Origin of the sequence: Paenibacillus sp. FSL K6-1217, assembly GCF_045040735.1 — a bacterium.
Lineage (GTDB): Bacteria > Bacillota > Bacilli > Paenibacillales > Paenibacillaceae > Paenibacillus_AQ.
Genome location: NZ_CP150271.1, coordinates 5,818,455 through 5,876,125 on the forward strand (window position 1 = coordinate 5,818,455; position 57,671 = coordinate 5,876,125).

The following is a 57,671-nucleotide window of genomic DNA, read 5'->3' on the forward strand; positions in this document are numbered from 1 at the left end:
TGATCGTATAATAGATAAGAGTCAGCTGCAGGTGTGGAAGGGGGGAGTTTTCATGGGGGGCATCAAGGAGTACAAGAACGGGAAGGTTACTTCAAACCGTGAGCAGATTGAGTATCATGTAGAGAAGATTCTGGAATTAATCGGTGAGGATACCAGCCGCGAAGGCCTGCTCGAAACACCGGCCAGAGTGACCCGGATGTATGAAGAGATCTTCGGCGGTTATTCCGTTGATCCGCGCGAAGCGCTGGGCGTCACCTTCGACGAGTCTCATGAAGAACTGGTCATTGTGAAGGATATTGTCTACTATAGCCAATGCGAGCATCACATGGCTCCATTCTTCGGCAAGGTGCATATCGGCTATGTTCCAAGCGGCCGTATTGCCGGACTCAGCAAGCTGGCCCGGCTCGTAGAAGCGGTCAGCCGCCGGTTGCAGGTGCAGGAGCGCATCACGGCCCAGATCGCCGACATCATGACTGAGGTGCTGAATCCGCACGGAGTCATGGTTGTAGTCGAAGGGGAGCATCTGTGCATGTGTGCCCGGGGTGTGAAGAAGCCGGGAAGCAAGACGGTGACAATGGCCACCCGCGGCTCCTTCCGTGAGGACGCTGCGGTAAGGGCTGAGTTCCTGGCCCTGATCAAAGAATAGGAACGGATAAGCCCGCCTGCCACCTCGACAGTGGCGGCGGGCTTTTTTTGCGCGAAGCTGTGTGGCCCAAATGTATGCGGATAATAGCATACATTGTCTCTCAAGCAGGCACACGGCCTAAATGTGTGTGAAAAACAGCATACATTGTGCTCGCAAGCAGGCACACGAACCAAATATATGTGAAAAACAGCATACATTGTCTCGAATGCAGGCACATGGCCTAAATGTGTGTGAAAAACAGCATACATTGTGCTCGCGCGAAGGTAATCTTATCCATCCGTTAGGATGATTTTGTTCCGCGAAGGTGCGTGACCCAAGCTTCTAATAAATTTAGAGAAATCCTGCAAGAAGTGCAACAATGCTACTCCATACAAGCAGCCGGTGAGAGTGAACAACCTCAGAATTGGCCAGAGATACGCAGAACGCCGCCGTGAGAGGGAGGAATCAGCCTTAGAAGGGCTGCCAGACCAGCTTGCGGGCGGCGCCGTAACGCTCGGCGGCATAAGGCCAGTTCACGACCTTCCACCAGTTCTGGATATAGTCGGCGCGGTTGTTCTGATGCTTGAGGTAATAAGCATGCTCCCAAACATCCAGCACGAGCAGCGGAACGACATCCCACTGGGACAGGTTCTGATGCTTCTCGGCTGTCAGAATCTCCAGTCTGCGGCTGCGCGGACTCCAGACCAGAATAGCCCATCCGCCGCCCTCAACTTTATTAGCGGCCTCAGTGAACTGAGCCTTGAAGGCATCATAACTTCCGAAGCTGCGTTCTATGGCATCCAGCAGCGCACCGGAGGGGCGGCCTCCGCCCTGCGGGGACATGACGTTCCAGAAGATGGTATGCAGATAATGGCCGGCCCCGTTGAAGGCAAGCTCCCGCTCCCAGTGCTTAACCAGATCATAATCGCCACTCAGACGCGCTTCCGCCAGCTTGTTCTCCGCCTTGTTCAGTCCGTCTACATAGCTCTGGTGATGCTTGTCGTGATGAATAATCATCGTCTTCTCATCAATATACGGCTCCAGTGCATTGTAGGCATAAGGCAGAGGGGGGAGCGTATGCCCGCCGACAGGAACCGCTCCTGCCTCGCGGGACTCCCATAACGGGACGGCGAAGCTTCCCGTTCCCTGGAAGCTCTCTGCGCCTGTAGCCGGAGCTGGTGAAGGAGCGGGCTCCCTCTGCCCCGGCGGATTCATCCGCAGCATCCCTGAACCGTAATCGGCAGGGGTCAGAGCGGTCAGTACAGCAAGGAAATATTCAGACTCCCGGATGAAGTGCAGCAGCGTGGTTCCCGCCAGGGGGAAGGCATTGACGGCAGCACTGGCCTCCTTCATGGCCTTCAGGTGCCTGATGAATTCGGCTGACTGGTCGCAGGCGGTATGCAGCAGCATCCCTGCTTCGGCCGGACCTCCAGGGCCGCCTGTGTCCGGTGCCTGCGGAGCGGCAAGCAGATGCTGCGCCGCCTGTTCTGTAGCCAGGAAGACAATGGCCCAATCCTGCAGCAGCTTCACATACGGCTCCTCCAGGCGTGGGATGATCTGGATCAGAACCTCGGCATGCTCCTTCTCCTGGTTTTTCCAGAAGGCGATTTCTCCTAGAATCTGTACTGGCGGCGGTGCAACGAATACATATGGCATGACATGCAGTCCTCCCGTCCTAAAGTTGGTGGCGGTCCATTATATGCCGGAGAGGGGCAGCTTATGAGACTGGCCTGTGCGGGACCATGCCGCAGACTGGAGAGCTTTGCTGCATCGCACATAAATAAACAGGCATGCACAGCATGTATCTCAGGATACATCTGCACATGCCTTAGGGTAAGGATGCGGTGCTTATTTGCTTGCGGTGGGGTTGCCCTGGCTCCCGCTGATCTGGGCCATCTGCACATTCCCCAGAAAAGCGGATACCCGCCGCAGATACTCACGCGGGTGCTCGCGGAACAGCAGCTCATGGTGGCTGTCCTCCACGATCCATGAATCCGAATACGGATTGCTCTGGTTCGCCGCCAGCTCCTCGGCAATCGGATAAGGCGCCTTATCGTCCTTGGTGCCGTGCATGAACAGCACCGGGAACGGATAATCCTCCGACTTGACCTTGGAATAAGGAATCTGGTTCAGTCCGGTGCCGTTCAGCACCGGGAAGAGCATCTCCATAATCTCCAGCGAAGGCTGGCGGGGAAGATTAATGTTCTGCTTGATATTGTGGTACAAGGTGTCCGGCTCCAGCAGGAAGGTGCTGTCCAGAATCATCGCATCCACATCCTTGGTTACTAGACCTGCCTGCAATGCCGTGCCTGCGCCCATCGAGAAGCCCCAGACCACAATCTGTTCGGCTCCCTTTTCCTTGGCGAAGGCAATGGCTCCGAGCAGCTGCTGGGATTCCTTTTTGCCGCCGGTTGCGATATCCCTGTCGGTCTTGGAGGCGAAGCCGTAGTCGAACATAATGACATTGAATCTCAGGCTGTGCGCATAATGGGCCAGGTCATACATGGGCACCCAGCTCTCTTCGCGGTTCGCGCCGTAGCCATGGCTGAAGACAATGGTCTTGGTGGCCCCTTTGGATGGAATATACCATCCTTCCATAGTCCGGCTGCCGTCCTTGGCGGGGAAGGTAATATCCTCATATGCGAGCCCCTTGGCCTGATACGGATTGGAGTAGAGGGGAGCTACCGTAGGATTCGAGAGCACCCAGGCGATATAAGCATGCAGGGCGATGAAGCAGAATACAAAGAAGAAGAACACGGATAACAGCAGAGCCACAATAATGTGCTTGACGCGTATCATCCGCAGTGGGATTAAGGGTGACGAAGCGGAATTATCCTCGTTAGGCATGCGGGAGACCGGCGCGCCGTGATGACTTGTTGCCAGATTCATAAGGTCCCCTCCTAAAAGTTGTGATAGCATGGACATCTTTGTTCAGAGCATGAATAGTTCATATATTTAATCGTAAATTTATGCCCTTTCAAAGTCAATGGAATTAGGACTTTTGTAATGTAACTGTAAACTGCGGACGGCTGATGATGGGTACGGAATCTGCTGGACTTTATTTAGGCTTTTGCACTAAGATAGGGATATCTTAATAATTATGTAACCGGGTTTCAATAGGTGAAACATGTGAAGGGGAGATCGGGGTGGAAGACCGGAAGCTGACTGTACGCGCCGTAGAGCGTGCGCTGGATATATTGCTGTGCTTCACGCAGGATAATGATGATTACGACCTTAGTCTGACGGAGATCTCAGCGAAGATCGGCCTGCATAAAAGCACAGTGCACCGCCTGCTGACCACGCTGGAGGAGAAGGGCTTCCTGCAGCGGGATGAGGGGACGGACAAATACCGCCTGGGTATCCGTATCTGGGAGCTGTCCACACATCTCCCGACACTGAACGAACCGGCGGTGCTTCTGCTGCCTGCCATGGAGCGGCTGCGCGACCGCCTGGGAGAGACTGTCAGCCTGTATCTGCGCGACAATCTGGAGCGTGTGCGCATTCAGGCTGTGCAGAGCCGGCAGGCTATCCGCAGGGTGGCCCAGATCGGCGCCAGGCTGCCGCTCTCGGTAGGCGCATCAAGCAAGGTGCTGGCTGCCTACGCACCGCCTGAGGTGCAGGTAAGGCTGCTGGCCGACCCCGCATGGCCGGACAGCGTAGACCGCAGCCAGTACCTTGAGCAGCTGAAGGAGATTACCCGCTGCGGATATGCGACCAGCTTTGAGGAACGCGAGCCGGGGGCGGCAGCCGTGGCCGTGCCCATAGCCGGACGGGCCGGGGGCGTGGTGGCGGCGCTCTCGATGTCCGGCCCGGTCAGCCGCCTGTCGCGGGAGACCCTGGAGGAATATGCTGTTATCCTGGCCGAGGCCGCCGCTGAAATGGGCCTGATGATGGGCTGAGCCGGGGAAGTTGGCCAGCGGAGCGGTTCAGGAATAATTTAGGAAATTAAGGCTATTTATCGTTCGTCATTCGTTGTATATCTAGTTAAAATGAACTATAATTAACTTCATTTAAATGAATAAATCATAGGAATTCAGAGCATGAGGTGATGGGATGAAAGCAGTTATACCCGATTCACTGATGGGAGAAATTCAAGAGCTCCAGGATACGTTCGGCTCTGTTACGGGTCAGGCGATTGTGCTTACGGATCAGGCCGGGAATGTAGTTACGCGCCCCACGCTGTCCGGAATATTCTATCAGAAGATGTTTAAATCTTTACAGGGAATGGAGCGGCCCTTCGAGCCTGCGTTGCTCAGATTAGGCCCCTTATCTTATCCTGCCGTACTGGAGGAGTGGGTTCCCGGACTGAAGTATGCGGTCAGCCCGCTGGTCCCTGACTATGGGCAGACATACTATTTATGGTCCGGCTTATATATGGAGGAAGGCACCCGAGCGCTTGTATTGCAGGCATTCGAGGCGAAGATGCGGAATCACCCTGACTATGAGATGCTGAAGGATGTACTTGCAGCCATGCCTGAGCTTAGCCGGGAAGGCATTGGCAGCATCAGGGGCAAAATGAGCGTGCTCGGGAATGTGCTCTCCAAATTACTGGCGGGCTGCGCGCTGAAGCCGCTGGAACAAAGAAAGGGCCTCGTGATTTCCCAGCTGTTATCCAATCTGGAGAATGAGTTCCTGAAGATAGAGGTTGTGCTGCAGCAAATGGCCGGTACGTTCTCTGACGCAGAGCTGTATGCCTTCGCCCAAGAGGAGGAGGCCGGCCGGTTCACAGTGAAATATTCTGCCGGCAAAGAAGCGGGACTCCTCATGAACGCCGGGTTCCAGCAGGGAGACGGCTTCCTGGGGCAGGCGGTTCTCGGCATGGAGCCCCGGCACTGGCAGAGCGTGGCCCAGGACCCGAGAACAATGTTCTTCACCCAGCGCGGAATGACGCAGCCGGAATATTTGTCATGCTATCCGGTGAGGATTCACAGCGGGAAGAGAGCACTATTGCTTGCTGTAGGCTTTGGAGCGAGCCGCCCTATTCAGGACAACGCTCATTATGAGCAGAATGTTGCTGCGCTCCTGGGCTTATCCGGGAGAGGAGAGCGTCTGGTGCAGCGCGAAGCGCTGCGCAGGGAGGCTACCCAGCGCCTGAAGGAGGCTGCCAGGCTGCTGCCGCAGGCCGTATCCACCCAGGAGCTGGGCACCGGGCTGCTGGATATGATTATGGGCATGCCATTCTTCCCGTCCTCGGTGCTCGTATTCTTCGAGGAGCAGCCGGTGGACATGCACTACGCCAAGGGATGGAGGCCGGAGGAGATAGCGCCATATATCCAGGACCTCCAGTCCCGGTACTCCTCGCAGGCCTTTATCTCTTCTGCGATCATCAACGGGGAGGCAGAGGGACAGGTCTTGCTCGAATGTCCGCTGCTTGCCGGGAAGGAATTCAAAGGCATTCTGTCTGTGGGCTTCAGACGCCGCAGTGAAGCCGAGGAGTGGCTGTCCTTAACCGGATGCCTTGCCAGCCTGGCGAGTACTTCCATCCGTCTGATTGAGAAGGAAGCCAGACATATGAAGCAGGCAGGGGTGTTCACGGAGCAGACGCTTCATTATCTCCGGCTCAGTAATTCCGAGCTGCACCGCCTGTCGGCAGAGGCTTCTGCCATGGCGTATGAGCTTGCCCGTTATACAGGGCTGACGGAGCGGGAGACAGAGCTGATGAGAACAGCGGCTCTGCTGGCCCCGTTCAGGCTTGACTTCCTGCAAGGGTACGGGTTCTTCCCGGAAGAGATTTCTTTGCTGAAGCAGGTGGACCAATTCGCTTCGTTCTACTTCGAGATCAATAAGCCTTCGGTCTCGCTGTCTGCCCAGCTGCTGGCGCTGGTGCTTCATCATGTCGGCAATGGCGCGGATAAGGTGCTGCTGGCGGATACGGATCTGGAGTGGCTGGACCCTTCCCGCTTCCGTCTGGATGATTATGTGGTCGCAGAACTGTACAATGAGCCGCGCAGCACTTTTCAATCCTTCTTGCGCAGCCGCTCGGAAGCCCTGCCCGAGAGAAAGATGGTTTCGGCAGTGAAGCTGCTCAGCAGTTCGGCGCTGAAGACGCCCAAGGAGGAATGGGGAATCTCGCCGCGCGAGGAGGAGGTGCTGGAGCTGATTATTCTGGGCAAGACGAATAAGGAGATTGCCGGCGCCTTGTTTATCAGCGAGCATACCGTCAAGAATCACCTAAGCCGCATCTTTCATAAAATGGACGTTACGGACCGTTCCCAAATCATTGCCCTGGTCTACAAAAGAATATTCGACTCCGAGCGTATCGAGATTTCCTGATGCCCGGAGCAAAGCAATCTCCTTTCCTGCGAAAGGGGATTTTTTGTATACAGGAGAGTTGTCAGCCTGCGAACTCTGTGTTATATTACAGATGATAATGATTATCAATATCACAACATCATATACATAGGGGGATTATTTTGCGATATTCTAAACCAAGTCTTGTCCTGCTCGTCTTCACTCTCGCCATGGCTGTCCTGCTGGCTGGCTGCGGTTCATCGGGTAACTCCGGCTCTGGCTCCGGAGCGGCAGCGAATGCGCCTGCACCTACAGCTTCTGCAGCACCCGCTGCTGCTCCGACTAACGGCGAACCTTCCGCTGAAGCGGAGATGGTCACCTTCCAGGATAGCGCCGGTGAGGTTCAGGTGCCGAAGAACCCGCAGAGGATCGTGGATACTACAGCCTTTTACACAGGATATCTCCTGGCGCTGGGCGTGAAGCCGGTAGGGGTCATGGAAGGAGCCAAGGCCAGTCCGTATCTTGCAGACCTGCTTGAAGGGGCAGAGGCGCTTGGAGACGATGTCACCCCAGAGAACATCCTGTCCCTGGACCCTGACCTGATTATCGTGTATTCCGGCACGGAAGGCATCGACAAGCTGAAGGAAATTGCGCCTGTGGTGCAGATTCAATATGGTGCCAAGAATTATAAGGACCAGATGCTCGACTACGGCAAGCTGGTGAACAAGACGGATGAAGCCAAGGCGTGGATCGCACAGTGGGAGACCCGGATTGCTAAGCTGAAGCCGCAGGTGCAGGCTGCTGTAGGCAATAAGACGGTGTCCATCCTCAATCCGTATGCCAAGGGGCTGTATGTCTTTGGGCATAACTACGGCCGGGGCGGTGAGATTCTGTATGGTGAGTTCGGCTTGAAGGCTCCTGCTGAAGCGCAGAAGGAGGCCATCGACAGCGGGACAGGCTGGGCTTCCATCTCCCTGGAGAAGCTGCCGGACTTTGCGGGAGATATTATCTTCACCTGCCCTTGGTCCGGGGATACTACAGATCCGAAGATTGTCTATGATAATCCGCTGTGGAAGGGCCTTCCGGCGGTAAAAGCAGGGAATGTATTCCAGCTCAATCCTGCTGCCGATACGTACAATGATCCGATCTCCCTGGAGAAACAGCTGGATGTCATTACGACCAGCTTGCTGTCAGTCAAATAAGGCCTATTTAGATAAAATAAAAAGCTGCGCCGGTATCAGACTGAAATCTGATACCGGCGCAGCTTGTATAATGATCTATCCTTATGAAGCCGAATTATTCTACCGGCTGAGCCGCTTCCGAAGCTGTAGCATCTGCCAGCATCTGGCGGAGTACCGTCTGCAGAATGCCGCCATTGCGGTAGTAATCGATGTCTACGGTACTATCGAGACGGGCAATGACCGGGAAGTCGAACTGGGTGCCGTCTTCGCGGGTAGCAGTGACCGTCAGCTCCTGTCCGGGCAGGACATGGTTGTCAAGACCGGTAATGTCGAAGGTCTCGCGTCCGGTCAGCCCCATGCTGCTCCAGCCATGGCCTTCCTGGAACTGGAGCGGCAGTACACCCATGCCGACGAGATTGCTGCGGTGAATCCGCTCGAAGCTCTCGGCGATGACGGCTTTGACTCCGAGCAGGAGTGTTCCCTTGGCGGCCCAGTCGCGGGAGCTGCCTGTGCCGTATTCCTTACCGGCGATGACGATCAGGTTCTGTCCGGCCGACTGGTACAGCATGGAGGCGTCATAGATCGACATCACCTCGTCGCTTGGCAGGAAGGTGGTTACGCCGCCTTCCGTACCAGGAGCTACTGCGTTGCGGATACGGATGTTGGCGAAGGTACCGCGCATCATCACCTCATGATTCCCGCGGCGCGAGCCGTAGGAGTTGAAGTCGGCGCGTTCCACGCCATGTCCCCGCAGATATTCTCCGGCTGGACCGGATGCGGTGATATTCCCGGCCGGTGAGATATGGTCGGTAGTGACGGAATCGCCAAGCAGCGCAAGTACACGCGAGCTTCTGATATCCTTAATGTCAGAGACACCGTCTGCCAGATGCTCGAAGAATGGCGGATTCTGAATGTAGGTGGAGTTGCTGTCCCATTCATACAGCTCGCCTTCCGGTACCGGAATGTTATTCCAGCGTTCATTGGCCGTGAATACATTCTCATATTTGCTGCGGAACATTTCAGGACTGAGCGAGCGCAGGGTGGCTTCGCGGATCTCGGCTGTAGTCGGCCAGATATCGGCCAGGAAGACAGGCTCACCCTGCGGGTCGTAGCCAAGCGGCTCGGTCTTCAGGTCAATATTCACCGTGCCGGCCAGGGCATAAGCGACAACCAGCGGCGGTGAAGCCAGGTAGTTGGCTTTGACCTGGGCATGGACACGGCCCTCGAAGTTACGGTTCCCGGAGATTACGGCGGCAACCGTCATATCGTGTTCCGTAATGGCTTCGCTGACTTCATCCGGCAGCGGGCCGGAGTTGCCGATACAGGTGGCACAGCCGTAGCCCGCCAGGTAGAAGCCGAGAGCTTCCAGCGGCTTAAGCAGATCCGCCTTCTGCAGATATTCCGTAACGACCAGCGATCCGGGAGTCAGACTGCTTTTGACATATCCGGGCTTGGTCAGACCGCGTTCCACAGCCTTCTTGGCCAGCAGTCCCGCACCTAGCATTACGCTCGGGTTAGAGGTATTCGTACAGCTCGTGATGGCTGCAATGACTACCGCTCCTGTAGTGAGCTTGCTGCTGCTGCCGTTCTTGTGCTGAATCTCCACTTGTTCGGCAATCTTCTCGTCGCTGAGGCCATAGCCGCCCTTATCGACAGGTGTACGGATAATGCCTTCGAAATTCTCCTTCATATGGGTAAGCTCTACCCGGTCCTGCGGACGCTTCGGTCCGGCCAGGCTGGGAACCACAGAAGCCAGATCCAGCTCAATGATATCGCTGAACGTAGGGTCCGGTGTCTCCGCGGTGCGGAACATGCCCTGCGCCTTGTAATAATCCCCCACCAGCTCTACCAGCTCATCCGGGCGTCCGGTGCTGCGCAGATAGGCCAGTGTCTCATCATCCACCGGGAAGAAGCCGATGGTTGCGCCGTATTCAGGAGCCATGTTGGCCACCGTTGCACGGTCTGCCAGACTGATGTTCGCCAGACCCGGGCCGTAGAATTCGACGAATTTGCCGACTACGCCTTTTTTGCGCAGCATCTGGGTCACGGTAAGGGCCAAATCGGTAGCAGTGGCGCCTTCCATCAGGCTGCCGGTCAGCTTGAAGCCGACGACATCCGGGGTAACGAAATACAGCGGCTGTCCGAGCATTCCTGCCTCAGCCTCGATTCCGCCGACGCCCCAGCCCACTACGCCAAGGCCGTTAATCATTGTTGTATGGGAATCCGTACCGACCAGGGAATCCGGGAAGACTACAGTCTCTCCATCGATGGTCTTGGTGGCAGCAACAGAGGCCAGATACTCCAGGTTCACCTGATGCACAATTCCGGTTGCCGGAGGAACCGCACGGAAATTATTGAAGGCGGTCTGTGCCCAGCGCAGGAAGCGGTAGCGCTCCTCATTACGCTCGAATTCAATGTTCATATTATATTCCAGGGCATCGGCCGTTCCGAACGCATCAACCATAACCGAATGGTCAATAACAAGGTCAACCGGTACCAGCGGATTTATCTTCTTAGGGTCGCCGCCCGCCTTCTTGACGGTGTCGCGCATAGCCGCGAGATCGACAACTACAGGCACGCCGGTGAAGTCCTGCAGGACAATCCGGGCAGGAATGAACGGGATTTCCTTATTGCGGTCAATGCCGCCGGACCAGTTGGCCAGCTGCTTGACATGTTCTTCGGTAATCGCCCGTCCGTCATACTGGCGGACAGCGGCTTCGAGTAATACCTTAATGGAGAATGGCAGGGAGGAAATGTCGCCTGCACCTTGCTCTTCCAGAGCATTCAAATGATAGTAGCGATAAGTTTTGCCGCCTGATTTCAGGTTCTTGGCCAATGAAAAATGGTCCTTGCTTGGCATATATGCGCCTCCTCGTTTCATCTGGTGAAACTACATTTCATAATTCCTATACTGTTAGTATAACGTTTACAATGGGGGGAGTAAAGTTTTTTTTGCTCTGCAATGTAAGGTATATTCAGGGCCGGAAGGGTACAGGACCAGTCCTGTCCGCTCCGAAATGCGGGCATCCGGCAGCTCCGCCTATTTAAATAGTAGGATCATCCTTAATCTTTCCGGTGATGGATGAAACAGCCTTGCTCCCGCGCTCCCCCGGACTTAAATCGCTTCCGCTTCCGTATAGGTGCAAGCAATCCTTCATATACATAGGACAGCAGCCATTACGGCGGTAATCCTTGAAGGATATTCATAGGTTAAATCATATACATTCTTATCTTTGAATGAAAGGGCGGAGTATGAATGGAGCAGCAATGGAAGAAAAGTCTCTATGTCTATGTGGACCTGCTGAACAAGGGGCGGGTTGCACCCGGCACCGCACCGCGCCATACCACGATCAGGGATCCGCGGTTCCAGGATGAACAGCGCACGCGTTCCCGCCGGATCGCCCAGTGGTACAGCCGCCGGGGCATTACTCCGCTGCGCGGGGAGACGGGAGTGCGGACCATCCGTACCGTGCGGGAGAATCCTGCCGAGGTAGTGGCTGATGTGGCGCTGCACAGCGCCTTCTATTATGAGAAGGGCGGCATGACGCACCGCGAGGATGTGGTGGAGTCGGAGCGGCTGACCTTTGAACGTGAAAAAGGCGGCTGGGAGATCGTGAACGTGGAGCGCCGTGTGCCGGAGCGCAGCGGGGTGCGCAAGGTGGTGGAGAAAGATCCGGCCCTGCGGCTCTCGGTGTGGGGGGAGGCTCTGCCCGATCCGCGCCCGTCCCAGCCGCTGCTGAACCGCCGTGTCCTGCGCAGCGCAGGCCGTGCGAAGGAGGTGCTCTACCGCCGGGAGGAGGCCGCAGCCTATGCCGACCGCTGGTGGAAGGAAGGGAATCCGGAGTTCGAGATTTTCGAGGTGGACTGCACCAATTATGTCTCCCAATGTCTCTTTGCAGGGGGAGCGCCTATCAACTATACTGGTAAAAGAGAAACGGGCTGGTGGTACAAGGGCTATAATGGAGCCCAGGAATGGTGGAGTTACAGCTGGGCGGTCTCCGACAGCCTGCAGCGTCACCTGAGCGGAAGCCGCGACAGCGGTCTGCGCGCGGAGATTGTCGAGCGGCCGGAGCAGCTTGAGCTGGGTGACATTATTCAGTATGACTGGGATGGCAACGGACATTTCCAGCATAGCACTATCGTTACCGCTTTTGATGCGGGAGGCATGCCGCTGGTGAATGCACGGACGGTCAGCAGCCGTCACCGCTACTGGGATTACAAGGATTCCTACGCCTGGACGGACCGGACGGCTTATCGTTTTTTTCATATTAATGACTATTTATAGATCAGAAAGAGGTTAGGGCATGGGGAACGCTAAAACTACCGTAGGACTGGTGTACGGCGGCAAATCCGGGGAGCATGAGGTATCGCTGCAGACGGCTTATGCGGTTATGAACGCTTTTGACTACGATAAATATGAGATTATTCCGTTCTATATCTCCAAGCAGGGGGTATGGAAGGTAGGTTCGGTGCTGGACGCTCCCTTCGCAGCGATCGAGCAGCTTAAGCTATCCGGGGCTGCCGGAGATATGGGCATGGCCCTGAATGCCTTGTTCAGCGGACTTGGCGGAGGCGAGCAGGTAATAGACGTTATGTTCCCGCTGCTGCATGGCACGAACGGCGAGGACGGCACCATTCAGGGTCTGTTCGAGATGGCGAATATCCCGTACATTGGTGCAGGCGTACTGGCTTCATCGGCGGGTATGGATAAGGTTGTCATGAAGAAGCTGTTCGGTGAGGCGGGGCTGGAGCAATGTGAATATTGCTATTTCAATGCGGCGAACTGGAGACAGCGCAAGCACGAGCTGATTGTAGGTCTGGAGGATAAGCTGGGATATCCGGTATTCGTCAAGCCTGCCAATCTGGGCTCCAGCGTAGGAATCTCCAAGGCGAGCGACAAGGACAGTCTGATCAAGGCTGTGGATTATGCCTTCCGTTATGACACGAAGGTAATTATTGAGGAGTTCGTGGATGCGCGTGAGGTGGAGGTGGCGGTTCTCGGCAATGAGGAGCCAGAGGCTTCGGTTCCGGGTGAAATCGTCTCTTCCGGTGAATATTATGATTATGCGGCCAAGTACACCGACGGCAAATCACAGATGCTGATCCCGGCACCTGTCGATCCTGAGGTAGCGGACCGCCTGCGCGAGTCGGCCATACTGGCCTTCAAGGCTATTGAGGGCAGCGGAATTACCCGGGCGGACTTCTTCCTGCGGAAGTCTGACGGCAAGATTCTGATTAATGAAGTGAACACTATGCCTGGCTTCACCCCGTTCAGCATGTATCCTCTGCTGTGGCGTGAGACCGGTGTATCCTATAGAGTGCTGCTGGACCGTATGATCGGGCTGGCGCTGGAGCGTTACCGGTTCAAACAGGGCCTGAAGTACGATAATGAATAATATAAGGTGAGCGGCGGGAGCATTCCGGCCGGGAAGGAGAGAGAAGCATGGGGTTTCAATCAGAATTCAATTCGGTGTGCAAGTTCAAGAATGAGCAGGAGCTGTACGAACTGCTGGAGTACGGACGTACCAAGATGGTGAAGCAGGGCTTCCGTGTCTATCCGACCGGCCAGAAGGTCATCGCCTATGATACGCAGAATGTTGCGGTGGCTATTGTCAAAATCTCGGCGTCGATTGCAGAAATTAATTTTCAGGGCAATGAGGTTACGGCGGTGGAAATGGACCTGGTGCGTAAGCTGAATGAGGAAGAATCGCGCGTACAGACGGCTCTTGCCTATGAGATGTTCTTCGGGGACGAGGGATGACATGATTGTCCGCTTCGGCTATGTCGCCATGTCTACCGTGATCCCGGACTGCTCCCCCTCCAAGACGATGACTATGGCAAGCTTCAGCAAGCTGGGAGACCGGGAAGCCGGACTGCGCAAGCTGGAATCCATCGCCCGGACGAATCTGCATAATACGCTCCGTCTGCTGAAGCATAATGTCGGCTCGGATATCAAGGTCTACAGGCTTACCTCCAAGCTGGTTCCGCTGGCCACCCATCCGGATCTGGCGGACTGGAATCCGCTCGCCGCCCTTGCGGAGGAATTCGCAGAGGTGGGCAGCTATGTGAAGAAGCACGGGCTGCGCGTCAGCTTCCACCCGGATCACTTCACGGTGCTGAGTACGCCGCGGCCGGAGGTGCTGGCCAGCTCTGTCCGCGATCTGCAGCACCATGCGGCTATGTTTGAAGCGATGGGTCTGCCGGCGACGGCCAAGAGCAACATCCATATCGGCGGCGCATACGGGGACAAGCCTCTGTCTGCGGAGCGCTTCTGTGAACAATGCTCCGCGCTGCCGCTTGCGCTTAGAGAACGGATGACGCTGGAGAACGACGACAAGACGTTCAACGCGGTGGAGACGCTGGAGGTCTGCCGGAGAATGGAGCTGCCGATGGTGCTGGATATCCATCATCAATGGGTCAACAACGAAGGCGAGCTTCCCTGGGAGCTGTGGCCGGAGATCTTGAAGACATGGACAAGCCCTCTGGCGCTGAAGGATGTGCCGCCCGGCGGTGAGCTGCCGCCGAAGATTCATGTGTCCAGCCCGCGCAGCCCGTCTGATCCGCGCAGCCATGCCGATGGCGTGGAGCCGGCACCGCTGGTCGCCTTTCTGAAGCGGATTGCTGCGGATACTCCGGCAGTGGACGTCATGATTGAGGCGAAGCTCAAGGATGGCGCCCTGTTTGGTCTAATGGAGGAGATGAAGGGACTGGCTGAGGGCGGGAATGGAATTATGGTACTAAACGGAGCCAGCGTGAATATAGAACCATAACTGGCAAAAAACTTGACAGTTAGGCCTTATAGCGGTGCCAGCCGTGACTTGATAAGTCAGCTGAAATGAGGTACGTTGAAAGAAAGTTGAGCAGTCAATGTTCTAAGGCAGAGAAATGGGCATCCTGCGGAAACACGTTCCCCGGGAGAACAATCATGCTCAAAGAAAGCGGAGTGAAGAGATGAGTCCTGTAAGTCCTGATAACCGAAATGAACGGCAGCCCTATGTAGTGACAAGCAAGGGACATACGGCGGCGGCCATCAATGCTGCGGCCAAAGCGGGGGAATGGATCAAGAGCAGACAAGGCCAGGTGAAGGAGCTGGGCAGCAAGACCTCGGCTCAGGATCTGGTCACGGAGGTCGATAAAGGTGTGGAGCAAATGATCCGCCGGCTGATCCTGACCCATTATCCTGACCATGCCATTCTTGGCGAGGAGGGCGTGGAGCCCGGTGCGGATGCATTGACGGCCGCCCTGGATGAAGCGCGGGAGCATGACTATCTGTGGATTGTCGATCCGATTGACGGCACGACCAATTTCGTGCACGGCTTCCCGTTCTATTGTGTATCGATTGCTCTGGTGGTTAAGGGTGAACTCACGGTAGGCGTGATCTATGATCCGACCCGGGACGAGATGTTCGTGGCCGAGAAGGGGAAGGGCGCCTATATGCACGGGATACCTACGAAGGTATCAGCGGAGACATTGCCGGGCAACAGCCTGATTGCCATGGGCTTCCCGCCCGACCGGGTGGTGGCCCAGCCGGCGAATATGGCCGGGCTGCAGCAGATTCTGCCGCAGGTCCGGGGTATCCGTGCCGGAGGCTCGGCAGCGCTGCATCTGGCTTATGTGGCTGCCGGACGGGTGGACGGGTATTGGGAGGTCGGGCTGAGCCCGTGGGACTGCGCGGCCGGGGTGCTGCTGGTGCTGGAATCCGGCGGTAAGGTTACGAATACGCAGGGCGATCCCTACGATATCAGCACACGCCATGTAGTCGCAAGCAATGGACGAATCCATGATTATCTGGTAGCTTCCCTGCAGGCCGCAGATGCCACAGGCTTCAAGAAGCAGTAGGAGGGCTTACATCGCATGAATGAGAATGAAGATCTGGAGCGGAAGCTAAGTGAGCTTCTGGAGGACGGCGAGATGGAACAGGCGGACCGGCAGGCCAAGGAGCTCCGTCAGATTTCGCCCAAGTATGAGATCCGCATACAAACTACGCTCGATCCTATAGTCGAAGAGACGCTTCGTTACCGCAAAATCGCCTATGAGCTGGATGACCGGTATGATAAATATGTGAAGCGCTCAGACCAGGCAAGCGGTCCGCTAAGCACTGGCGGACCGAAGAAATCTTCAGAATCCGGCAGTGGTAAGTAATATAGCTGCTGCCGTCCTCAGGAGCGGTCTTCCGTATTATCGGGAGACCGCTCTTTTGCGCCGCTATATGCTGCTGTAACAAAAATACGGCAAAGCTGATTCCACATGAGCGGGGCGGGATGATAGAATAGAATTATATTCATTTAGGAGGAATACGATGCTGAAGACATGGAGAAGGTTAATATCAGCTTCTGCTAGCGGACTGCTGCTGTTCACCGTATTAATCAATGTGCATGCAGGTCCGGCGGATGCCGCTGCAGCAGCCGTGGCGCAAGGAGCGGAGCAGGATGTCTTTCGCATCGTGGCACTCGGGGATTCCATTACCGCCGGGTATGAGCCGGGGATGACCGATCCGGGCGTGAAGCCGTACGGATACGCCGAAAGATTACTGGAGCAAGGCTGGTATCACGGGAGAAGCGAACTGAAGAATTACGGCATCCTGGGCCTGAAGACAGCTGGACTGCTTCAATATACCGGGGCGATCAAGGACGGTGCGGCAATTACAGCGGAGGCCATTCAGCCGGGGCTGTCTGATCCGCGTACCGGGCAATTTGCCGCGCTGGCCCCGCAGATTAGAACGGAGCTTGCGGCGGCAGATCTGATTACCATCACAATCGGCGGCAATGACGTCAGCAGCCTGTTCCTGAATTATAAGGCACTGACGGATGCCGATTTCGCTGCCCAGCTTGCGGAGCGCCTTACGGAATACAGCAGCAATGTCACAGCATTACTGAAGAATATCCGGGAGGTGAATCCGCAGGCAACGATTCTGCTGGCCGATCAATATCAGCCTGCTCCGCGGATTGCCCTGGGTGCTGCGTATGATAAGCTGATGAATGCGGCAGCACAGTTCACCATAGCGGCTGAGAATATTGCGGCCACCTTGAACCAGGCAGGCGCTCCGCTGAAGGTAGCCCATGTAGCTGCAAAGTTCGCCGGTGTAGAGGGATCGCTGACCCATATTATCGGGGAAGGGGCAGCAGACTTCCATCCGACACAGCTTGGGTATGAACGGATTGCCGCTGTATTCGCTGAGCTGCAATGGGGGGAATACCGTACGCCGGCAGTTACGGCGATGGCTTCCGAGACGGCGCCGATGTCCATCGTTGTGAAGGGCAAGGAACTGGATACGCCCAATAAGCCCATTCTGAAGAACGGGCAGAATTTCCTGGCGCTGCGGGACATTCTGAATGCCGTCGGCGCGGACGGCAAATGGGATAACAAAACCTCCAGTGCGACCGTCATTTACGGCGGGAGAACGGTGGTCATTACCATCGGGTCGAAGACCATTAAGGTTAACGGTGCGGATGTAGCGATCGATACTCCGGCTTTTCTGCAAAAGGTCGGCAAAGAGGATAAAACCTATCTTCCGCTCGCCGCACTTGCTACCGGACTTGGCTTCGATGTGAATTACAGCAGCAAGCTGCGGACAGCTTTCATTAACCCTTAATTGCGCATAGTCTAATCATAGCATCATCAAATCACAAATCAGGCCCGTAGTGGAAAAGGTGGATGAACCCAGTTGTCTAGTTCAAAGTATAATGCTGATTACATCATCACGATGGATGATATCGTACGGGAAGGCGACCCTGTCCTGCGTGAGGTAACGGAACCCGTACAGCTGCCGCTGCAGGCGGAGGACCGCGGTGCGCTGCAGAGCATGATGCAGTTCCTGAAGAATAGTCAGGATGCCGAGATGTCTGCCAAGTATAAGCTGCGCTCAGGGGTAGGCTTATCCGCTAATCAGATCGGATTGGCGAAGCGGATGTTTGTCATGTATTTGAAGGATGATAATGGCAAGAATGTGGAGTATACCTGGGTGAACCCCAAGATCATCAGCCATTCGATGGCAATGGTCTATCTGCCGGAGAGCGAGGGCTGCCTGTCCGTGGACCGGCCGGTGCATGGCTTTGTCCCGCGTTATGAGTCAGTGAAGGTGAGGGGCTTTGATCTGAACGGCGAGGTGGTTACCCAGAAATTCAAGGGCTATCAGGCGATCATCATCCAGCATGAGATGGACCATCTGGACGGAATGATGTTCTATGACCGGATCAATCCGCAGAACCCGTTCAAGCTTCCGCAGGATGTGGAAATCCGCAGCCTGTATGAGCAGAAGGGGCAGTAGACAAGGAACCTTTCACAAGCACTTGATGTCTGAAGCAGCCATCGTGATAAGCTATGTAGTGGTTGCCTTCACGGGCGGGAGCATGCCGCTTGCCGTAGGGCTGGTGACCCCGCTTGCGGTGGCTGCGTTGTTCCAATAGACTACCTTTAATAATAATGCATTGCTCTGATGTCTTTTTCATCAGGGCATTTTTTATTTTATAGGAACTATAGTTTCCTGCTACTTTGGAAAAGGTATGTGTATATTTGTGGATAAGAGTTCTTTGAATGATTCGTAGAGTGACTTTGATACTGAATGTGACTGAAGGCTAAGCAGCATATGGAAAAGTGTGTGTGGAAAACAGCATACATTGTGCTTGTAAGCAGGCATATGAACCAAATGTATGTGGAAAACAGCATACATTGTACTTGTAAGCAGGCATATGGACCAAATGTATGTGGAAAACAGCATACATTGTGTTCACAGCAGGCATATGGACCAAATGTATGTGGAAAACAGCATACATTGTGCTTGCGGGAAGGTAAAACGAAACCCCTGCCGCTTAAAGCTTAATGGCAGGGGTTCTCCTATGGTAAAAATCGATTACTTCTCCGCAGCCATAGCCGCGAACGAAGCCTCCGCCGCCTCCAGGGTGAGGTCGATGTCGGCGTCCGTGTGGGCTGTGGTCAGGAACCACGCCTCATACTTGGACGGGGCCAGGTTGATGCCCCGGCTCAGCATATGCCGGAAGAAGCTGGCGAACTGTTCACCATCGGTATCCTGCGCCTCCTCATAATTCGTAATGGGATGGCTGCAGAAATGCGTGGAGAAGGCGCCGCGAATCCGGTTGATGGTCAGCGGGATGCCGTGACGGCCGGCAGCTGCCTGAAGTCCTTCGGTCAGGCGGATGGCCAGCCGCTCCATCTCGTCATAGACACCTTCCGCGCTAAGCACCTCCAGGCAGGCGATCCCTGCCGAGATGGAGGCGGGGTTACCGGCCATCGTGCCGGCCTGATAAGCAGGACCAAGCGGAGCGACCTGCTCCATGACATGCTTCCGGCCGCCGTAAGCACCGATTGGCAGCCCGCCGCCGATGATTTTGCCGAGGGCCGTCAGATCGGGGATGATCTCCTCATGACCGGCAAGACCGGCATAGGTCTGCGTGGAGCCGTAGTGGAAGCGGAAGGCGGTGATCACCTCATCATAGATAACAAGCGAGCCGTTCTCATGCGTCAGCTTGCACAAGCCTTCCAGGAAGCCGGGATGCGGCATCACCATGCCGAAGTTACCGACAATCGGCTCGACCATAACGGCGGCCACATCCTGGCCCCATGTCTCCAGCGCTTCACGCAGGGCGTCCAGATCATTGAAGGGAACGGTGATGACCTCCTGGGCAATGCTGGCCGGAACGCCTGCGCTGTCCGGGATACCCAGCGTTGACGGGCCGGAACCTGCGGCTACAAGCACAAGGTCAGAGTGCCCGTGATAACAGCCGGCGAATTTGATGATTTTGCTGCGCTTGGTGTAGGCGCGGGCGACGCGGATGGTCGTCATGACGGCTTCTGTACCGGAGTTGACGAAGCGTACCTTGTCCATCGAAGGAATAGCTTCCTTCAGCATCTTGGCCAGCTTGATCTCAAGCTGTGTTGGCGTTCCATAGAGCAGTCCGTTCTGAGCAGCCTCTGTAATGGCGGCGGTGATATGCGGATGGGCATGTCCGGTTATGATCGGGCCATAAGCGGCCAGATAATCAATATATTCGTTGCCGTCCTCATCCCAGAAGCGCGAGCCTCCGGCGCGCTTCATGAAGACGGGTGCACCTCCGCCCACGGCCTTGAAGGAGCGGGAGGGGCTGTTCACACCTCCGACGATATGCTGGAGAGCTTCCTGATATAGCTGTTCTGATGTGCTGCGGTTCATAGGTAATGTTCCTTTCTTCTTGCCTTGTGCCCAAGGGAAAGGGCGAACCGCGGTTAATTTCCGCTGTCCGCCCGCCCCGTGTGCCAAGCATGGTTATATTGGATGTTACTTTGTTCCCGGTGATGCAGAAGGGCTGCTGCCCGGTGAAGCCTCTGCTCCAGGAGTTGGCGATGGTTCTGGTGCAGTGAGCGTATCCTCTACGAACTTCTTCAGTGCCTTCTCGCTGCTGAACCCGATCACCTGGGAGCCGTCCTTGAGGGTCTTCTCCCGGATCAGCTTCATCGGCGGAATCTGCTCGCTGCCGCCCATAGAGCTGTCATAACCTACAGCGCCCAGCTTCCACATGTCACTCGCGTCAAGGTTCGTGTCGATATAAGGCGTAACCTGACCGAGAATATTCGGCAGCTTGATGATCGAAGTGGTACTGATCACCTTGTCCGCCACCGCCTTAAGAAAGCCGCGCTGGCGCTCGGTCCGGGTGAAGTCGGAGGTGGCATCATGGCGGAAGCGTACATATTGCAACGCCATTTTGCCGTCCAGGTGCTGGAAGCCTTTTTTGAGATCAATGTCGTATTCAGGCCCGTCTGCCTTGGTGGTGTAGCGCATGTCCTTCTCGACTTCATAGTCCACACCGCCCACGGCATCCACCAGCTTAATGAAGCCCTGGAAATCGGTATAGACATAATATTGAATCGGGATACCGAGCAGGTCGCTGACCGTCTGCATCGCCGTATTGGGTCCATAAGTAATGGCGGCATTGACCCGCTGTGTACCGTGGTCGGGGATATCAACATAAGTATCACGAAGAATAGAAAAGACATAGAATTTCTTCTTCACCGGATCCAGAGAGGCCACCAGCATCGTATCCGAACGCGGCACCTCGCCCTTCTTCACCCCGCGGCCGTCCACGCCCATGAGCAGGATGTTAACCGGCTCTGTGCCCTCCCATTCAGGTGGCTTAACCGCCTCTGCCGAGGCTGTAGGAACATTAGCAAACGGAGAATCTTCGCCTGTTTTATGAAGGTTGTCCAGCTGGTTGTAAATAGCAGTGAAATAGTAAACCAGACCTCCGATAATTAAAAGGAGTATGATTGCCAGAGTCCAGAGCAGCGTTTTCTTCTTTGACTTGCCGGCTTTTGCGTGCCGGTTCTTTCTTGGCGGCATTTCGTTCGTCCTTTCCAGTTCACATTCTCTACATTATAATTTCTTTTGGGAAGACACGCAATTTCAGAAATCATTAACCATATTACAAGGAGTGAATAATAAATGAATATCACTATAGGCGACAAGGTTCCGGACTTCACACTCCCTGCTTCAACAGGTGGCAGCATCAGCTTAAGCGACTATCGCGGCAGGAAGGTGCTGCTCTATTTCTATCCCAAGGACAGTACTCCGGCCTGTACTCAAGAGGCCTGCGATTTCCGGGATGCCCATGATACCCTTGCCGCGAATGGGGCAGTTGTCCTGGGAATCAGCGCAGATCCTCTAGCGTCGCACAGCAAATTTATTGCCAAGAACAGCCTGCCCTTTCCGTTATTGTCCGATGAAGAGCATACAGTGAGCGAATTATTCGGCGTATGGCAGCTTAAGAAGCTCTACGGCAAGGAATTTATGGGCATTGTCCGTTCTACTTTTCTGATTGATGAGGAAGGCATTCTGAGAGCGGAGTGGCGAAAGGTCAGAGTGAAGGGCCATGTAGAGGCCGCATTAGAACAAATCGTGAAATAATTAAGTATGCTGGGAATTAATTGTATTTGTCTGTTACTTTTCTAACAGCTATAGCCACGCTCACTCGTGATATAGTTGCCTCATATTACTTCAAATTTGGGGCAAGGGTTGGGGGAAGACATGAAGAGACTGCGCATTGGGCTTGACGTCGGATCAACTACAGCCAAGTTGGTGGTTATGCAGCGGGATATCATTATATATCAGGATTATGTGCGTCATTTCAGTGATATCAAAAAAGCGGCGGTTACCCTCCTGACAGAGGTACAGCAGCGGTTCGCCGGCAGTGAAGCAGCGCTCACTGTAAGCGGCTCCTCCGGGCTGTCCCTGTCCAAGCTTGGAGAGATTCCGTTTGTCCAGGAGGTCATTGCCTGCACGAGGGCGATCAGCGGACGGATTCCGGCATGTGATACAGCGATTGAGCTGGGCGGGGAGGATGCCAAAATCATCTATCTCAGCGGCGGCATCGAGCAGCGGATGAACACAGCCTGTGCAGGCGGTACGGGGGCATTCATCGATCAGATGGCCTCCCTGCTGCAGACGGACCCTGCCGGGCTGAATGAGCTGGCATTGAAGCACGAACGCATCTATCCTATCGCTTCGCGCTGTGGTGTATTCGCCAAAAGTGATGTCCAGCCGCTGCTGAATGAAGGAGCGCGCCGTGAGGATGTGGCAGCCTCGATCTTCCAGAGCATTGTCAACCAGACGATCAGCGGGCTGGCTTGCGGACGGCCGATCCGTGGGCGTGTTGCTTTTCTGGGGGGACCGCTGACCTTCTTGTCCGCTCTGCGCGACCGGTTCACGGAGACGCTCGGGCTGAAGGAGAACGAGGTGCTGTTCCCGGAGCACTCCCAATATTTCGTGGCCATCGGTTCGGCACTTGCCGAGTCTGATCCCTTGTTCTTGCCTGTTAGCGGCTGGATTGCCCGGATCATGGCTGTAGACTTCTCGCAAGACCGCGCGGAGGATGCAGAGCTGGCGCCGCTGTTCAGGACACCGGACGATCTGGCACAGTTCCGGCTGCGCCACAGCAAGGCGACAGCACCGCGTTCCGCGCTGGCCGCTTACCGGGGACCGGTCTATCTCGGCATTGATGCCGGCTCTACAACGACCAAGCTGGTCGTTACCGGAGCGGCGGATGAGATTCTGCATACCTTTTACGGGAGCAACGGAGGCAATCCGCTGCAGTCGGTCACGGATGCGCTGAAGGAGATCTACCGGATTCTGCCCATCGGCTGCTCTATAGCGGGAGCTTACGCAACCGGTTATGGTGAGGGGCTGGTCAAGGCAGCGCTGCGGATGGACGGCGGGGAAGTAGAGACCGTGGCCCATTACAAGGCAGCCTCCCGGTTCATGCCGGAGGTTGATTTCATTCTGGATATCGGCGGTCAGGACATGAAGTGCATTAAGATCCGCGGGGGAGCCATCGACAGCCTGATGCTGAATGAAGCATGTTCGGCGGGCTGCGGCTCCTTCCTGGAGAGCTTCGCTTCTGCGCTGGAGCTGGGCATAGAGGAGTTCGCCGCTGCGGCGCTCGAATCGGCGGGGCCGGTGAATCTCGGCTCACGCTGTACCGTGTTCATGAACTCCAAGGTGAAGCAGGTCCAGAAGGAGGGAGCATCACTTGCCGATCTCTCGGCCGGGCTGGCCTACTCCGTGGTGAAGAATGCGCTGCAAAAAGTGATCAAGATCCGTAATCCCGAGGATTTAGGCCGCAATATCATTGTCCAGGGCGGCACCTTCTACAATGAGGCCGTGCTGCGGGCATTTGAGCTGCTGACGGGAAGAACGGTAGTCAGACCCGACATCGCCGGTGTGATGGGCGCATACGGCTGCGCGCTGATTGCCAGAGAACAGGCTGCCCCGGAAGGAAGCAGCACGATTCTTGGACCGGAGGAGCTGGAGACCTTCCAGTATTCAGTCGCTCCCGGCCGCTGCAGCCGCTGCGCCAACAACTGTGCGCTGACGATCAGCCGGTTCCCGGACAAGAGCTTCCATGTGACGGGGAACCGCTGTGAACGCGGCGCAGGCGGCAAGAAAGAGAAGAATACGCTGCCGAACCTGATGCAATACAAATATGAGCGGTTCTTCGCCTATGAGGGCCTGCCTGAGGTAGCAGCGGTCCGGGGGACAGTGGGTCTTCCGCGCACGATGAACATGTTCGAGAATTACCCGTTCTGGCATACCTTTTTCACTTCGCTGCGCTACCGGACAGTGCTGTCTCCGAAGTCCAGCAAGAAGCTGTATGAGAGCGGAATGGATACCATTCCTTCGGAATCGATCTGCTATCCGGCAAAAATGGCCCACGGGCATGTGCAGCAGCTGATCGTCCAGGGCGTGGACTTCATCTTTTACCCGGCGGTGGTGTATGAGAAGAAGGAGGATGATGCGGCGCAGAATCACTTCAACTGCCCGGTGGTTGCCTCCTATCCTGAGGTGATCCGCAATAATATGGACGGTCTGAAGGAGCAGGGGGTTCCCCTGGTCAGCCCGTTCCTGACCTTCGATGATGTTCCGGCGCTGACCCGGGTGCTGGCGAGAACGTTCGCCGAAGTACCCAAGGAGGAGATTGCTGCTGCTGTGCAGGCGGGTCTGGAGGAAGCGGATCAGGCGAAGAACGATGTGCGCACCAAGGGCGAGGAGACGCTGGTCTTCCTCTCGGAGACAGGCACGAAGGGGATTCTGCTCTGCGGACATCCGTATCATGCCGACCCGGAGATCAACCACGGGATTGCCGATATGATTACCGGGATGGGGCTTGCGGTGCTGACCGAGGATTCGATCTGCCATCTGGACCGCAGCGAAGGGGACGTCGGTGTGGTGAACCAGTGGACCTACCATGCGCGGATGTACCGTGCGGCCCGGCTGGCGGCAGGAAGAAGCGATCTGGAGCTGGTCCAGCTCACCTCCTTCGGCTGCGGGATCGATGCGATTACCTGCGATGCGGTTCAGGAGATTATGGAGCGCCACAACAAGGTCTATACGCTCATCAAAATCGATGAGATCAGCAATCTCGGAGCCGCGCGGATTCGCCTGCGTTCCCTCCAGGCCGCGATGCGTGAGCGCGAGAAGGGCGAAGTTAAGCCACAGCTGCTCTACAAGCCGCAAGTCAATGTGCCGTTCACCAAAGAAATGAAGGACACCTATACCATTCTCGCTCCGCAGATGTCGCCGATTCACTTCGAGCTGTTCGAGCGGGTCTTCCAGGATGCGGGCTACCGGCTGAAGATTCTGGAATCGACCGGCCCGCAGGAGACGGAGGAAGGCCTCAGGTACGTCAATAATGATGCCTGTTATCCGGCGATTGTAACGATCGGACAGATGCTGTCGGCACTGAAGAGCGGCGATTACGACCCGGACCGGACTGCTGTGATTATGTCGCAGACTGGAGGCGGTTGCCGGGCGACCAACTACATCTCTCTGCTGCGCAAGGCGCTGAAGGATGCGGGGCTGGGGCAGATTCCGGTGATCTCCCTGAATGCCTCCGGGATGGAGAACCAGCCGGGCTTCCGCATCAGCCTGAAGCTGGCGAACCGCCTGATCGCCGCAGCCTGCTACGGGGATCTGATGATGCGCCTGCTGCACCGCTTCAGACCGTATGAGGCGGTACCGGGAAGTGCAGAGGCCTTATTCCGCGAAGGAATGGGGCGCTGCAAGAGCAGCCTGTCGAATTTCTCGTTCCGTGAATATAAGCGGCTGACCCGTGAGATTGTTGCCGGGTTCTCACGGCTGCCGGTCATCCCGGCGGATAAGCCCAAGGTAGGCATTGTCGGGGAGATTCTGATCAAATTCCATCCAGATGCCAACAACCGCATCATCGACATGATCGAGGCGGAGGGCGGAGAGGCCGTGATGCCTGATTTCCTGGACTTTATTTTCTATTGTGTCTACAATCCGATCTACAAGGCCGAGCAATTCGGCAAAAGCAAACGGCTGGGCTATATTAATCCCATGCTGATCTCCTATCTCGAAATCTACCGCAAGCCGGTCAAGGTAGCGCTGGAGCAGGCCGGACTATCCAAAGGCCGGGAGAATATCTACGGTCTGGCCGAGAAGGCGGGCCGCCTGGTGTCTGTCGGCAACCAGATGGGCGAAGGCTGGTTCCTGACGGCAGAGATGATGGACCTGCTGGATAACGGCGTGAACAATATTGCCTGCATCCAGCCGTTCGCCTGCCTGCCGAACCATATTACCGGACGCGGGATGATTAAGGGGCTGAAGGATTTGTATCCTGGCGCGAACATCGTCGCCATAGATTATGATGCCGGGGTTAGCGTCGTGAACCAGGCCAACCGGATCAAGCTGATGATGTCGATTGCCAGCGGTCTTGCGGGCGGCAGCCAGCCGTCAGCGGACGAGGTGGCGCAGCTGGTGCCAGTACTGGCGGGCAGTGCAGGCTGCCAAGGATAAGATTATGAATATAGCGGACCGGCCAATGCGCCGGTCCGCTTGTTCGGTGTGCAGGAGCAAATCGGAAGGTATGCGGAAAACCGAACACATTGTGCTAGGACGAAGGTAAGGGGCCGAATGCAGCCCAAGGGGGGATGAGGGGCAGAAGTGCCCCTAAAATCGCCGGCCTCCCCCGTGTTTTACTTCTGCAGCTGTTGCTTCACCTGCATCGCTTTGTTCAGATGGACGAAGTTATGCCGGGTGGCCGGCATCAGCACATGACCTGCAAAGGTCTTGCCGGCCCAATAATCGAACAGCCACTGCTCAGAGTCCAGGACAGCCTTCTCCTCCCGGACTCTTTCGAATTGGGCCGGAGTTGCCTTCGTCCCGAGCTGTCCCGGCTCCAGAGCGGATAGGATGGAACGCGTTCTGCGGGCGACAGCACGCCGGTACTCGGCAAGCGCTCCGAGGTTCACCTCACGGCTGAGTGCAGCAACATCCTGTTCACTCATTCCGTTGCCGGAATGAACGTAAGGAACCTCCAGCCTCCGGGCATACTGACCGGAGTATAGCACCTGCTCACGGTCTGCCCCCAGGATGTTCATGGTGATATCCTCAATCCGCGCACTGTGCCACAGATGCCAGACTATAGAATTACGGCTGCCGGGTGTCTGCACCGGGTAACTTCGCGCAGTGGACTCCAGCAGCATGTCCCATAAGGAATCCTCATAGGTTACCTGTTCCCCGCTGCCTTCAGAGGCGTACAGGGCAGAATGCAGCTCCAGAATGATAGCTATGGTTTCAGTATGCGCCTCCGGCTTGGTGATGATCCTGGGCAAAATTGAATGCTGCCTGTTCCAGTGATTTCGTTGTTCTGTATTCATGTTTAATCCTCGCTTTCCGTAATTTTTCAGAAAATTTCTGCAAGAAAATCATTGACGGATAAATAGGTAAATTGTAAAATAGTTCGTATGCGAAGTATTATTGTGCATTATGCTAGTGGAGGGATAAGGCTTGGAAGAAAAGGAAAAGCAACTGGACGATATTCTGTCCTCTTTCCGCTGCATTACCCATAATTTCCAGCAGTTGCTGTGGAAGGATGCAGAGGAGCTTAACATCACATCTACCCAGCTGATGGTATTGCGTAAGTTATCCTTGCATCCCGATATCGGGATCACGGAGCTGGCCGATCTTCTGCATCTGGGCAACAGCGCAGCCAGCGGTGTAGTGGACCGGATGGTGAAGGCCGGACTGATTACCAGGGAACGCTCGCAGAGCGACAGACGAATATTCAAGCTGGCGATGACTGAGAAAGGCAAGGAGATCCGTCTGCTCAGCAGACAGTCACTCCGAAGACATTTGCAGCCCTTGGCAAATATTCCTGCGGAGGATGTACAGGAGCTGCTGCGGCTGCATGGTGAAATTATCCGAATTCTAGAACAAGGGAGAGACAACAAGAAGCTATGAGTACAATTACAGCCGGTAATGCACCGTCCAAGACGATCCGCAGAGGACCGATTATCGCAGCGCTTCTGATCGGCGCCTTCGTGGCGTTATTGAATCAGACGCTGATGAATGTGGCACTGCCCAAAATGATGGAGGACCTGAATATCCTCGCCAATACAGCCCAATGGCTGACGACAGGGTTCATGCTGGTTAACGGTGTGCTCGTGCCGATCAGCGCGTATCTGGTGGAGAAATTTACGACCCGCCAGCTTTTTACGACAGCAATGATGTTATTTTCAATAGGTACACTGGTCTGTGCAATAGGAACAGGGTTCGAGATGATTATGGTCGGCAGAGTGATTCAGGCCGTTGGTGCCGGAATTCTGATGCCGCTGATGAACATCGTGTTCCTGCGTATCTTCCCGATTGAAGAACGGGGCAAGGCGATGGGACTGATGGCGGTTGCGATGATTTTTGCTCCGGCTGTCGGACCCACCTTGTCGGGCTGGGTTGTACAGAACTATTCCTGGCGCGTGCTGTTCTACATCGTGCTTCCGCTGGCCATCTTCTCGATGCTGCTCGGCATGAAGACCATGCAGAATGTCGGTAAGCTGACTTCTCCAAAGCTGGATAAACCGGGTGTGATCTTATCGACCCTGGGCTTCGGCGGGCTGCTCTACGGCTTCAGTGATGCCGGAACAGACGGCTGGGGAAGCACAACCGTTATTCTCTGCCTGATCCTGGGTATCGTGTCCCTGGGACTGTTCGTATGGCGTGAGCTGACCACGGATAAGCCGCTGCTTGAATTCCGTATTTTCCGCTACAATATGTTCTCACTGACTACCGTGATCAATATTATCGTCACCATGGCTATGTATGCAGGGATGATCCTGCTGCCGATCTATCTGCAGACCATCCGCGGCTTTACACCGATGGAATCCGGACTGATGCTGCTCCCGGGTGCGGTTCTGATGGGCGTGATGTCACCGATCACCGGAATTATATTTGATAAAATCGGCGCCAGATGGCTGGCGGTTATCGGCCTTGCCATCACCACGGTGACGACCTGGGAATTCAGTCAGATCAGCACCACTACCACTTATACTCACCTGATTCTGACGTATACGGCCCGGATGTTCGGGATGTCGATGCTGATGATGCCTATCGTCACGGCCGGTCTGAATCAGCTGCCGCAACGTCTGGCTTCCCATGGTACAGCGATGTCCAACACCCTGCGTACCGTAGGCGGCGCACTGGGGATGGCCCTGTTCGTCAGCCTGATGACCAACCGGACGAAGAGCAACATTACCGATGCGCTGGTCAGCGGTGCGGTGTCGAAGACCGATAAGGTGGCGATGCTCAAGCTTACACAGGACGCAACGATTAACGGGATTACCCACGCGTTCGCTGTAGCAACCTGGGTGACCGTTGTTGCCCTGGTGCTGGCGCTGTTCATCCGCAAGACCTCACCGCAGCCCGACTTCCTGAAGACGGAAGAAGCGGAAGGCGGACAGCCGCAGCCGAACCTGGTGAAATCACAGAGAGCCTAAGCGTGAATATAGTATAAAAAAGACGACCCGCCGTAACCGTTCAACGGTTGCCGGGTCGTCTTTTTGCGTCTGGGGATGGGGGAGAACTGCTCCCTTGTCCTGCATCATCCCGAGCCACCCCACCAATCACCGGCTTCTCCCTTAGAGTATATACCGGCAAACCTGACAACATAGATTCAGGTTCGTATTCGGATGGAAAAAGATTGTATATGCTTTAGTGCCGGGTGGGGCGGATAGGGCGGTTAGTGTTAGCCGGGGACAGCACAGAGATAGCCAAGGCACGGCACAAACGAAAAAGGGTTCAAAGCGCCGCAGTTACTGCCGCTCCGGCAGGTCTGCCGTATACGCCGCCGCAACGCCACGGGCCACCTCGCCTAATCTGCGGCGGACATGCTCCGGTCCCAGCACTTCCAGGACGGTCCCGAAGCTCAGCAGGAATCCATACAGCCAGTCATTCTCAGGATACTGAAGCGTGAGGATGTATCCGCTGTTATCATCCCGCTCCAGCGTCTCACAGTCGAAGTATTCCTCGGCGAGATGCTTGCCTTCCGGCTTGAAACGCAGCGTGATCGGCGTGAGACTCTGAGGTTCTTTCCAACCACGGCTCCACGGCAGCTCTGTAAGCGGAATATCCTGGCGGATGTAGTGCCGCGCCTCCTTCACCAGCGCCTTCATCCGCAGCAGCTTGAAGAGCCGGAAATCCTGACGTTCCGGGCAGAACCCGTATAAGTACCAGAACTGTCCCTTAAGGACCAGCGTATATGGCTCGACCGTGCGGCGGCTTACCTTGCCCTCGGCCGTTATGTATTCAAAAGTGACCATGACAGCTTCCTCCAAGGCTTCCTTAAGGAGGCTCAGCCGCTCCTCCAGCGGGCCCGTCAGCTCCCAGGGGGAGAAATCGACGATCACTTGGGTGGTTTTGCTGCGGAAGGCGGAGATCTGGGAGGGAGGGACAACGCTGCTGATCTTCTCCATCAATAGCTGATGGCCCCCGCCTCCGATGGAGGAGGCGCTCTGCAGCGCACTGAAAATGTCGGCCAGCTCGCGTTGCGATAATACGTTGCGGTCCAGCCGGTAGCCCTGCATGAGGCCGATGCCGCCCCCTGCCCCCTGATAGGTAACCACCGGGATGCCTGCGCTGTTAATGCTGTCTATATCGCGGTAAATTGTACGCACGGAGACCTCGAACATATCGGCCAGCTCCTTGGCCTGAATCAGCGGCCGGTTGAGCAGCAGAATGACAATGGAGAGCAGACGGTCTATTTTCACAGGGATCCCTTCTTTCAGGCGTTAGGTGAGGTTCTGAGTCAGCGGGTCTTGGAGGTTTCTTTGACCTTCACTTGGACCTTGGCATCGAGCGTAGCCACCGGCTTGCGGCGGCGCAGCCGGAGAGAAATGGCCGTCCGGTAACGGTAAATGACAATCAGCGCGGCGATGGCCAGCACGCCTACCGCAATCCAGAGGGCGTAGGATTCGATCAGGTGGAAGATGCCCATCCACTGGGGGCCGAAGATTTTGCCGATTCCGAGGAATAACACCACCCAGAACAATGCGCCGCCATAGGCATACATCGCGAATTTACGGAAGGGCAGTGCGATAATCCCGGCGAAATAGCCGGTGAAGTGGCGGACGCCGGGGATGAAATAACCGATCGAGATCAGCACACTGCCATATTTCTCGAACCAGCGCTGGGTCTTCTCCAGCTTGGCCGGAGAGAACATGAACCATTTGCCGTACCGCTGGATGAAGGGCAGACCGGCCTTGAACCCGATGAAGTAAGTAATGGTCATCCCGATTGTGGTCCCTAAGAAGGCTACGATCACCAGGGTGAAGAAATCCAGCCTCCCCGTGTAAGAGAGGAATCCTGCGAAGGCCATCGTGGTCTCCCCGGGAAAAGGCAGGGCGACAAATTCGAGCAAAAGCCCGAAGAACAACACGCTATATCCGTAGCTCGCAAACAATTCCTGTATCCATTTCAGCATATCCATAGATTCTTCACTCTCCAAAGGCTGCGCGCCAATTCTATTCTGAAGCTTGTCTTCATACAATCTACCAAATGACGCGGGTAGCGCCAATAGAATGCTGGAGGTAGAGAAGATGAAGGACAACCAGGAAAATCCTATACGCCGCATCATGATCTGCGGGTTGCTTGTTATTGCCGTATTGCTGTGTCTGGGGGTGTCAGCCTATGGAGGACAGGGGAACTCTTCTGCTTCGCGGAGTATCTACTCCCCGCAGGCTGAAGCGGGCAGTGCGTTACCTCTACTCTCTAAGAATAATGCTCCGGCTGTCCCGGTGCAAGATTTGCCTCCGGCAGCCGGCAGAATGACAGGGGCAGAATCGCGGCAGACGCATATTTCCGGCGGCGGTTCAGCCCCTAAGGCGGGCGCAGAGCGTCCCGCTCCTGCGATACATCAAGTATCCGCAGCTGCAGGTAAGGCTACTCCTTCAAGCGGACAACATAAGGAGAAGCGGGTCTACCTGACTTTTGACGATGGGCCAAGTGCAGTGACCCCCAAGGTGCTCAGCATATTGCAAGAGCAAGGAATCAAGGCTACCTTCTTCGTGCTGGGTGAGCAGGCGGAAGGCCGTCCCGAGCTGATCAATGCCATCTGGGAGCAGGGGCATGCGATCGGCAACCATACCTATAATCATAACTATCATAATTTATATAGCGGATTCACGGAATTCTGGCGTCAAATCAAACAGACGGAGGAAACGGTACGTGAGATCACCGGCGTCCGTCCGCAGCTGGTCCGCGCGCCTGGCGGGACGTTCGGCCATTTCGACAGCACCTACTTTACGCTGCTCAAGCAGGCAGGCTACAGGGTGATGGACTGGACGGTGGACAGCGGGGATTCCCGCCGCCGGGGAGTGCCGGCTGCGGAGATTATGCAGGCTTCCGTTGCCGATCTGACCTCTCCAAGTGTGGTACTGCTGCTGCATGACGGATCGGGTCATGAACAGAGTGCGAAGGCGCTGCCAGCCATCATTGAACGCTATAGGGCGGCCGGTTATGAGTTCGGCGTTCTGGATGCGCAGAGTGATCCGGTACAGTTCAGGGTGTCCTCCAAGGCAGCCGCACTTCAGCGGGGCAAGCCGTCCGGGGAGTGGATCTCGGCGAATATTGTCCCGAACGCGGAATTATTTGCGCCCGGCAAGGCCCTCGCTCTTGAGATTGGCCGGATGGAGACCTTGCTGAAGCCCGGGGAGTACCGTCTCCAGGACGGGCAGTACTATGTTCCGCTGCGCGCCACCGTGGAACGGCTGGGCGGACGGGTCGGCTGGAATGCGGCCACCCGCAGCGCAGCTGTAAGCTGGAACGGCCACAGCATGAAGTTGGACTCACAGAGGCAGGAGATTGGCATTCACCGGCCGGACGGTACGGCAGAGTACAGGGGGACACCGGTGCAGCTCCGGGGCTCCTCCCTCTGGGTCCCCCTGCGTACCCTGCTTGAAGCAGCAGGGCATCCGGGTGCCGAAGCGGTTGTCAATGCAGAGGAGCGCAGGGTTACCGCTGCTTAAGGCAGATATTCGTGTTAGCTAGGAGAGAGCGGCGGGACAGATAGGAGAGCAGGGGCAGGCAGAGCTGGCGGGAAAAGCAGGTGAAATGTCTGGGTAACCTTTTTCGTGGAAAGAATAGATAGCAACAGGCCTCAGCAAGCAGTATAGCCAGTGAAAGCACAGGCTGTCAGGGGGCTAGTCTATAACCATGGAAGGGTGTCCACCTTGTCCTCATCCTCATTGATAGATCCGAAATCACAGGTATATTCACAGCAAAACAGGTACGGGAACGCAGAGATTGCAGGGTTTCCCCGGAAGCGCGTCCGCCGCACGGCGAAGGAATGGGGGCGAATGCTGCTCCTGATGGCGGTTACCGGAGGGCTGTATATGTGGCGTGGAGGAGAATCGCTCCTGCTGCTGCTGACAGCTGGCGGAGTGGTCATGTCCGGCGGCCTGCTGATGCAGCTCTGCGGTCCCCGGAGAGTTAACGTACAGCGTACGATTTCTCCTGCGCATCTGTCTGCCGGGGATCATGCTGTTGTTGAAGTGCAGATTTCTTTTGCCTCCGCAATCCCGCTGCCCTGGATGATCGTTACCGATTACTGGAGCGGGGGCAGCCATCAGGAGCTGCTGTTTCCCGGCTTCCGGCGCTCCTTCAGCTATTCGTATGAGCTGCTGTCCGTTCCCAGAGGGGTGCATCAGCTCCATGGTTGCAGTCTGGCCTGGGGAGATCTGCCGGGGCTGTTCACAGGCGGCTGCCAGCCGGACGGCAAGGCGGGCTTCAAGGTGCTGCCAAGGGCGCTGTATATGGGCTCAGCAGTGCCGGATACAGGCTTGCTGCCCGGAGACCGTGCATCCGGGCGGGGGAATCACAGCAGTCCGCAAGCAGCGGATATCCGTGATTATGCACCCGGTGATCCGTTCAGCCGGATTCACTGGAAGAGCAGCGCCCGTAAGGGCAACCTGCAGAGCAGAGTGCCGGAACGTGAAGCCGGACAGATGACCTGTATTGTGCTTGCGAGCAGCCCGGCGGATTATGAGGTTCCCGGAGGTTCGTATGCACCGCGCAGCCAGCGCAGGTCGGTAATTCCGGCCTTCGAACAGGCGGTATCCGCTACTATGGGGCTGCTGCTCTCTGCCGAGCGCTCCGGCAGCTACATCCAGCTCTTCAGCGGCGGCTGGCCGGAAGGGATGGCCAGACATGAGGGGCTGGGCCAGATTCCCGGAAGGGTCCGGGATCTGCTCACAGAGATTGCCCCCTCCGGCTCACAGAGTCTCCGCAGACTGCTGGAGGATGCGTCGCAGAGCTGGATTCCCGGAATGACGGTAACGGTCATTACCGGGCGGCTTGAGGAGGAGTCGGCGAGAACGCTGGCCCGCTTCCTGGTCCAGGGGATCAGGGTGGAGCTCTATTATGTCTGGGACCAGCCTTCTCCAAGCCGGACCCCCGGTAATCCCGTTCGAAGCCCGGCCGGAGCGGCGGGGACACTGCCGGAGTTATCCCGCAGCAGCAGGCTGGCAGCAGAGGGATGGCCAGCGTCCGGGCAGCGTGATCCTGCGGCTTCCGCGGACAGCAGACCGCCTGCTTCGGATACCATTGCCGGAAGTCTGATGAGGCTTGGAGCGCGGGTTCACTGTCTGAGCCATGCCGCGCCTGCACCAGCGTACAAGGGGGCGGAGCCTGATGGATTCCCGGATAATCCCTCCTCCTGCTAGAGTGACTGCGGATGGCGCCAGTCCGAAGCCCTCTACAGACAGCAAGCCGCGGCGTCACGGAAGCATTGTATTTACAGCGGAAGGCATGCAGGAATCAGACCTTGCAGAGAGCAGTCCCGAAGTTAAAAGTGAGAACAGCCCTCTGTACTATCGCGGCCTGTTCTCTTTGGCGATTATGGCCGTGTTTGTTCTGTGGCTGCTGCCGCTCTACTCATTGCCTGTGACCACGGACCATACACAGCTCCTGCGGCTCCTGATGCTCTCGGCAGCGGCGCTTCTGGCTTGGGGCTGTCTGCTGCTGCCCCGTCTTGTCCAGGCAAGCGGGCAGTTCCTTCTAATCTTCATGACCTGGTATGCCCTCTGTGCTGCTGCCGGGGGAGATGGCGGGTGGCTGAAGGCCTATGCCTTGGAGAAAAGCGGACAGGATGCCCTGCTGCTGCTCTCCGGCAGGATCTCCGCCTTAAGCGAGGACAGCAGGCTGCTGATTCTGGTGCTGGGCTGGGGGCTGCTGGTCTCCTCTGTCCAGCAGCTTGCGCTGTACAGGGGAAGTATTACCCTGTTCACCGGTGTAACGCTGGTGTATCTGCTGGTGCTGGATATGGGCTACGCCGTTAATACTTCCGGCGATGTACTGATCACGGCGGGGCTGATCCTGTGGCTGCGGGCCTTGAGCGGTTTGCTCCACCTGCAAGAACGGACCGGAAGCCGTGTACTTCCTTACGGCCGCTGGGGAGCCGTGGCATTCTCTGCGGCCGTATTGGTGACGATGGCCGCCTGGATAGCCGGGCAAGGGCTGGGTGCACGCCCGGCTGCCCCGGTTACACTGCAGCCGGTGCTGGACAAGCTGGAGCACTGGGCTGCGGCGCAACGGCCGGAGGAGCCTGACGTATCCCGCACGGGCAGCACCGGCTATAGCATGGAGGACAGAGAGCTTGGCATGCCCCTGACTCCCAGCGGGGAGGCGGCCTTCACGGTCACTGTCCCCCGTCCTTACTATTGGCGGGGAGAGAGCATGGCATATTATGACGGCCGCCGCTGGATCAGGAGCGGAGCTGCGTATGCAGCGCTGAATCTGCCCCGGCTGTCCGGGGCGCTGCCCGCCCTGGCCGATAATGCGGCAGCCGGGGGAGAGACCCTTATCCAGCGGATTCAGCTCGCCTCTCCTTCTCTTGGAGGCGTGCCGCTGTTCAGTGCAGGCACCATAACGGACGTACAGAACATTCGGCTTGCAGACGGAAGCCAGCTGGGGTACGTGCTTGCCAGCCCGGATAAGCTTAGCTTCCGCCTGCCGGAAGTCTATGGCTCCGCAGGGGTTACAGAGTACAGCGTGAAGTCTGTTCTGCCGCCAAGCGATCCGGCGGTGCTGCGGAAGCTGAAGGGAAGTGATCCCGAAGGGGTCCGCAGCCTGTATTTGCAGCTTCCCGCTGCTGTGCCGCCCAGAGTTCGTGCGCTGGCCGGCCAGCTTACCGCTGCCGCAGGGAGCCGTTACGATGCCGCCGTAGCCGTAGCCGGCTATCTTCAGGACGGCTACTCCTATTCGCTGAAGACCCGTGTGCCGCCATCCGGTGCCGATTTCACCGATGATTTTCTGTTTGGGACCCGTCAGGGGTATTGTGTGCATTTTGCCACGGCGATGACGGTCCTGCTGCGCAGCAGCGGCATTCCGGCACGGTACGTCCAGGGCTACGGCCCGGGGACCGCCGTGCCCGGCTCCATGCCGCAGCGCTACAGCGTGACCGGCGGGGATGCCCACGCCTGGGTCGAGGTCTATTTCCCCGGCGCGGGCTGGGTCCCCTTCGACCCCACGCCCTCCGCCGCTGCCCTCGGCGCGGCGGCTACGGACCCGGCGGCTGCCTCCGCGCCGCCGGACAACCACCGCTCCGCTGCGCTGCACGCGGACGCGCTCTCTGCCGCCCTGCCGCAGGCGGGCGGCCCGGACCGGGCGCCGCTAGCTCTGGCGGCGCTGTTGCTGGCTGCCGCCATCCGCTGGCGGCGCAGCCTGGCTCTGCTGCCGGCAGTGCGCCGCGCCGGCAGGCTTGGCCGTGAGCGGCAGCTGCGCGCTGCCGCTCTGGCCTGGCACGGGCTGGCGGCGCGGTATGGGCCGCCGCTGCCCGGGGTTACCGCCAGGGAGTACGCAGACTCCCTGGCTATCGAGGACGGGCGGCTGCGCGCCGCCGTCCGGGCTTTTGTACGCCAGTGGGAGACCCTGGCGTATGGCGGCGCCGCAGGCGGCGTGCCTTCAGCGGCGCCGGGCCACGCTGGAGGCGCCGTGCCGTTAGCGGCGACGGGCTCCGCCGGAGACGCCGTGCCGTTAGTGGCGCCGGGCTCCGCTGGAGGCGCCGTGCTGTTGCCGGCGTCGGCTTCCGCCGCAAGCATCCCGCCGCCCCGCCCCATCCCCGGTAACGCTGCTGATACCATAGACGCGGCGTCATTCATGACCCGGTGCTTGCTGATTACCTTTCATCTGACCTGATCAAGACATGGCGTCCCTGCATTTGCGGCGGACGTCTTTTGTTCTTGTTCAGGAAATGATTGTTTCCGCCAACTGCCCACCTTCGGCGGATTCAGGTGCACTAATGCCCCTCATTGCCGCGAACTGCCCACTTTCGCCAGATTCAGGTGCACTAATGCCCCTCATTACTGCGAACAGCCCGCTTTCGCCAGATTCAGGTGCACAAGTGCTCTTCATTACCGCCAACAGCCCACCTTCGCCGGATTCAGGTGCACAAGTGCTCTTCATTACCGCCAACAGCCCACTTTCGCCGGATTCAGGTGCACAAGTGCTCTTCATTACCACCAACTGCCCACTTCGGCAGATTAAGGGGCGTAGGCTCTCCCTACTACTCATCGTCCACCCGCAGGGTACTTTTGTACTTGTACCATTTACTTACTGGACCTTCCATAATTCGAGGGGGCCAGCTATCAAGCTACATTTCCCCAATTATTGCGGCCGAAGGCGTCAGCTCCTCATCCCATTCATCCGCCAAAGTGCTTTTCCTGCACTTTGAGACTGCCAGTGGGCGGGGGAGTTACTATTCTCACTGGCTCAACGGACACGATTACACTGGAATCAGGCCAATCTTCGCATGATTTGGATACCTTTTCCAGTCACGGGCATTCCGTAGCAATCTGCTCAATACATATATTTTGCCGCACCCTGACAGCCAGCTAGTTCCAGCCTTCCGCCACCGCGCTGCGATTCTCCCCAGACCTGCCGCCCATAGGCCAAAACCTTGAAGTGGAGGGAGTCCATATCCTTGACGCTGAGAATTAACCATGAGTATAATGAATCCAATAATCAAGGGAGGCAAGTAATGAACAAGCCAAATGAAATAATCGTTGTTCTGGATTTCGGGGGACAGTATAACCAGCTTATCGCGCGCAGAATTCGTGACCTGGGAGTATACAGCGAGCTTCTGCCGTACAATACACCGATGGAGAAGATTAAGGCTTTATCGCCCAAAGGAATTGTTTTCTCGGGTGGGCCAAGCAGTGTCTATGCAGAGAATGCACCGCATGTAGACCCGGCAATTTACGAGCTCGGGCTTCCGATCTTCGGAATCTGCTATGGGATGCAACTGATGGCACAGCAGCAGGGAGGCAAGGTGGAACGCTCCGCCAAGCGCGAGTACGGCAAAGCAGATGTGGAATTCGCACCCAGCTCCGTACTTGCAGCAGGCCTTGAGAGCAAGCAGACGGTATGGATGAGCCACGGCGACCATGTAGTGGAGCTTCCGGAAGGCTTTAAGCTGGATGCAGGGACAGAGAGCGCGCCGATTGCAGCCATGAGCAATGATGTCCGTAAATTCTTCGCCGTTCAGTTCCATCCTGAGGTACGCCACTCCGTGAAGGGGAATGAGATGATCTCGAACTTCCTGTACGAAGTATGCGGCTGCGAGGGCAAATGGACTATGGAGTCGTTCATCGAAGATGCCGTTAAGGATATCCGTGATAAAGTCGGCGACAAGAAGGTACTCTGCGCACTCAGCGGCGGCGTGGATTCCTCTGTTGTGGCGATGCTGATTCACCGTGCGATCGGCGATCAGCTCACTTGTATGTTCATTGACCACGGCCTTCTGCGCAAAGGTGAAGCGGAGAGTGTTATGGAGACTTTTGTCGGCAAGTTCGATATTCATGTTGTCAAGATCGACGCCCGTGACCGCTTCCTCGGCAAGCTGGCTGGTGTGTCCGACCCCGAACAGAAACGTAAAATCATCGGCAATGAGTTCATCTACTGCTTCGACGAAGAATCGGCCAAGCTGGGCGATTTCTCCTTCCTGGCCCAAGGTACACTGTATACCGATATCGTAGAGAGCGGTACAGCAACGGCGCAGACGATCAAGTCGCACCACAATGTAGGCGGACTGCCGGAAGATATGAAATTCAGTCTGATCGAGCCGCTGAACACCCTCTTCAAGGATGAAGTCCGTAAGCTGGGTGAAGAGCTTGGTATGCCGCATGCCATCGTATGGCGTCAGCCTTTCCCGGGTCCGGGTCTGGCAATTCGTGTGCTGGGTGAAGTGACTGAGGAGAAGCTGCAGATCGTCCGCGATTCCGACTATATCCTGCGTGAAGAGATTGCCAAGGCTGGCCTTGACCGCGAGATCTGGCAGTACTTCACCGCACTTCCTAACATGAAGAGTGTTGGCGTAATGGGTGACGAGCGTACGTATTCCTACACCGTCGGCATTCGTGCGGTAACCTCCATCGACGGTATGACCGCCGACTGGGCACGTATCCCATGGGATGTACTGGAGAAAATCTCCGTGCGCATCGTCAACGAAGTCGACAACGTGAACCGCATCGTCTACGACATTACCTCCAAGCCGCCAGCGACGATTGAGTGGGAATAGGTAAAAGAAAAATAAAAACTCTCATCTATCTGCAATTTTCTGCAAATGGATGAGAGTTTTTTTGTTCTAGGGACTTACAGGCTTCAAGCTCTTATTGCCCATGTCGCCTGCTACAGATTTCTCAATTCATACACCTTCTCCAGCGTACAAAGACACTCCTTCTTCTTATCATCATCCTCTGCATGAAGATATCCCTCCACCAGCCGGTATCCGAAGACGAGCAGGATAAATTCGTAGACGCAGTGGCCGGCAAGCGGGGCAATCTCTCCCGCATACTCTGCGAAGCCCCGGTAATAAGCAGGGACACACCGCTGATAGTATTCAATCATGTGATCCAGATCCGCCTCATCTGCAAGCAGACTGGCGATGTCCTCGCCGAGGTAGCCCCAGCCGCTGGTATCCCAGTCGATCAGCGCGATGGTCCCGCCAGTATAGATGATGTTGGTTACCCAGAAGTCCCGGTGGCATAACACCAGAGGCAGGCGTTCAATCCGGGCAAAAATATCGTCCGAATGCTCATCGATATCAATGAGCATTTGCCGTATATGCTGCGGGAACTCACAGTCCTCCGAGCGGATATAGTCGTAGACGAGCGGCCAGGAGCGGTAATGCAGGTACGTGTTCTTCATCAGATCCGCATGGCTCAGGTTGATCAGACTTTGCGGTACCTCAGGCTGCTCCGCGTACAACTTCCCTTGATACCGTCCCAACTCCAATGCCGCCTGTTCATACATGTCACCGGTCAGCTCCAAGCCGGAGATGCCATCCATATATTCCAGCCACAATCTCATTTCATCCCCGACTTCATTTATCTCAGCGTGATAACACACCGGCCAGCGGAAGGATTCTGTGAAGGTTGCCCCCAGTGGGGAAGCGTAGAGGTCATATTCCCGACGCCAGGAATGCGGATCATCGTAACGTTCCCATTTCTTCTGGATTTTCAGCACAATACGGTACGGCAGCTGCTCTCCGTCAGCCATTTCGGCTGTTCCGGTAACCAACTGCACATCCCCCAAGGTCCCGCCATGTAGCTGTAACGTCTGGTAGTCAGCAGATGTAACCGTTGTTTTGAAAAGCTCACTTAGTGCAGTATATAACGCTTCAGTTGGAATCTTCATTTTTTTCGTCCTCCGTTTTTCTTCATTTGCTTGCGCTGCATAGCAGCTGACTGATTGCGGGCATCCTTGCCCCTGAGATAGTTAGTTCTGTTCTGCACGAATTGGTTCTCCTGCTGCTGGGCCATGTAACGCTCCCAGCGTTCACGCGGCAAGGAACCATCCGCAAGAGCGGCAAGAACGGCGCAGCCCGGCTCGGCCTCATGGCGGCAATCCTTGAACCGGCATGCGGAGAACCGTTCCTCCACATCGTTGAAGCCTGCAGAGATGCCTTCGTCAGCATCGAATAATCCAAGCTCACGCATCCCGGGGGTATCGATTACCATTGCTCCCGAGGGGAGCATGAACAATTGGCGGTGCGTGGTAGTATGCCGTCCCCGGCTGTCTTCCTCCCGGATCGAACTAACCTTCATGACATCCTGTTCCATCAGCGCATTAAGCAGTGACGATTTGCCGACACCGGACATGCCAAGGAAGACGACAGTTGAACCAGGCTTGAGGTAGGCATCAAGCTCATGCAGCCCGAGACCGTTGTGACTGCACACGGCGTGCACCGGAACATCCGGCATGCTCTGCCGGACTTCTGCCAGCGGGAGGCTGTAGTCTTCTGTGAGATCAGCCTTGGTCAGAATGACGACCGGCTGGCCGCCGCTCTGCCTGGCCTGGGTCAGATAACGCATCATGCGGGTGACATTGAAATCCCAGTTCAGGGAGGACAGGATGAATACATAGTCAAAGTTGGCGGCCACGACCTGCTCCAGAATGGTTTTGGTATAGCCTGCGGCATGGCCGGAATAATTCGCCCGCGAGAACTTGGAGCGGCGGGGGAGAAGGGTAACAAGGAGCGAATCCCCGCTTCCGTTCGGGCGCAGTAAGGCAAAATCACCGACGCATGGGAAGTCCTCCCGGGTTTCTGTACTGTGATAGAACTTGCCTTTGAGTACAGCGGTCAACTCGCCCCGCTCTGTGATTACCGTGAAGCGCTCCCGCCGGAGCTCTGTAATTCTGCCAGGCAATAGCCCGGACGGGATTTTTTCTATTTCTGTATATCCATAGGTTTTTAGATCAATCATGTTTTTGGGTTTAGCTCCTTTTAAAGTTGTTTTGTGGACGCAAAAATGCCGCGGAACAGCAGCCTCAAGAAGAAGCTGCTGATCTGCGGCATCAAGATGCAAAGAAGATACGACCTTTATCGTATCCCGCAAACAGCAATATTCACGAAAGGTTACTTGGGATGGCACACCAAATAATACGGGCTTTGCCCGCCTTTTTAAAAAGCATGCCTGCTATGCAGTTCTAAACTGAAACCACCATATAAGTAGTAGCCAATTCAAACATCCCCTTTCGGATTTGAGGAACTTGCTTATCGCTAAGCTAGTTCAGGTTAACATATTTTAGCGTGCGAATACCATGTAGAGTTTGATTATACTTAATAAAGTCCGGTTCTATCCGCATTTATGCTGCAATGTTTGGCGGATTCTCACTGAACCAAACAGGATTTGTCATAAAAATGTTCAATTTACGAACAATAGTGCGAACCTTACGTTCAATGTTCGTATTTACCATTGACAAGAGCTGTGATCTGCCCCTAAAATGATAAAGCGCTACAGCAAATATCTATTCGTATAATTCCGGGAATGGGCCCGGAAGTCTCTACGAGGTCACCGTAATGACCTGGCTACGATTAAGAAGAGCAGCTTGTCCTGGGATCACCGGCAATTGTCCGGGATTCGGGGCAGCCATCTCTTTTTCGGGCCGGTGTCTTCCCAGATGCCGGCTTCCTGTGTTGCTGTATTGGCACAACATATAACCTTAGGGGGAGAACCATTTGAACCGCTTTTTCAAGCTGAAAGAGAACGGCACCACAGTACGCACAGAGATCATGGCCGGTATAACCACGTTTATGGCAATGGCTTATATTCTGTCGGTTAATCCAAGCACCCTGACTGCCTTCGGCCGCATTGATATGGGCTGGTATTCCGTATTCCTCGCTACGGCGCTGGCAGCTGGTATTTTCACCATTGCCATGGGGGTCTTCATTAACTTCCCGGTCGCTCTGGCACCTGGTATGGGCCTTAACGCATATTTTGCTTCCGTAGTCTTATCCTCCGCCACCACTGAACATGAGTTCACTTGGCAGATGGGTCTGACCGCCGTATTTATCTCCGGGATTATCTTCATCCTCCTGACCATTACCCGGGTCCGGCAAATCCTGCTCACTGCCATTCCTGACAGCCTGAAGCATGCGATCACCGTGGGTATCGGGATGTTCATCACCATTATCGGCCTGAAGAACAGCGGACTGATGACTATCGGCGTTGAAGCCGGCAGCGATATCGCCGCTAACAAATTTACAGACGTTCTTTCCTTCGAAACGGTTATTCATATGGGCAGCCTGGAGAACACCAATGTCCAGCTCGTCATTATCGGTCTGCTGCTGATCTCCATTCTGATGGTACTGCGCGTTCGCGGCGCCATCCTGTTCGGAATTCTGGGCACTACCGTGGCTGCGATCCTGATGGGTGCTGTAGATTTCAGTTCACTGAGCAATCCGCAGACGCCTTGGGTTCCTGACTTCACACAGCTTAACTTCTGGGAATTTGACTGGGAAGGCATTATGCACACGGGTATTGTATCGGCGATTGCCACCTTTACCTTCGTAGAACTGTTCGATACCTTCGGTACGCTGGTGGGTACTGCTGAACGTGCCGGAATCATGAAGAACCCTGAAGAGGGCAAAAAACGTGTCGGCAACGCCATGTTCGTAGATGCGGTAGCTGTTGCGGGCGGTGCGATGCTGGGTACTTCCACCACTACCGCATATGTTGAGAGTGCTGCCGGTGTAGCCGAAGGCGGGCGTACGGGTCTGACAGCAGTAACTACAGGGATCTGCTTCCTGCTTGCCTTGTTCCTGGCTCCGGTAGTCGCTCTGATCCCTGGTCCGGCAACGGCGGCAGCGCTGATTATTGTCGGTGTACTCATGGCTCAATCCATCCGTGATATTGACTTCCAGGACATGGTGCTGGCCATTCCGGCCTTCCTGACCTTCGTGATCATGCCGTTCACCTACAACATTGCCAACGGTATCTCATTCGGGATTGTTACTTATGTGATTCTGGCTTGTGTAGCCAATATCGCCGGCAAGAAGAAATACGATATCCACTGGATGATGTGGGTGCTGGCGGTGCTGATTGTTCTGCGTTATGTTCTGATCGGCAGCCAAGGCTAAGGCTACACGGATTCTGATCTCCATTGCGGTCTCTTCATTATATGAAGGGGCCGTTTTCTTTTTGGCCATGTAAGGAAGGAGTGGCCGGGGCCAGGCGGGCTTTACCCTTTTCATCAACCAATATTTAGATTATATTGTTGAAGAGGTGATAAATGGTGTCCGGTGTATTCAATCGAGTGTACAAGTCCTTCCGTAGTCATCCCTGGCCGGTGCTGCTGTTCCTGCTTGGGGTAATAGTCCGTATTCTATACATAACTTCTATTCCACCGGGACTGAATCAGGACGAAGCCTCTATCGGCTATGATGCCTACTCCATTTTGCACTACGGGATGGACCGGAATGGTGTACATCTGCCGATTCATTTAATTGCCTGGGGGAGCGGACAGAATGCGCTTTATGCCTACTTGTCCATGCCGTTCATTCTGTTGTTCGGACTGACGCCGTTATCTGTGCGGGCGCTCAGCCTGATCATGGGACTACTGGGCATGCTGTTCTTTTACCTCATTATGAAAAGATTATTTGCCTCGCCTGGAGCCGGGACTGCTGCGATGTTCTTTATCGCCATTAATCCGTGGCATATTATGATGTCCAGATGGGCGCTGGAGTCGAATCTGTTTCCTACAATGATATTGATAGCCGTATACTTTCTGCTGCGCGCTTTTACGAATCCAAGGTGGCTGTTCGCCTTTACCGGCATGCTGGCCCTCTCGCTGTATGCGTATGGAACAGCGTACTTTTTCGTCCCGCTGTTTGCACTCGGTACGGCTATTCTTCTATTATATAGCAAGGTCCTGCGACCCCGTGCCCTGGCTTGGAATGTTGTATGGTTTGCGGCACTAGCGCTGCCCATATTACTATTTATTATCATCAACCGTTACGGCATGCAGGATATAGCTACTCCGCTGTTCACGATTCCCAAGCTTACGACGCCGCGTGTGGAGGAGATTTCATCCCTGTTCGGGGGCAGGCTGTGGCAGGCGGCTGCGGATAACCTCAGCGCTTTCAGCAAGCTGATGTGGAGCGGGAGCGACGGGCTGCCCTGGAACTCCATTTCGCCTTACGGGTATGCTTACCCGCTGGCGCTGCCTTTTGCGCTGCTTGGCTTGGTTGTTCTCCTGCATTCCTGGTGGACAAGGCGGCGGGAGAGGGAGAATGCGGGTAGAGGAGTCCTGCTGCTCTGGTTTCTGGTGGCGGTGCTGATGGCGTTGATTACAGCCGTAAATATTAACCGCATTAACATTATTTTTTACCCGTTCATTATGCTGGTAAGCACCGGATTCGTCTGGCTGGCCGGCAGAGTCAAAGGGGTTGCCATCCTGGCCGCAGCCGGGTTCGCCGTGATGTTTGCCTTATTCTCCAATACGTATTTCCGCGAATTTCCTGAGCAGATCGGTCCGGCCTTCTATGATTCCTTCGGAGAAGCCGTGAAGTATGCTTCGGAACAGAGCAGCGGTGACATCTATCTTACGAACCAGGTGAATATGCCTTATATTTATGTACTGTTCTATGAGCAGATCAATCCGCATGATTTCCTGAAGTCCGTTCAGTATGCCAACCCGGGAGAAGCCTTTCAACGTGTTTCTTCCTTTGGAAGATACAGGTTTGAAGATTTGAACAGGGTGCCTGGCCATGCCGCATATATCTATGCGAACAATGCTGCGCCTCCTGTGGTAAGCACCGGATCCAGAGTGAAGCATTTTGCCAACTACAGCGTACTGCTCACTGGTGAACAGACGGAAGCATACATAACCGGCGGTAAGGGCTGGATTAACATTGACGAGGTGAGGGTAGAACGATGACCAAGAATGTACGTGCAGCGGTAACTGTTATACTGATGCTACTATTATTTATTCTTCCTGTAACAAACATCTATGCCGAAGGGAATCTATTGCAGAACCCGGGCTTTGAAGAAGGAGAGGACGGGGCACCGGCAGGCTGGAGTAAGGATATGTGGATTGCCGGAGATGCCGCAGGCTCGATATCCGTTCAGTCCGAGGAGGTTCGTTCCGGCAGCAAAGCGGCGGTTATTGAGAATCTGGAGCCCAATCACCTGAAGTGGGTGCAGACCGTTACCGTCCTGCCGAACAGTTATTACAGAATCTCGGGATATGTCAAAATAGCCAGCATCGCAGGCGGGGGACTCGGGGCCAATATCTTCCCGGTAGGCATTGGCGGCGGTTATCCCGCTACCAGCGATACCGGCGGTGAGTGGCAGCATCTGGAGTTCATCGGCCAGACCGGCAAGGAGCAGACTGAGATCGGAATCGGCGCTGCGCTGGGCGGCTATGCCAATCTGATTCAGGGCAAGGCCTATTTCGATGATCTGTCCGTAGAGAAGCTGGATACCGTGCCGGAGGGATCGAATATCATCTCGCTGGACAGCGGAGCCCAGGCTCCCCCGGCAGATGCGGACGGCGGGACCAAGCCGGAGGAAGTGCCGCATAAAGTATCGCCGGCCAAGCTGCTCCTGCTTTCCGGAGTATTCAGTTTGTTCTTTGCTTTTCTATATACCAGAGCCTTCCGCAGTGAGCGTCTGCTGAGACAGGAGGATGTCATCTACACCCGCTGGCTGTATGTGTTGTTTGGGGTGGCGTTCATCCTGCGGATCTGGATCGGTCTTACGGCGCAGGGCTACAAGAATGATATGAATACCTTCATGGCCTGGGGCCAGCGTCTTACCGACCTTGGACCGGGCAAATTCTATGAAGAAGGTTATTTCGCCGATTACCCGCCGGGTTACTTATATGTGCTGTACCTGCTTAGCCTGCTGCGCGGATTATTTAACTTTGCCGGCGGATCAGGCGCCGAGACCGTTCTCTTCAAGCTGCCCGCGATTCTCTCTGATCTGGTGCTCGGCTGGATGATCTATAAGAGCGCGCGCACCCGGCTCGGCCCGGGACTTGCGATCGGGCTGATGATGCTGTTCCTGTTCAATCCGGCTGTGCTGATGGACTCGGCAGCCTGGGGGCAGGCGGATTCCTTTTTCCTTATCTTCCTGCTGCTCAGTATGATGGGTGTTGTCGATAAGCGCTTTGTACGTGCCGCGGTCTTCTTTGCCGTTGCTACATTGATCAAGCCGCAGGCGCTGATCTTTACACCGGTGCTGCTGCTCGCCTTCTACCATCACCGGGCCTGGAAGCAGCTTGCGCTGGGTGCCCTATACGGTCTGGGGATCTTTGTTCTCCTCGCAGCCCCGTTCTTCTGGAGTAACGGCGGTTTTGCGGGAATGATTAACCTGTACAAAAGCACACTGTCCTCCTATCCGTATTCCACAGTGAACGCGTTCAATCTGTATGCGTTGACCGATCCGATGTGGTCGGCGCTGGATGTAACCTGGCTTGGCATACCGTACCGTATATGGGGCTTTATTTTCATCCTGGCGGCGGTTGCCTTTGCAGCGTATTATTCCTTCAATACCAAGGACCGCAAGGATCTCTCCAAGTCCTACTTCATCGCAATGGTGCTGATCACGATTGTCTTCGTATTCGGTACCAAAATGCATGAGCGCTACTTGTATCCGGTACTGATCCTGTCGTTATTCGCGTTCATAGAGAGCAGGGACCGCCGATTCCTGACCCTGTTTCTCGGATTCTCCCTGACGCAGTACATCAATGTGGGTTATACACTGGCGTATCTGAATACCGGCGGGAACCCGCCAACTGACGGAATAGTGCTGGTTACAGCGATTACCACTATTATACTTGCGTTATATCTGCTCTATATTGGATACGATGTATATATCCGCCGAACTGCGAAGCTCTTGCCTGAGCCGGTTACCCCCACAGAGACCTATGCAGCAGATATGCTGCTTGCAGAAGGCATTAAGCCGCTGGCCAAGTCAGAACGGCGTTCTCCGCTGAAGCTGAAGCGCAGGGACTGGGTCTGGATGATGGGGATCACCGCGCTATACGGGGCGCTTGCCCTTTATCATCTGGGAGACAACAAGGCACCTGAGACGCTGTGGGAGCCGGCGGCCAGCGGAGAGAGCTTCTATGTGGATCTGGGGCAGGCCCGTCAGCTGGAGCGGGTTAATGTGTTCGGCGGTGTCGGGACAGGCAAGTTTCAGCTGGAATTCAGCCAGACCCCTGATAATTGGAGCAGCCCGCTTGAGGTAAGCGAGGATGTCGGCAATGTCTTCATCTGGAAAAGCCAGCCGCTTAACGTATCCGCAAGATACGTCAAGCTCTCGGTTACGTCTCCGGGCTTCACCCTCAATGAGATGGCCTTGTATGAGCAGGGGGCACCGAAGGTTCCTCTGCCCATAGCAAGTGTTATACCTGATCCGGGAGCGGCAGCTAAGAGGGGGACGCCGGCCAATCTGTTCGATGAGCAGTCCATCATCCCGGAGAACACTAACTTCATGAATAGTACGTATTTTGATGAAATCTATCATGCCCGCACCGCTTATGAGCATTACCATAATATTGTGCCTTATGAGAACACGCACCCGCCGCTCGGCAAGCTGCTGATTGGAGTAGGGATGGAGCTGTTCGGCGTCAATCCGTTCGGGTGGAGGATCATAGGCACCTTGTTCGGAATTGCGATGCTGCCGCTGATCTATATCATGGCCATGAGGCTCTTCCGTAAGACTACGTATGCAGCACTGGCAGCGGGACTATTCGCTCTGGACTTCATGCATTTCACCCAGACGCGGATATCGACCATCGATGTGTATGGCGTATTCTTCATTATGCTGATGTTCTACTTCATGCAGCGGTATTTCACGATGAATTTCTACCGGGTACCGCTGCGGACCACACTGGTTCCGCTGTTCTGGTCAGGACTGTTCTTCGGCATCGGGGTGGCTTCCAAGTGGATTGTGATCTACGGCGGCGCGGGACTGGCTATTATGCTCGCGTTGGTACTCTTCGAACGCTACAGGGAATACAAGGCAGCCGGACGTCTGCTGGCTGAAGGCAAGCTGACCGGACAGGAGCTCAAAGCCGCCTGCCGGACTGCGGATCAGTCCTTCTGGAAGAATACAGTGATTACCCTGGCCAGTTGTATAGGCTTCTTCATTGTCATTCCGGTCATCGTCTACAGTCTGTCCTTCATTCCTGCGCTGTCTGCATCGGCAGAGGGCTTCACGGTTAAGGGACTGATTGATGCCCAGAAGAATATGTACAACTATCACAGCCAGCTTGTTGCTACACATCCGTTCGCCTCCTCCTGGTGGGAGTGGCCGTTCATGAAGCGTCCGGTGTGGTTCTTCAGCGGCGGCGAAGGCTTGCCGGCAGGCAAGGCTAGCAGCATAGTAACGATGGGCAACCCGCTGATCTGGTGGACAGGAATCTTCGCGATGCTGGCCGCCGTATGGTTGACCGTGAGACGCCGGGACAAGAGCCTGTACATGATCTGGATCGGTTTCTTCTCGCAATATGTTCCATGGATGCTTGTGCCGCGTGAGACCTTCCTGTACCATTACTTTGCGATGGTGCCGTTTATGATTCTGTCCATTGTGTACATCCTTAAGCTGCTTGACGCTAAGCTTCAGGGTGCCAGATATTTGCGGTACGCCTATGTGGCGGCCGCCGCCATCCTGTTTGTAATGTTCTATCCGGTGTTATCCGGCATGCAGGTGAACAGCAATTATATCATTCATGTACTTCGCTGGTTCCCTTCCTGGGTCTTCTAGGAGGGGAGCTTCAGAAGCCGGATATATGTTCAAAGCTGATGTTGATGAAGCGCATCAAGGAAGCTGTGGCTTACAACAAATTTAGGAGGAACCCAGGTGAAAGCCAGATATAGTGTGATTGTCCCCATGTACAATGAGGAGGAAGTCATTCAGGTAACCTACGAGCGGCTCAAAAAAGTAATGGATGGTTGCGGCGATTCCTATGAGCTCGTATTCGTCAATGACGGCAGCCGGGACCGAACGGCTGAGATTATGCGCGGCATCAGCAATACGGATGAGCATGTCAAGCTGATTGACTTCTCCCGTAATTTCGGCCATCAGGTGGCGATTACGGCGGGAATGGATTATGCTGAAGGCCAGGCGGTTGTGGTGATTGACGCAGATCTCCAGGACCCGCCGGAGGTCATTCTGCAGATGATCGCCAAGTGGAAGGAAGGCTATGAGGTGGTTTATGCCAAGCGGCTGAAGCGCCACGGGGAGACCTTTTTCAAGAAGGTGACAGCCAAGATCTTCTACCGTCTGCTCAGCAGCATGACCAGTGTGGAGATTCCTACCGATACCGGGGACTTCCGGCTGATCGACCGCAAGGTCTGCGATGTGCTGCGCGGCCTGAAGGAGAAGAACCGTTATGTGCGGGGGCTGGTGAGCTGGGTTGGCTTCCGGCAGACTATGGTGGAATATGTGCGGGAGGAACGCTTTGCAGGGGAGACGAAATATCCGCTGAAGAAAATGATCCGCTTCGCGCTCGACGGAATCACCTCCTTTTCACACAAGCCGCTCAAAATCGCCTCCTATGTCGGCTTCTTCCTGTCCTTCTCCAGCTTCATCTACCTGTTCCTGGTCTTATTCCAGAAGGTCTTCACCTCCTGGACGGTGCCGGGCTGGGCATCCATTGTCGGGGTTAACCTGCTGTTTAACGGCATTGTGCTGATGCTGCTGGGCGTAATCGGGGAATACATTGGACGGATCTATGATGAATCGAAGGATAGACCGCTCTATATCGTACGCGAGACCAGAGGCTACCCGGAGGCAGAGTCCGTAGATACGCGGAAGGAAAGCGATTATGCAAGATAAGGCTTGGAGTGCAGGCATGATCCAATTTTTGAAATTCAATGCAGTGGGCCTGCTTAACACGTTCATTGATTTTGCGGTATTTACTCTGCTGCATTCCCTGGGGATGCTTAACACCCCTGCACAGATTATTTCCTACAGCGCCGGAACGGCCAACAGCTTTTTCTGGAATAAGAAGGTAACCTTCAAGGGCCGGGACCGGGGCGGCAATAGCGGCTTTGACCGGATGCAGCTGGTGAGATTTATTGTCCTGAATCTGCTGGTGCTGGGCATCTCCGTGCTGCTGATTCATCTGCTCACTGACAGCCTGGGGATTCAGGTGCTGATGGCCAAGGTGCTGGTTACCTTTATTACAGTGATCATTAATTTCTTTGGAAGCCGGAAGTGGGTATTCTAAGGTAACAGTACATCTTCCCCGTATCCTGCGGGGGTAGCACTTATTCTATATTGCGGAGGCGATTGTCATGCGGAAGTTATCCTATTTGATCATACTTGCCGGGGTCCTGATTATGCTCTACCCCAAAGGAAGCGAATGGTACGAGGACCGTCAGCAGCAGAAGCTGCTGGAAGAGGCTGAACAGGCCTACAGTGAAATCGTTCCTTCGGCTACTGCTCCTGCAAATCCGGATCTGAGCAAGCCTTATGCGGAAGTCACCCAGCTGCTGGCGGAAGAATCGGCTGCGGAAGAGCCGGTTCCCACTACAGCGCCGGAGATTGAAGTCGGAGGCAAGATCACGGCCATTATTGAAATCGACAAAATCGATCTGAAGCTGCCTGTACTGGAGGGCGCCACGAAGGCCAATATGAAGCATGCTGCGGCGCATATGAAGGAGACAGCTCCGATAGGTGCGGTAGGCAATGCGGCGATTGCGGCACACCGGTCAAGAACAGCAGGGCGGTTGTTCAACAGACTGAATGAGGTCGGTAAAGGGGATACCATTACTCTTATTACAAGCGGTCAGGAATACAAGTATGTAGTATATGATGTATCCATTGTAGAGCCTACCGATATTTCGGTACTGAAGGGTAAGGACGACGATAAGATTCTGACCCTCATTACCTGCGATCCGCTTGTCGATCCGACCCACAGACTCATTATTCATGCGAAGCTAACCTGATTCTTGCAGGACAAGACGGTAAATGTCGAAAAAAACATAAAATTTTAGCGTTTTTTTGGTGGAATCTAGCAATTTGGGTCTTGATAATAGAGAAGGATATGGTAAGATAGAAATATAAGAAGCTAATACACGATAACGGCAAACCTATCGAAAGGTAGGGACGCAAAGCTACAGGGCCTTCCCGTCATGGATGGCAGCCAGCTACCGAATGAAGAGGCTTTTTTTGTTTGTTTTTATTCTGAATCTGTCATTATGTGGTAGTAGATTGGACAGATAAAGCTTATACGATAACGGCAAACCTATCGAAAGGTAGGGACGCAAAGCTAAAGGGCCTTCCCGCAAGAATGGCAGCCAGCTACCGAAAGGAGTTTTATCCATGAAGAAAGTTTATTTAATGTTGATTACGCTTTTTGTACTTGTCGCTTCCGTGCAGACAGGCACTGCTCAAGCAGCTAATGCAGATTCAAGCTGGTTGAATGTAGGGCAATTGGATCAAGGGGTCATCGGAGTTTCGTATGACGTTCCTAAGGACAAGAAGATGAAGCTCATGATTACAAAGGACACTAACAGCTATACTTACAACTTATACACCTCCAAACCGAATGAGACGTTCCCGCTTCAGCAGGGAAATGGTTCTTACAAGGTGTCCATTCTTGAGAATACTACCGGCAACAAATACAAAGTGCTATCTTCCGAGACTGTATCCCTCGCCATGAGCAACACGAATGCCGTATATTTGAGCTCTGTACAGAATGTGAAATGGAGTTCTTCCGATAAAGCAGTTCAAAAGGCAGCACAGCTTACAAAGGGTCTGACTACAGACGCAGACAAAGTGAAGGCTATCTACAATTACATTGTAGCTAACGTGAAATATGATTACTCTCTGGCTAATAGCGTAAGCACGGATTATATTCCGAACAACGATAACACATTGGCTACCAATAAAGGGATCTGCTACGATTACGCATCCTTGTTCGCTACTATGCTCCGCAGTGAAGGCATTCCAACCAAACTGGTTATGGGTAATACAAGCTATGTAACTTCTTATCATGCCTGGAATGAAGTGTTCTTGAACGGCAAATGGGTAACGATTGATACTACAGTGGATGCGGGCCTGGGTAAGAGCAGTGCGTCCACACAACTGATCAAAGCAGCAAGCAAATATACTGCAGCGAAATTCTACTAAGAGTAGCTGTAACCTATAGTATTACTGAGAATAACCCGCTTAATTATTAAGTGGGTTATTTTTATTTATATATATTTATATAAAGGTTGCATTTTAATATAGGGATAGGTTATTATAAATAAGCGTTCTTGAAGCGGCAAAGGAAATGAGAAATCACTTAAATAAGTGACTTCAAAATAAAGCTTGCATTGCTTGAGTGAACGTGATATATTATAAGAGTTGCTGGTGACGCGCTAAGCGGCGCTGACAACGAGCTTGATCTTTGAAAACTGAACAACGAGTGAGTATCGGAAATCACTTCGGTGAGATCCAAAATTAGAGAATGTAACAATTCTCGTCAGATGTTTCAAAATGAGCAATCGCTCTTTCTAAATACCAATTTGGAGAGTTTGATCCTGGCTCAGGACGAACGCTGGCGGCGTGCCTAATACATGCAAGTCGAGCGGAGTTTGAAAGGAAGCTTGCTTCCTTTCAAACTTAGCGGCGGACGGGTGAGTAACACGTAGGCAACCTGCCCTCAAGCCTGGGATAACTACCGGAAACGGTAGCTAATACCGGATAATTTCTTTCTTCTCCTGAGGAGAGAATGAAAGGCGGAGCAATCTGCCGCTTGGGGATGGGCCTGCGGCGCATTAGCTAGTTGGTGGGGTAACGGCCCACCAAGGCGACGATGCGTAGCCGACCTGAGAGGGTGAACGGCCACACTGGGACTGAGACACGGCCCAGACTCCTACGGGAGGCAGCAGTAGGGAATCTTCCGCAATGGGCGCAAGCCTGACGGAGCAACGCCGCGTGAGTGATGAAGGTTTTCGGATCGTAAAGCTCTGTTGCCAGGGAAGAACGTCCGGTAGAGTAACTGCTGCCGGAGTGACGGTACCTGAGAAGAAAGCCCCGGCTAACTACGTGCCAGCAGCCGCGGTAATACGTAGGGGGCAAGCGTTGTCCGGAATTATTGGGCGTAAAGCGCGCGCAGGCGGTTATTTAAGTCTGGTGTTTAAACCTTGGGCTCAACCTGAGGTCGCACTGGAAACTGGGTGACTTGAGTACAGAAGAGGAAAGTGGAATTCCACGTGTAGCGGTGAAATGCGTAGATATGTGGAGGAACACCAGTGGCGAAGGCGACTTTCTGGGCTGTAACTGACGCTGAGGCGCGAAAGCGTGGGGAGCAAACAGGATTAGATACCCTGGTAGTCCACGCCGTAAACGATGAGTGCTAGGTGTTAGGGGTTTCGATACCCTTGGTGCCGAAGTTAACACAGTAAGCACTCCGCCTGGGGAGTACGGTCGCAAGACTGAAACTCAAAGGAATTGACGGGGACCCGCACAAGCAGTGGAGTATGTGGTTTAATTCGAAGCAACGCGAAGAACCTTACCAGGTCTTGACATCCAACTAACGAAGCAGAGATGCATCAGGTGCCCTTCGGGGAAAGTTGAGACAGGTGGTGCATGGTTGTCGTCAGCTCGTGTCGTGAGATGTTGGGTTAAGTCCCGCAACGAGCGCAACCCTTGACTTTAGTTGCCAGCAGGTAGAGCTGGGCACTCTAGAGTGACTGCCGGTGACAAACCGGAGGAAGGTGGGGATGACGTCAAATCATCATGCCCCTTATGACCTGGGCTACACACGTACTACAATGGCCGGTACAACGGGAAGCGAAGCCGCGAGGTGGAGCCAATCCCAGCAAAGCCGGTCTCAGTTCGGATTGCAGGCTGCAACTCGCCTGCATGAAGTCGGAATTGCTAGTAATCGCGGATCAGCATGCCGCGGTGAATACGTTCCCGGGTCTTGTACACACCGCCCGTCACACCACGAGAGTTTACAACACCCGAAGTCGGTGGGGTAACCCGCAAGGGAGCCAGCCGCCGAAGGTGGGGTAGATGATTGGGGTGAAGTCGTAACAAGGTAGCCGTATCGGAAGGTGCGGCTGGATCACCTCCTTTCTATGGAGAATCGTTTCCTGCAATGGAAACATTCAAATCGGAAGCTTTGCTTCCACAATGAACCCTTGGGTTCAAACACTCACTCGTTGGTCAGTTTTGAGAGCTCAAACTCTCAGTAAGACTTGATCCTTGAAAACTGGATACCGAAACGAATTTGCGTTTTAGAACATTCCTTTAAGCTGAACTTGTGTAAACAAGTTTTGAATTAATGGCGATGCTACGATGATCTTGAAGGAAATACAGACGTTGAAGAAATTCATTGTCCGATATTTTCCTGACGGAAAAATCGAGGTTAAGCTACTAAGAGCACACGGAGGATGCCTAGGCGCCAGGAGCCGACGAAGGACGTGGCGAACAACGAAACTGCCTCGGGGAGCTGTAAGCAAGCTTTGATCCGGGGGTGTCCGAATGGGGAAACCCAGCTGTGGTAATTCGCAGTTACTCGTATCTGAATACATAGGATACGTAGAGGCAGACCAGGGGAACTGAAACATCTAAGTACCCTGAGGAAGAGAAAACAATAGTGATTCCGTCAGTAGCGGCGAGCGAACGCGGAACAGCCTAAACCAAGGGGCTTGCCTCTTGGGGTTGTGGGACGTCTCACATGGAGTTACAAAGGAATCGAGTAGGCGAAGAGGTCTGGAAAGGCCCGCGATAGAGGTAAAAGCCCTGTAGCCCAAACTGTGTTCCCTCCGAGACGGATCCCGAGTAGTGCGGGGCACGTGAAACCCCGTATGAATCCAGCAGGACCATCTGCTAAGGCTAAATACTACCTGGCGACCGATAGTGAAACAGTACCGTGAGGGAAAGGTGAAAAGCACCCCGGAAGGGGAGTGAAATAGAACCTGAAACCGTGTGCTTACAAAAAGTCAGAGCCCGTTTTAGGGGTGATGGCGTGCCTTTTGTAGAATGAACCGGCGAGTTACGTTTAACATGCAAGGTTAAGGTGAGAAGCCGGAGCCGCAGCGAAAGCGAGTCTGAATAGGGCGACTAAGTATGTGGACGTAGACCCGAAACCGTGTGATCTACCCCTGTCCAGGGTGAAGGTGCGGTAACACGCACTGGAGGCCCGAACCCACGCATGTTGAAAAATGCGGGGATGAGGTGGGGGTAGCGGAGAAATTCCAATCGAACTCGGAGATAGCTGGTTCTCCCCGAAATAGCTTTAGGGCTAGCCTCGGTGAATGGAGTGGTGGAGGTAGAGCACTGATTGGGTGCGGGGCCCGCAAGGGTTACCAAGCTCAGTCAAACTCCGAATGCCATTTACTTCTTGCCGGGAGTCAGACAGTGAGTGCTAAGATCCATTGTCAAAAGGGAAACAGCCCAGACCATCAGCTAAGGTCCCCAAGTGTGTGTTAAGTGGGAAAGGATGTGGAGTTGCACAGACAACCAGGATGTTGGCTTAGAAGCAGCCACCATTGAAAGAGTGCGTAATAGCTCACTGGTCGAGTGACTCTGCGCCGAAAATGTAACGGGGCTAAACACACCACCGAAGCTATGGCTAGATGCGTTGCATCTGGGGTAGGGGAGCGTTGTATGTGGGTTGAAGGTGTACCGTAAGGAGCGCTGGACAGCATACAAGTGAGAATGCCGGTATGAGTAACGAAAAGATCAGTGAGAATCTGATCCGCCGAAAGCCCAAGGTTTCCTGAGGAAGGCTCGTCCGCTCAGGGTAAGTCGGGACCTAAGGCGAGGCCGACAGGCGTAGTCGAAGGACAACAGTTTGAAATTACTGTACCACCGTAATCCGCTATGAGCGATGGGGTGACGCAGGAGGGTAGTGACGCGGACTGATGGATGTCCGTCTAAGCAGTGAGGCTGGTGTGCAGGCAAATCCGCACACTACTAAGGCTGGGCTGTGATGGGGAGCGAAAATTATAGTAGCGAAGGTCATGATCTCACACTGCCAAGAAAAGCCTCTAGTCAGGAGAAGGTGCCCGTACCGCAAACCGACACAGGTAGGCGAGAAGAGAATTCTAAGGCGCGCGGAAGAACTCTCGTTAAGGAACTCGGCAAAATGACCCCGTAACTTCGGGAGAAGGGGTGCCTCGGTAGGGTGAATAGCCCGAGGGGGCCGCAGTGAAAAGGCCCAAGCGACTGTTTAGCAAAAACACAGGTCTGTGCGAAGCCGCAAGGCGAAGTATACGGGCTGACGCCTGCCCGGTGCTGGAAGGTTAAGGGGAGCGGTTAGGAGCAATCCGAAGCTGTGAACCGAAGCCCCAGTAAACGGCGGCCGTAACTATAACGGTCCTAAGGTAGCGAAATTCCTTGTCAGGTAAATTCTGACCCGCACGAATGGCGTAACGACTTGGGCGCTGTCTCAACGAGAGATCCGGTGAAATTTTAATACCTGTGAAGATGCAGGTTACCCGCGACAAGACGGAAAGACCCCATGGAGCTTTACTGCAGCTTGATATTGAATTTGGGTACGATCTGTACAGGATAGGTGGGAGCCGGTGAGGCAGGAGCGCAAGCTTCTGCGGAGGCGCCGTTGGGATACCACCCTGATCGTATCTAGGTTCTAACCTGGTGCCCTTATCGGGTACGGGGACCGTGTCAGGCGGGCAGTTTGACTGGGGCGGTCGCCTCCTAAAGAGTAACGGAGGCGTTCAAAGGTTCCCTCAGAATGGTTGGAAATCATTCGCAGAGTGCAAAGGCATAAGGGAGCTTGACTGCGAGACCTACAAGTCGAGCAGGGACGAAAGTCGGACTTAGTGATCCGGTGGTACCGCATGGAAGGGCCATCGCTCAACGGATAAAAGCTACCCTGGGGATAACAGGCTTATCTCCCCCAAGAGTCCACATCGACGGGGAGGTTTGGCACCTCGATGTCGGCTCATCGCATCCTGGGGCTGAAGTAGGTCCCAAGGGTTGGGCTGTTCGCCCATTAAAGCGGTACGCGAGCTGGGTTCAGAACGTCGTGAGACAGTTCGGTCCCTATCTGTCGTGGGCGCAGGAAATTTGAGAGGAGCTGTCCTTAGTACGAGAGGACC

36 protein-coding genes, 2 rRNA genes, 1 pseudogene and 3 riboswitches (1 of these 42 only partly in view) are annotated in these 57,671 nt (G+C 55.0%); of the genes and pseudogenes, 29 read left to right on the top strand and 10 right to left on the bottom strand.

The features are described 5' to 3' along the window. Positions 1-52 precede the first annotated feature (52 nt). Positions 53-646 (top strand): GTP cyclohydrolase I FolE, encoded by a 594-nt coding sequence (gene folE, locus MHH28_RS25735; RefSeq protein WP_405106782.1) that lies wholly within the window; start codon positions 53-55, stop codon positions 644-646. A 450-nt stretch (positions 647-1,096) separates the two neighbouring features. On the opposite strand, the gene MHH28_RS25740 is transcribed toward folE, so the two are convergent. Both MHH28_RS25740 and MHH28_RS25745 read right to left on the bottom strand, forming a co-directional pair. After that, complete coding sequence (locus MHH28_RS25740; RefSeq protein WP_405106784.1) at positions 1,097-2,281, bottom strand: Fe-Mn family superoxide dismutase; 1,185 nt, start codon at positions 2,279-2,281, stop codon at positions 1,097-1,099. Positions 2,282-2,473: 192 nt separating this feature from the next. Beyond that, positions 2,474-3,472, bottom strand: coding sequence for an alpha/beta hydrolase (locus tag MHH28_RS25745; RefSeq protein WP_405117254.1), 999 nt, complete (start codon positions 3,470-3,472; stop codon positions 2,474-2,476). 299 nt (positions 3,473-3,771) lie between these two features. On the opposite strand from MHH28_RS25745, the gene MHH28_RS25750 reads away from it, so the two are divergent. The 3 genes and pseudogenes from MHH28_RS25750 to MHH28_RS25760 all read left to right on the top strand — a co-directional run bounded on the left by MHH28_RS25750 (position 3,772) and on the right by MHH28_RS25760 (position 8,058). Beyond that, on the top strand, positions 3,772-4,524 hold the full coding sequence (locus tag MHH28_RS25750; protein WP_036723784.1) for an IclR family transcriptional regulator: 753 nt from the start codon (positions 3,772-3,774) through the stop codon (positions 4,522-4,524). 2,170 nt (positions 4,525-6,694) lie between these two features. Continuing rightward, positions 6,695-6,898 (top strand): annotated as a pseudogene (locus MHH28_RS25755) (response regulator transcription factor); the annotation flags it as partial. A gap of 140 nt (positions 6,899-7,038) precedes the next feature. Next, positions 7,039-8,058, top strand: a complete 1,020-nt coding sequence (locus MHH28_RS25760; protein ID WP_405106787.1) for an ABC transporter substrate-binding protein — start codon at positions 7,039-7,041, stop codon at positions 8,056-8,058. A 94-nt stretch (positions 8,059-8,152) separates the two neighbouring features. On the opposite strand, the gene acnA is transcribed toward MHH28_RS25760, so the two are convergent. Further along, entirely contained in the window at positions 8,153-10,897 is a 2,745-nt protein-coding gene (acnA, locus tag MHH28_RS25765; protein ID WP_405106789.1) for an aconitate hydratase AcnA, read from the bottom strand. A 396-nt stretch (positions 10,898-11,293) separates the two neighbouring features. Here acnA and MHH28_RS25770 point away from each other — a divergent pair, with 396 nt between their 5' ends. From MHH28_RS25770 to def, 8 genes are all read left to right on the top strand, one after another. Continuing rightward, entirely contained in the window at positions 11,294-12,322 is a 1,029-nt protein-coding gene (locus tag MHH28_RS25770; protein ID WP_405106791.1) for an amidase domain-containing protein, read from the top strand. Positions 12,323-12,341: 19 nt separating this feature from the next. After that, entirely contained in the window at positions 12,342-13,433 is a 1,092-nt protein-coding gene (locus MHH28_RS25775) for a D-alanine--D-alanine ligase (protein ID WP_405106793.1), read from the top strand. Between the two features lie 47 nt (positions 13,434-13,480). Next, positions 13,481-13,798, top strand: coding sequence for a hypothetical protein (locus tag MHH28_RS25780; RefSeq protein WP_405106795.1), 318 nt, complete (start codon positions 13,481-13,483; stop codon positions 13,796-13,798). A 1-nt stretch (position 13,799) separates the two neighbouring features. Continuing rightward, the gene (gene uvsE, locus MHH28_RS25785; RefSeq protein ID WP_405117255.1) at positions 13,800-14,807 is read left to right on the top strand and encodes a UV DNA damage repair endonuclease UvsE; all 1,008 of its coding nucleotides are present in this window, start codon (positions 13,800-13,802) and stop codon (positions 14,805-14,807) included. 181 nt (positions 14,808-14,988) lie between these two features. Next, positions 14,989-15,876, top strand: a complete 888-nt coding sequence (locus MHH28_RS25790; RefSeq protein WP_405106797.1) for an inositol monophosphatase family protein — start codon at positions 14,989-14,991, stop codon at positions 15,874-15,876. A 15-nt stretch (positions 15,877-15,891) separates the two neighbouring features. After that, a complete protein-coding gene (locus MHH28_RS25795) occupies positions 15,892-16,179 on the top strand; it encodes a hypothetical protein (RefSeq protein ID WP_405106799.1) in 288 nt (95 codons plus the stop codon). Positions 16,180-16,336: 157 nt separating this feature from the next. Next, a complete protein-coding gene (locus MHH28_RS25800) occupies positions 16,337-17,629 on the top strand; it encodes a stalk domain-containing protein (protein WP_405106801.1) in 1,293 nt (430 codons plus the stop codon). A 111-nt stretch (positions 17,630-17,740) separates the two neighbouring features. Further along, positions 17,741-18,304: a peptide deformylase gene (def, locus tag MHH28_RS25805; RefSeq protein WP_405117256.1), complete on the top strand. Its 564-nt coding sequence runs from the start codon at positions 17,741-17,743 to the stop codon at positions 18,302-18,304. A gap of 582 nt (positions 18,305-18,886) precedes the next feature. On the opposite strand, the gene MHH28_RS25810 is transcribed toward def, so the two are convergent. Together MHH28_RS25810 and MHH28_RS25815 are read right to left on the bottom strand one after the other, a co-directional pair. Then, on the bottom strand, positions 18,887-20,203 hold the full coding sequence (locus tag MHH28_RS25810) for a glutamate-1-semialdehyde 2,1-aminomutase (RefSeq protein ID WP_405106803.1): 1,317 nt from the start codon (positions 20,201-20,203) through the stop codon (positions 18,887-18,889). 105 nt (positions 20,204-20,308) lie between these two features. Next, a complete protein-coding gene (locus MHH28_RS25815; protein ID WP_405106805.1) occupies positions 20,309-21,367 on the bottom strand; it encodes an LCP family protein in 1,059 nt (352 codons plus the stop codon). A gap of 102 nt (positions 21,368-21,469) precedes the next feature. Between MHH28_RS25815 and bcp the strand changes: the two genes are divergently transcribed. Further along, a complete protein-coding gene (gene bcp / locus MHH28_RS25820; protein WP_405106807.1) occupies positions 21,470-21,931 on the top strand; it encodes a thioredoxin-dependent thiol peroxidase in 462 nt (153 codons plus the stop codon). A 120-nt stretch (positions 21,932-22,051) separates the two neighbouring features. After that, positions 22,052-26,338 carry an acyl-CoA dehydratase activase-related protein gene (locus tag MHH28_RS25825; RefSeq protein WP_405106809.1) on the top strand — a complete coding sequence of 1,429 codons (4,287 nt, stop codon included), beginning with the start codon at positions 22,052-22,054 and terminating at the stop codon, positions 26,336-26,338. A 179-nt stretch (positions 26,339-26,517) separates the two neighbouring features. Here the strand turns inward: MHH28_RS25825 and MHH28_RS25830 are convergent, their stop codons facing one another. After that, entirely contained in the window at positions 26,518-27,201 is a 684-nt protein-coding gene (locus MHH28_RS25830; RefSeq protein ID WP_405106810.1) for a DinB family protein, read from the bottom strand. Positions 27,202-27,331: 130 nt separating this feature from the next. Between MHH28_RS25830 and MHH28_RS25835 the strand changes: the two genes are divergently transcribed. Together MHH28_RS25835 and MHH28_RS25840 are read left to right on the top strand one after the other, a co-directional pair. Next, positions 27,332-27,784 carry a MarR family transcriptional regulator gene (locus tag MHH28_RS25835; RefSeq protein ID WP_341346547.1) on the top strand — a complete coding sequence of 151 codons (453 nt, stop codon included), beginning with the start codon at positions 27,332-27,334 and terminating at the stop codon, positions 27,782-27,784. Further along, entirely contained in the window at positions 27,781-29,313 is a 1,533-nt protein-coding gene (locus MHH28_RS25840) for a DHA2 family efflux MFS transporter permease subunit (RefSeq protein ID WP_405106813.1), read from the top strand. Before MHH28_RS25835 ends, MHH28_RS25840 begins: the two co-directional genes overlap by 4 nt. 315 nt (positions 29,314-29,628) lie before the next feature. On the opposite strand, the gene MHH28_RS25845 is transcribed toward MHH28_RS25840, so the two are convergent. Continuing rightward, complete coding sequence (locus MHH28_RS25845; protein ID WP_405106815.1) at positions 29,629-30,582, bottom strand: helix-turn-helix transcriptional regulator; 954 nt, start codon at positions 30,580-30,582, stop codon at positions 29,629-29,631. 38 nt (positions 30,583-30,620) lie between these two features. Continuing rightward, positions 30,621-31,301, bottom strand: coding sequence for a DedA family protein (locus MHH28_RS25850; RefSeq protein WP_405106817.1), 681 nt, complete (start codon positions 31,299-31,301; stop codon positions 30,621-30,623). Between the two features lie 109 nt (positions 31,302-31,410). Between MHH28_RS25850 and MHH28_RS25855 the strand changes: the two genes are divergently transcribed. The 4 genes from MHH28_RS25855 to guaA all read left to right on the top strand — a co-directional run bounded on the left by MHH28_RS25855 (position 31,411) and on the right by guaA (position 39,386). Beyond that, entirely contained in the window at positions 31,411-32,838 is a 1,428-nt protein-coding gene (locus MHH28_RS25855; protein WP_405106819.1) for a polysaccharide deacetylase family protein, read from the top strand. A gap of 219 nt (positions 32,839-33,057) precedes the next feature. Beyond that, on the top strand, positions 33,058-34,533 hold the full coding sequence (locus MHH28_RS25860; RefSeq protein WP_405106821.1) for a DUF58 domain-containing protein: 1,476 nt from the start codon (positions 33,058-33,060) through the stop codon (positions 34,531-34,533). Then, entirely contained in the window at positions 34,502-37,006 is a 2,505-nt protein-coding gene (locus MHH28_RS25865; protein WP_405106823.1) for a transglutaminase domain-containing protein, read from the top strand. The genes MHH28_RS25860 and MHH28_RS25865 overlap by 32 nt, the downstream gene beginning before the upstream one ends. 841 nt (positions 37,007-37,847) lie before the next feature. Continuing rightward, the gene (guaA, locus tag MHH28_RS25870; RefSeq protein WP_405106825.1) at positions 37,848-39,386 is read left to right on the top strand and encodes a glutamine-hydrolyzing GMP synthase; all 1,539 of its coding nucleotides are present in this window, start codon (positions 37,848-37,850) and stop codon (positions 39,384-39,386) included. Between the two features lie 110 nt (positions 39,387-39,496). Here guaA and MHH28_RS25875 read toward each other — a convergent pair whose 3' ends face one another. Next, positions 39,497-40,504 carry a phosphotransferase family protein gene (locus tag MHH28_RS25875; protein WP_405106827.1) on the bottom strand — a complete coding sequence of 336 codons (1,008 nt, stop codon included), beginning with the start codon at positions 40,502-40,504 and terminating at the stop codon, positions 39,497-39,499. After that, the gene (rsgA, locus tag MHH28_RS25880) at positions 40,501-41,574 is read right to left on the bottom strand and encodes a ribosome small subunit-dependent GTPase A (RefSeq protein WP_405106829.1); all 1,074 of its coding nucleotides are present in this window, start codon (positions 41,572-41,574) and stop codon (positions 40,501-40,503) included. Before rsgA ends, MHH28_RS25875 begins: the two co-directional genes overlap by 4 nt. A gap of 528 nt (positions 41,575-42,102) precedes the next feature. Next, positions 42,103-42,202: riboswitch (purine riboswitch) on the top strand. A 127-nt stretch (positions 42,203-42,329) separates the two neighbouring features. Here rsgA and MHH28_RS25885 point away from each other — a divergent pair. The 9 genes from MHH28_RS25885 to MHH28_RS25925 form a co-directional block, all read left to right on the top strand. After that, positions 42,330-43,730: an NCS2 family permease gene (locus MHH28_RS25885; protein WP_405106831.1), complete on the top strand. Its 1,401-nt coding sequence runs from the start codon at positions 42,330-42,332 to the stop codon at positions 43,728-43,730. A 152-nt stretch (positions 43,731-43,882) separates the two neighbouring features. Continuing rightward, the gene (locus tag MHH28_RS25890) at positions 43,883-45,529 is read left to right on the top strand and encodes a hypothetical protein (RefSeq protein ID WP_405106833.1); all 1,647 of its coding nucleotides are present in this window, start codon (positions 43,883-43,885) and stop codon (positions 45,527-45,529) included. Then, positions 45,526-49,365 (top strand): glycosyltransferase family 39 protein, encoded by a 3,840-nt coding sequence (locus MHH28_RS25895; protein WP_405106835.1) that lies wholly within the window; start codon positions 45,526-45,528, stop codon positions 49,363-49,365. Before MHH28_RS25890 ends, MHH28_RS25895 begins: the two co-directional genes overlap by 4 nt. A 96-nt stretch (positions 49,366-49,461) precedes the next feature. After that, positions 49,462-50,439, top strand: a complete 978-nt coding sequence (locus tag MHH28_RS25900; protein WP_405106837.1) for a glycosyltransferase family 2 protein — start codon at positions 49,462-49,464, stop codon at positions 50,437-50,439. After that, entirely contained in the window at positions 50,429-50,833 is a 405-nt protein-coding gene (locus MHH28_RS25905; RefSeq protein WP_405106839.1) for a GtrA family protein, read from the top strand. Before MHH28_RS25900 ends, MHH28_RS25905 begins: the two co-directional genes overlap by 11 nt. Before the next feature lie 67 nt (positions 50,834-50,900). Then, positions 50,901-51,554: a sortase gene (locus tag MHH28_RS25910; RefSeq protein WP_405106841.1), complete on the top strand. Its 654-nt coding sequence runs from the start codon at positions 50,901-50,903 to the stop codon at positions 51,552-51,554. 127 nt (positions 51,555-51,681) lie between these two features. Then, positions 51,682-51,763: riboswitch (cyclic di-GMP riboswitch) on the top strand. A 73-nt stretch (positions 51,764-51,836) separates the two neighbouring features. Next, positions 51,837-51,917, top strand: a riboswitch (cyclic di-GMP riboswitch). Between the two features lie 13 nt (positions 51,918-51,930). Continuing rightward, complete coding sequence (locus MHH28_RS25915; protein WP_405106843.1) at positions 51,931-52,740, top strand: transglutaminase family protein; 810 nt, start codon at positions 51,931-51,933, stop codon at positions 52,738-52,740. A gap of 377 nt (positions 52,741-53,117) precedes the next feature. Beyond that, positions 53,118-54,678, top strand: a 16S ribosomal RNA gene (locus tag MHH28_RS25920). A gap of 290 nt (positions 54,679-54,968) precedes the next feature. Then, positions 54,969-57,671 (top strand): 23S ribosomal RNA (locus tag MHH28_RS25925); it runs 224 nt beyond the window's last position. Together the 16S and 23S rRNA genes form the textbook arrangement of a ribosomal RNA operon.

Excerpts from the sequence above, each read along its gene's own strand:
- def (WP_405117256.1), top strand. The coding sequence starts at position 17,741 with ATGGATGATATCGTACGGGAAGGCGACCCTGTCCTGCGTGAGGTAACG.
- MHH28_RS25740 (WP_405106784.1), bottom strand. The coding sequence starts at position 2,281 with ATGCCATATGTATTCGTTGCACCGCCGCCAGTACAGATTCTAGGAGAA.
- guaA (WP_405106825.1), top strand. The coding sequence starts at position 37,848 with ATGAACAAGCCAAATGAAATAATCGTTGTTCTGGATTTCGGGGGACAG.
- MHH28_RS25790 (WP_405106797.1), top strand. The coding sequence starts at position 14,989 with ATGAGTCCTGTAAGTCCTGATAACCGAAATGAACGGCAGCCCTATGTA.
- MHH28_RS25745 (WP_405117254.1), bottom strand. The coding sequence starts at position 3,472 with ATGCCTAACGAGGATAATTCCGCTTCGTCACCCTTAATCCCACTGCGG.
- MHH28_RS25810 (WP_405106803.1), bottom strand. The coding sequence starts at position 20,203 with ATGAACCGCAGCACATCAGAACAGCTATATCAGGAAGCTCTCCAGCAT.
- MHH28_RS25890 (WP_405106833.1), top strand. The coding sequence starts at position 43,883 with ATGGTGTCCGGTGTATTCAATCGAGTGTACAAGTCCTTCCGTAGTCAT.
- MHH28_RS25830 (WP_405106810.1), bottom strand. The coding sequence starts at position 27,201 with ATGAATACAGAACAACGAAATCACTGGAACAGGCAGCATTCAATTTTG.
- bcp (WP_405106807.1), top strand. The coding sequence starts at position 21,470 with ATGAATATCACTATAGGCGACAAGGTTCCGGACTTCACACTCCCTGCT.
- MHH28_RS25795 (WP_405106799.1), top strand. The coding sequence starts at position 15,892 with ATGAATGAGAATGAAGATCTGGAGCGGAAGCTAAGTGAGCTTCTGGAG.
- acnA (WP_405106789.1), bottom strand. The coding sequence starts at position 10,897 with ATGCCAAGCAAGGACCATTTTTCATTGGCCAAGAACCTGAAATCAGGC.
- MHH28_RS25815 (WP_405106805.1), bottom strand. The coding sequence starts at position 21,367 with ATGCCGCCAAGAAAGAACCGGCACGCAAAAGCCGGCAAGTCAAAGAAG.
- MHH28_RS25910 (WP_405106841.1), top strand. The coding sequence starts at position 50,901 with ATGCGGAAGTTATCCTATTTGATCATACTTGCCGGGGTCCTGATTATG.
- rsgA (WP_405106829.1), bottom strand. The coding sequence starts at position 41,574 with ATGATTGATCTAAAAACCTATGGATATACAGAAATAGAAAAAATCCCG.
- MHH28_RS25915 (WP_405106843.1), top strand. The coding sequence starts at position 51,931 with ATGAAGAAAGTTTATTTAATGTTGATTACGCTTTTTGTACTTGTCGCT.
- MHH28_RS25825 (WP_405106809.1), top strand. The coding sequence starts at position 22,052 with ATGAAGAGACTGCGCATTGGGCTTGACGTCGGATCAACTACAGCCAAG.
- MHH28_RS25875 (WP_405106827.1), bottom strand. The coding sequence starts at position 40,504 with ATGAAGATTCCAACTGAAGCGTTATATACTGCACTAAGTGAGCTTTTC.
- MHH28_RS25850 (WP_405106817.1), bottom strand. The coding sequence starts at position 31,301 with ATGGATATGCTGAAATGGATACAGGAATTGTTTGCGAGCTACGGATAT.
- MHH28_RS25865 (WP_405106823.1), top strand. The coding sequence starts at position 34,502 with ATGGATTCCCGGATAATCCCTCCTCCTGCTAGAGTGACTGCGGATGGC.
- MHH28_RS25905 (WP_405106839.1), top strand. The coding sequence starts at position 50,429 with ATGCAAGATAAGGCTTGGAGTGCAGGCATGATCCAATTTTTGAAATTC.
- MHH28_RS25855 (WP_405106819.1), top strand. The coding sequence starts at position 31,411 with ATGAAGGACAACCAGGAAAATCCTATACGCCGCATCATGATCTGCGGG.
- MHH28_RS25800 (WP_405106801.1), top strand. The coding sequence starts at position 16,337 with ATGCTGAAGACATGGAGAAGGTTAATATCAGCTTCTGCTAGCGGACTG.
- MHH28_RS25780 (WP_405106795.1), top strand. The coding sequence starts at position 13,481 with ATGGGGTTTCAATCAGAATTCAATTCGGTGTGCAAGTTCAAGAATGAG.
- folE (WP_405106782.1), top strand. The coding sequence starts at position 53 with ATGGGGGGCATCAAGGAGTACAAGAACGGGAAGGTTACTTCAAACCGT.
- MHH28_RS25770 (WP_405106791.1), top strand. The coding sequence starts at position 11,294 with ATGGAGCAGCAATGGAAGAAAAGTCTCTATGTCTATGTGGACCTGCTG.
- MHH28_RS25895 (WP_405106835.1), top strand. The coding sequence starts at position 45,526 with ATGACCAAGAATGTACGTGCAGCGGTAACTGTTATACTGATGCTACTA.
- uvsE (WP_405117255.1), top strand. The coding sequence starts at position 13,800 with ATGATTGTCCGCTTCGGCTATGTCGCCATGTCTACCGTGATCCCGGAC.
- MHH28_RS25840 (WP_405106813.1), top strand. The coding sequence starts at position 27,781 with ATGAGTACAATTACAGCCGGTAATGCACCGTCCAAGACGATCCGCAGA.
- MHH28_RS25775 (WP_405106793.1), top strand. The coding sequence starts at position 12,342 with ATGGGGAACGCTAAAACTACCGTAGGACTGGTGTACGGCGGCAAATCC.